This is a genomic window from Paenibacillus sp. OK060, from assembly GCF_900101205.1.
GTDB classification, from domain to species: domain Bacteria; phylum Bacillota; class Bacilli; order Paenibacillales; family Paenibacillaceae; genus Paenibacillus; species Paenibacillus marchantiae.
In genome coordinates, this window is sequence record NZ_FNFR01000018.1 from 1 (window position 1) to 50,040 (window position 50,040).

At 46.6% G+C, this 50,040-nt stretch carries 45 protein-coding genes, 1 tRNA gene, 1 rRNA gene, 1 other RNA gene, 1 pseudogene and 1 riboswitch; of the genes and pseudogenes, 11 read left to right on the forward strand and 38 right to left on the reverse strand.

The features are described from left to right. Positions 1 to 395 precede the first annotated feature (395 nt). From BLS14_RS31685 to rpoE, 14 genes are all read right to left on the reverse strand, one after another. Positions 396 to 665, reverse strand: coding sequence for a pro-sigmaK processing inhibitor BofA family protein (locus BLS14_RS31685; RefSeq protein WP_063567659.1), 270 nt, complete (start codon positions 663 to 665; stop codon positions 396 to 398). 38 nt (positions 666 to 703) lie between these two features. Next, positions 704 to 931, reverse strand: a complete 228-nt coding sequence (locus BLS14_RS31690; protein WP_079697741.1) for a DUF2508 family protein — start codon at positions 929 to 931, stop codon at positions 704 to 706. A gap of 345 nt (positions 932 to 1,276) precedes the next feature. Continuing rightward, positions 1,277 to 1,876 (reverse strand): recombination mediator RecR, encoded by a 600-nt coding sequence (recR, locus tag BLS14_RS31695; RefSeq protein ID WP_053779059.1) that lies wholly within the window; start codon positions 1,874 to 1,876, stop codon positions 1,277 to 1,279. 34 nt (positions 1,877 to 1,910) lie between these two features. After that, complete coding sequence (locus BLS14_RS31700; RefSeq protein ID WP_024628773.1) at positions 1,911 to 2,222, reverse strand: YbaB/EbfC family nucleoid-associated protein; 312 nt, start codon at positions 2,220 to 2,222, stop codon at positions 1,911 to 1,913. A 48-nt stretch (positions 2,223 to 2,270) separates the two neighbouring features. Next, a complete protein-coding gene (gene dnaX, locus BLS14_RS31705) occupies positions 2,271 to 4,031 on the reverse strand; it encodes a DNA polymerase III subunit gamma/tau (protein WP_090955817.1) in 1,761 nt (586 codons plus the stop codon). A gap of 173 nt (positions 4,032 to 4,204) precedes the next feature. After that, positions 4,205 to 4,472: signal recognition particle sRNA large type (gene ffs / locus BLS14_RS31710), an RNA gene on the reverse strand. Between the two features lie 149 nt (positions 4,473 to 4,621). After that, positions 4,622 to 4,819: a 50S ribosomal protein L31 gene (rpmE, locus tag BLS14_RS31715; RefSeq protein ID WP_024628775.1), complete on the reverse strand. Its 198-nt coding sequence runs from the start codon at positions 4,817 to 4,819 to the stop codon at positions 4,622 to 4,624. Positions 4,820 to 4,922: 103 nt separating this feature from the next. Beyond that, positions 4,923 to 6,197 (reverse strand): radical SAM family protein, encoded by a 1,275-nt coding sequence (locus tag BLS14_RS31720; protein ID WP_063567655.1) that lies wholly within the window; start codon positions 6,195 to 6,197, stop codon positions 4,923 to 4,925. 98 nt (positions 6,198 to 6,295) lie between these two features. Continuing rightward, complete coding sequence (gene rho, locus BLS14_RS31725) at positions 6,296 to 7,621, reverse strand: transcription termination factor Rho (RefSeq protein WP_063567654.1); 1,326 nt, start codon at positions 7,619 to 7,621, stop codon at positions 6,296 to 6,298. Positions 7,622 to 8,090: 469 nt separating this feature from the next. After that, positions 8,091 to 9,344, reverse strand: a complete 1,254-nt coding sequence (locus BLS14_RS31735) for a UDP-N-acetylglucosamine 1-carboxyvinyltransferase (protein ID WP_063567653.1) — start codon at positions 9,342 to 9,344, stop codon at positions 8,091 to 8,093. A gap of 149 nt (positions 9,345 to 9,493) precedes the next feature. Beyond that, positions 9,494 to 10,348 carry a class II fructose-1,6-bisphosphate aldolase gene (gene fba, locus BLS14_RS31740; protein WP_090955819.1) on the reverse strand — a complete coding sequence of 285 codons (855 nt, stop codon included), beginning with the start codon at positions 10,346 to 10,348 and terminating at the stop codon, positions 9,494 to 9,496. Between the two features lie 260 nt (positions 10,349 to 10,608). Continuing rightward, on the reverse strand, positions 10,609 to 10,995 hold the full coding sequence (locus BLS14_RS31745; RefSeq protein ID WP_024628781.1) for a response regulator: 387 nt from the start codon (positions 10,993 to 10,995) through the stop codon (positions 10,609 to 10,611). Positions 10,996 to 11,215: 220 nt separating this feature from the next. Next, positions 11,216 to 12,820, reverse strand: a complete 1,605-nt coding sequence (locus BLS14_RS31750; RefSeq protein WP_063567651.1) for a CTP synthase — start codon at positions 12,818 to 12,820, stop codon at positions 11,216 to 11,218. Between the two features lie 492 nt (positions 12,821 to 13,312). Further along, positions 13,313 to 13,888, reverse strand: coding sequence for a DNA-directed RNA polymerase subunit delta (gene rpoE / locus BLS14_RS31755; RefSeq protein WP_063567650.1), 576 nt, complete (start codon positions 13,886 to 13,888; stop codon positions 13,313 to 13,315). 463 nt (positions 13,889 to 14,351) lie between these two features. Here rpoE and BLS14_RS31765 point away from each other — a divergent pair, with 463 nt between their 5' ends. Beyond that, entirely contained in the window at positions 14,352 to 15,506 is a 1,155-nt protein-coding gene (locus BLS14_RS31765; RefSeq protein ID WP_063567648.1) for a S8 family peptidase, read from the forward strand. 244 nt (positions 15,507 to 15,750) lie between these two features. On the opposite strand, the gene argS is transcribed toward BLS14_RS31765, so the two are convergent. The 7 genes from argS to speE form a co-directional block, all read right to left on the reverse strand. After that, positions 15,751 to 17,430: an arginine--tRNA ligase gene (gene argS, locus BLS14_RS31770; RefSeq protein WP_063567646.1), complete on the reverse strand. Its 1,680-nt coding sequence runs from the start codon at positions 17,428 to 17,430 to the stop codon at positions 15,751 to 15,753. Further along, positions 17,427 to 17,852, reverse strand: coding sequence for a YwiB family protein (locus BLS14_RS31775; RefSeq protein WP_090955821.1), 426 nt, complete (start codon positions 17,850 to 17,852; stop codon positions 17,427 to 17,429). The genes argS and BLS14_RS31775 overlap by 4 nt, the downstream gene beginning before the upstream one ends. Positions 17,853 to 18,117: 265 nt before the next feature. Then, positions 18,118 to 18,399, reverse strand: coding sequence for a DUF6171 family protein (locus tag BLS14_RS31780; RefSeq protein ID WP_256336786.1), 282 nt, complete (start codon positions 18,397 to 18,399; stop codon positions 18,118 to 18,120). A 16-nt stretch (positions 18,400 to 18,415) separates the two neighbouring features. Further along, positions 18,416 to 19,897, reverse strand: a complete 1,482-nt coding sequence (locus BLS14_RS31785) for an alpha-N-arabinofuranosidase (protein ID WP_090955825.1) — start codon at positions 19,895 to 19,897, stop codon at positions 18,416 to 18,418. Positions 19,898 to 20,113: 216 nt separating this feature from the next. Continuing rightward, complete coding sequence (locus BLS14_RS31790) at positions 20,114 to 21,301, reverse strand: WD40/YVTN/BNR-like repeat-containing protein (protein WP_063567643.1); 1,188 nt, start codon at positions 21,299 to 21,301, stop codon at positions 20,114 to 20,116. 1,084 nt (positions 21,302 to 22,385) lie between these two features. Next, positions 22,386 to 23,255: an agmatinase gene (speB, locus tag BLS14_RS31800; RefSeq protein WP_063567641.1), complete on the reverse strand. Its 870-nt coding sequence runs from the start codon at positions 23,253 to 23,255 to the stop codon at positions 22,386 to 22,388. Positions 23,256 to 23,269: 14 nt separating this feature from the next. Beyond that, positions 23,270 to 24,097 (reverse strand): polyamine aminopropyltransferase, encoded by an 828-nt coding sequence (speE, locus tag BLS14_RS31805; RefSeq protein ID WP_064641349.1) that lies wholly within the window; start codon positions 24,095 to 24,097, stop codon positions 23,270 to 23,272. Positions 24,098 to 24,395: 298 nt separating this feature from the next. Between speE and BLS14_RS31810 the strand changes: the two genes are divergently transcribed. Beyond that, positions 24,396 to 26,474 carry a transglycosylase domain-containing protein gene (locus BLS14_RS31810; RefSeq protein ID WP_090955829.1) on the forward strand — a complete coding sequence of 693 codons (2,079 nt, stop codon included), beginning with the start codon at positions 24,396 to 24,398 and terminating at the stop codon, positions 26,472 to 26,474. A 143-nt stretch (positions 26,475 to 26,617) separates the two neighbouring features. Here the strand turns inward: BLS14_RS31810 and BLS14_RS31815 are convergent, their stop codons facing one another. Further along, complete coding sequence (locus BLS14_RS31815) at positions 26,618 to 27,121, reverse strand: YwhD family protein (RefSeq protein ID WP_063567638.1); 504 nt, start codon at positions 27,119 to 27,121, stop codon at positions 26,618 to 26,620. Between the two features lie 102 nt (positions 27,122 to 27,223). Between BLS14_RS31815 and BLS14_RS31820 the strand changes: the two genes are divergently transcribed. The 5 genes from BLS14_RS31820 to BLS14_RS31840 all read left to right on the forward strand — a co-directional run bounded on the left by BLS14_RS31820 (position 27,224) and on the right by BLS14_RS31840 (position 32,338). Next, positions 27,224 to 29,215 (forward strand): M1 family metallopeptidase, encoded by a 1,992-nt coding sequence (locus BLS14_RS31820; RefSeq protein WP_090812020.1) that lies wholly within the window; start codon positions 27,224 to 27,226, stop codon positions 29,213 to 29,215. A 10-nt stretch (positions 29,216 to 29,225) separates the two neighbouring features. Then, a complete protein-coding gene (locus tag BLS14_RS31825) occupies positions 29,226 to 30,068 on the forward strand; it encodes a hypothetical protein (RefSeq protein ID WP_090812022.1) in 843 nt (280 codons plus the stop codon). A 252-nt stretch (positions 30,069 to 30,320) separates the two neighbouring features. Next, positions 30,321 to 30,458, forward strand: a riboswitch (cyclic di-AMP (ydaO/yuaA leader). 3 nt (positions 30,459 to 30,461) lie between these two features. Next, entirely contained in the window at positions 30,462 to 30,932 is a 471-nt protein-coding gene (locus BLS14_RS31830; protein ID WP_063567635.1) for a C40 family peptidase, read from the forward strand. 401 nt (positions 30,933 to 31,333) lie between these two features. After that, positions 31,334 to 31,828: a GNAT family N-acetyltransferase gene (locus tag BLS14_RS31835; protein ID WP_079697729.1), complete on the forward strand. Its 495-nt coding sequence runs from the start codon at positions 31,334 to 31,336 to the stop codon at positions 31,826 to 31,828. A 150-nt stretch (positions 31,829 to 31,978) separates the two neighbouring features. Then, on the forward strand, positions 31,979 to 32,338 hold the full coding sequence (locus BLS14_RS31840) for a c-type cytochrome (protein ID WP_063567633.1): 360 nt from the start codon (positions 31,979 to 31,981) through the stop codon (positions 32,336 to 32,338). Positions 32,339 to 32,664: 326 nt separating this feature from the next. Here BLS14_RS31840 and rbsK read toward each other — a convergent pair whose 3' ends face one another. From rbsK to BLS14_RS31855, 3 genes are all read right to left on the reverse strand, one after another. Beyond that, positions 32,665 to 33,666, reverse strand: coding sequence for a ribokinase (gene rbsK, locus BLS14_RS31845; protein ID WP_256336787.1), 1,002 nt, complete (start codon positions 33,664 to 33,666; stop codon positions 32,665 to 32,667). Positions 33,667 to 33,695: 29 nt separating this feature from the next. Continuing rightward, a complete protein-coding gene (locus BLS14_RS31850) occupies positions 33,696 to 33,992 on the reverse strand; it encodes a 4a-hydroxytetrahydrobiopterin dehydratase (protein WP_063567631.1) in 297 nt (98 codons plus the stop codon). A 253-nt stretch (positions 33,993 to 34,245) separates the two neighbouring features. Then, the gene (locus tag BLS14_RS31855) at positions 34,246 to 34,539 is read right to left on the reverse strand and encodes a hypothetical protein (protein WP_063567630.1); all 294 of its coding nucleotides are present in this window, start codon (positions 34,537 to 34,539) and stop codon (positions 34,246 to 34,248) included. A gap of 234 nt (positions 34,540 to 34,773) precedes the next feature. Here BLS14_RS31855 and motA point away from each other — a divergent pair, with 234 nt between their 5' ends. Both motA and motB read left to right on the forward strand, forming a co-directional pair. Continuing rightward, positions 34,774 to 35,574, forward strand: coding sequence for a flagellar motor stator protein MotA (motA, locus tag BLS14_RS31860; RefSeq protein WP_024628803.1), 801 nt, complete (start codon positions 34,774 to 34,776; stop codon positions 35,572 to 35,574). After that, positions 35,561 to 36,379, forward strand: a complete 819-nt coding sequence (gene motB, locus BLS14_RS31865) for a flagellar motor protein MotB (protein WP_063567629.1) — start codon at positions 35,561 to 35,563, stop codon at positions 36,377 to 36,379. The genes motA and motB overlap by 14 nt, the downstream gene beginning before the upstream one ends. A gap of 138 nt (positions 36,380 to 36,517) precedes the next feature. Here the strand turns inward: motB and rluF are convergent, their stop codons facing one another. Then, positions 36,518 to 37,219 (reverse strand): 23S rRNA pseudouridine(2604) synthase RluF, encoded by a 702-nt coding sequence (gene rluF / locus BLS14_RS31870; protein WP_063567628.1) that lies wholly within the window; start codon positions 37,217 to 37,219, stop codon positions 36,518 to 36,520. Positions 37,220 to 37,237: 18 nt separating this feature from the next. Beyond that, the gene (locus tag BLS14_RS31875) at positions 37,238 to 39,577 is read right to left on the reverse strand and encodes a PAS domain S-box protein (protein WP_072735859.1); all 2,340 of its coding nucleotides are present in this window, start codon (positions 39,575 to 39,577) and stop codon (positions 37,238 to 37,240) included. 335 nt (positions 39,578 to 39,912) lie between these two features. Here BLS14_RS31875 and tadA point away from each other — a divergent pair, with 335 nt between their 5' ends. Further along, positions 39,913 to 40,413, forward strand: a complete 501-nt coding sequence (gene tadA, locus BLS14_RS31880) for a tRNA adenosine(34) deaminase TadA (RefSeq protein ID WP_064641365.1) — start codon at positions 39,913 to 39,915, stop codon at positions 40,411 to 40,413. Positions 40,414 to 40,447: 34 nt separating this feature from the next. Further along, a complete protein-coding gene (locus BLS14_RS31885; protein ID WP_063567625.1) occupies positions 40,448 to 41,017 on the forward strand; it encodes a GNAT family N-acetyltransferase in 570 nt (189 codons plus the stop codon). A gap of 83 nt (positions 41,018 to 41,100) precedes the next feature. On the opposite strand, the gene BLS14_RS31890 is transcribed toward BLS14_RS31885, so the two are convergent. From BLS14_RS31890 to rrf, 11 genes and pseudogenes are all read right to left on the reverse strand, one after another. After that, positions 41,101 to 42,195, reverse strand: a complete 1,095-nt coding sequence (locus BLS14_RS31890; protein WP_063567624.1) for a hypothetical protein — start codon at positions 42,193 to 42,195, stop codon at positions 41,101 to 41,103. Positions 42,196 to 42,461: 266 nt separating this feature from the next. Continuing rightward, on the reverse strand, positions 42,462 to 42,614 hold the full coding sequence (locus BLS14_RS31895; RefSeq protein ID WP_063567623.1) for a small acid-soluble spore protein P: 153 nt from the start codon (positions 42,612 to 42,614) through the stop codon (positions 42,462 to 42,464). Between the two features lie 23 nt (positions 42,615 to 42,637). Next, entirely contained in the window at positions 42,638 to 42,814 is a 177-nt protein-coding gene (locus tag BLS14_RS32905; RefSeq protein WP_162842467.1) for a hypothetical protein, read from the reverse strand. 25 nt (positions 42,815 to 42,839) lie between these two features. Further along, the gene (locus BLS14_RS31900) at positions 42,840 to 43,181 is read right to left on the reverse strand and encodes a hypothetical protein (RefSeq protein ID WP_063567622.1); all 342 of its coding nucleotides are present in this window, start codon (positions 43,179 to 43,181) and stop codon (positions 42,840 to 42,842) included. Between the two features lie 193 nt (positions 43,182 to 43,374). Further along, positions 43,375 to 43,463 (reverse strand) — tRNA-Ser (locus BLS14_RS31905). Positions 43,464 to 43,743: 280 nt separating this feature from the next. Next, a complete protein-coding gene (serS, locus tag BLS14_RS31910) occupies positions 43,744 to 45,027 on the reverse strand; it encodes a serine--tRNA ligase (protein ID WP_090955833.1) in 1,284 nt (427 codons plus the stop codon). Positions 45,028 to 45,294: 267 nt separating this feature from the next. Then, entirely contained in the window at positions 45,295 to 45,885 is a 591-nt protein-coding gene (gene pdxT, locus BLS14_RS31915) for a pyridoxal 5'-phosphate synthase glutaminase subunit PdxT (protein WP_090812032.1), read from the reverse strand. 57 nt (positions 45,886 to 45,942) lie between these two features. Then, a pseudogene (locus BLS14_RS32400) lies at positions 45,943 to 46,020 on the reverse strand (hypothetical protein); the annotation flags it as partial. Between the two features lie 294 nt (positions 46,021 to 46,314). After that, positions 46,315 to 47,688, reverse strand: a complete 1,374-nt coding sequence (locus BLS14_RS31925; protein ID WP_176854911.1) for a D-alanyl-D-alanine carboxypeptidase family protein — start codon at positions 47,686 to 47,688, stop codon at positions 46,315 to 46,317. A gap of 446 nt (positions 47,689 to 48,134) precedes the next feature. Next, positions 48,135 to 49,592, reverse strand: coding sequence for an IMP dehydrogenase (gene guaB, locus BLS14_RS31930; RefSeq protein ID WP_024628817.1), 1,458 nt, complete (start codon positions 49,590 to 49,592; stop codon positions 48,135 to 48,137). 355 nt (positions 49,593 to 49,947) lie between these two features. Beyond that, positions 49,948 to 50,040: ribosomal RNA gene (gene rrf, locus BLS14_RS31935) — 5S ribosomal RNA — on the reverse strand; the annotation flags it as partial.

Sequence of the window (50,040 nt, forward strand, 5' to 3'; positions counted from 1 at the left end):
GCGTTCGTCCTGAGCCAGGATCAAACTCTCCAATAAAGTATTGAAAAGAGCGATAAGCTCATTTTGAAACTGACGAGATTAAAAATCTCATTTATGCTCCAGCCGATTCAAGCCAAGGCTTGTCTCGAACTTTCGCGTTCATTCTGCAAGCAGAATGTTTACTCACTCGTTGTTCAGTTTTCAAAGATCAAACTTGATAATTTTCTTGCTTTTTCGTCACCGTTTTCTCTCAGCGGCGACTTTTATAATATATCATACTTCGTTTGTTTCAGTCAAGCTTTTTTTGAAATTCTTTTTTCGAGTTCTTATTGAACTGGTTCATTTCGTCAAAAGCATTTAACCAAGCAAGCAAAGCAACGAGATATAATGTACCATATAAATATCGAAGGAGTCAACTACCCAAACAAAGAAATTTTCAAACCCAATAATAAACCAACACCCGGCAACCCTAAAATGCTCACAGTACCTATTGTAGCAGGGTTCAGTGGAATGTAAGTTCCGGTGATCCACCCTGAATAGTTAACTACATATATCCCTACCGCAGCCAGCACCAGATGAATACCGAATGATGTAAAAAATGATAACCCAATCCGTTTTCTAAACAAGATGATTATCAACCCTAGTAACGACACAACAAGCACACTGCCTAATATAAGACTCTTCATACTCTCAACACCTCCATAATTGAATGTCACACCTCCGCCTACATGCTCACTCCTCGATCACCTATAACTGCCTTATTAATCCCTACACGTTTAGCGCGCTTCAAATGAATCTGATATTTACGCTCCGCGGCCTCCAGCACATAGATCGCATAATCGATTTCATCCTGCCCCTGTGCCTCTTCAAACTGTCTAACAGCCCGTTCCCACTCTGCCTTAGCTTTCTGTATATCTGAATAAATCTGGTCCTCTTCCATCTCCTTTAGCATTCTTTCGCGCTTCTCCACCGATCTCCCTACATTTCGCCATGTAAACATAAGCCATCCCCTTTCTGATTCAGCACAGCATATTCTCATACATATCAGGGAAAGGACAAACTTAGAACTGAGCTAAATAAATTAATGAATCGTTATTTTAATCTCAACGACATTCTATGGATTAATAACCATACATCAGTAGAAATGAGAGACTTCACATTTAGGCAACGTTAAAAAGAGTATTAAAACAAAAAAAGAGAGCCTAAAGGGCTCTCTAAGTAATCCAAACTTATCTATTCTTTTCTTTTAGGAAATCAATCATTATAGGCGCATGCTCTCATTAAGAAACACGCACTACTATCTCATCTCCCTGCGCCCTTCCAACGCCTTGGAAAGAGTCACTTCATCCGCATACTCCAGGTCGCCCCCAACAGGCAATCCATGGGCAATCCGAGTCACCGAGATCTCAAACGGACGGACCAGACGGGAAATATACATCGCCGTGGCCTCACCTTCGATATTCGGATTTGTAGCCAGAATCAGTTCTTTAACTCGCTCATCGCTTAAACGGGTCAAAAGTTCCTTCAGACGGATATCATCCGGACCTATTCCCTCCATAGGAGAGATTGCGCCTTGCAGCACATGATAGTATCCGTCAAATTCCTTGGTACGCTCCATAGCCACCAAATCCTTGGAATCCTGAACTACACAGATTACCGAGACATCCCTGGATTTGTCCTGACAGATCCGACACGGGTCAGTATCCGTAATATTACAACACACCGAACAGTAATGAAGATTCCGCTTCACACTGACGAGTGCTTTGGCAAAGTCAATAACGTCATCTTCCTTCATTTTAAGCACATGAAAAGCTAGTCGCGCCGCAGTCTTGGGGCCAACACCCGGCAAACGGGTGAAGGCGTCAATCAGCTTCGCTATCGGTTCGGGATAATACAATCGATTGCGTCTCCTTTGATAGGATCAAATTTAATTAAAATAATCCCGGAATTTTCATACCGCCTGTGAATTTACCCATATCCTGGTTCGCAATTTCATCAGCTTTGGTCATTGCGTCATTGACTGCTGTCATAACCAGATCCTGCAGCATTTCTACATCCTCTGGATCAACCGCTTCTGGCTTGATAGTGATAGCCAGCAATTTCTTATGTCCGTTAACTTCAGCAGTTACAACACCGCCACCAGAAGTACCTTGGACTGTTTTGTCCGCCAGTTCCTCCTGCGCCTTCAGCATTTGCTCCTGCATTTTCTTCACTTGTTTCATCATTTGGTTCATGTTGTTCATGATTATTCATCTCCTTTGTTATAGTTATCGCGCCAGGCGCATGTATATCTATTCTTTGATCACTACAAGGTCCTCACCAAAGAGCTGGATGGCTTCATCAATCCAAGGCTGCTTGTTGCCTGAACCGCCGTCTTCATGCTCAGGTTCGAGCTTAAAGTCCTCCTTTGGCGTTTCAGTAGCCCCTTCCATCGCTCCAGTCCAATCTTTGAGCATCATCGTCACAAGACGCGCTGAACGTCCAAGCTGTTCAGACAGTACCCGTTCAATCACTTCACGATTAGCCTGCTTCTCCGTAGTTTCACGGTGGATGTTGTTCTTAAACGCCACCAGAACATTGTCTTCCAGCAGCGATACCGGTTCACCATCCATAAACCAGGCGTGAACGGTTACTTTCTCTTCTTTGACGCGCTGCAGGATCTGCCCCCACTTCTTGCTAACCTCCGCAAACTCAGGAGATCCCTTACGTGCAACGTACTGATCAAGCTGTGCAGGCAGCTTCGCTGGCGAATTGCCTCTCGACACTGGAGCTCGTGTTGCCGGGCGTGAAGGAGCACTTGATGTAGCCTCCCCACCAGACAAACCGCCCTTAAGCGCGCGATCCAACTTTTTCTCCAGTTCAGCAAGCTGTTGCTTCAGTCGGTTGATCTCCCCGCCATCCGCTGGCGCGGATGCAGCAGGAGCAGCGCCGGCCGAACCCTCCATCTGACCCGATGATGCCCCTTGAGCAGGAATACTGCACAGTTTAAGGAGAGCTACTTCAAACAGCGTCTGCGGCTGTACTGCATATTTCATCTCACTCTGGTACCGGTTAAGAGTATCAATCATCTGGAACAGCTGTTCCTTGGTGAATGATTCCGCCATATCACGGAACGACTCGGGATTAAGCACCCGATCCGTCAGTTTATCTGCATCCGGCACCATCTTAATCATAAGCAAATCACGGAAATAATAAAGCAAATTTTCCATGCACTTGTCCGCACTCTTACCTTCATGCATGAACCCTTCGATCATTTGCAAAATATGACCTACATCGCCTTTGAGCAGAGAAGCAGCCAACTTTGCAAACTGTTCGGAAGGAATGCCTCCGGTCATATCCATAACCTGCTGATAGGTTACCCTTCCATCTGTATAGGAGGAGATCTGATCCAGGACACTGAGTGCGTCCCTCATCCCTCCGTCAGACAGACGAGCAATATACTGGAGTGCGTCCTGATCAGCTTCCATACCTTCCTGTTCACAGATCAGCGTAAGTCGTGCTGTCTGTTCTTCCAGGGACACCCGGCGAAAATCAAATCGCTGACAGCGAGAAATAATCGTTGCCGGAAGACGATGGGGTTCTGTTGTTGCCAAAATAAACATCACATGTGGCGGAGGCTCTTCCAATGTTTTGAGTAGCGCATTGAATGCCTCTGTCGTCAGCATGTGCACTTCGTCAATAATATACACTTTCTGCCGGACTTCAGTCGGGGCGTATTTCACCTTTTCCCGAAGATCGCGGATTTCTTCAACGCCACGGTTGGATGCGGCATCAATTTCCTGCACATCCATCACAGCGCCAGTCGTAATCCTGCGGCAAGCTTCACATTCGTTACAAGGCTCAGGCGCAGGCCCGCGCTCGCAGTTTACAGCTTTGGCCAAAATCTTGGCGGCACTCGTCTTCCCTGTTCCTCTGGGCCCGCTAAACAAGTAGGCATGGGAAGTCCGCTGTTCACGAATCGCGTTCTGCAAGGTCTGAATAATATGCTGTTGTCCCACCATATCTTGAAACGACTGGGGACGCCAAGCCCGGTATAACGCGATATGCTCCATGATGCGTTACCTTCCTTCCACTTCGCATTCGAGTCCTTTGTCGTTCCCCCATTATACTATATTCCGGGGTGAATCCAAACTTTATCTGACTCATCATGCATGGTTTTTTTAGACATATCAAAAAGACCTCTGCATACATACAACTGCAAAGGTCTCTACATTTAAATGGTAAGCCGTGCACCTGCTATCGATATTTGCGATCCAAGCGGCACCCCTTAACAACAGCTCGGGCTAGGCGACCCTCCGGCACAAGAGTGATCTCACTTATGGCTGCTTCCTTCCGGACCTGACCAGGTTCATGAGTACTCATTGCGGAGGACCCAACCGTCAACACCACGTTAAGGGACCAAACCTCACATCGACAAAACCTCTAGCAGGAATTCAACCTCGCTGTAGCGGATTGCGAGTTACAGGGCACCGCTACCTCCCCATCTAGCACGGTAAGAAATAGTATAACTTAAGGTTGTCTAAATTGCAACCAGAGCGAAAAGAGCAGCAATACAATCACATAAAAACATATAAAAACCCCTGCCGAAACGGCAGAGGTGATTTGGATGTAATAGTCAGACAATTCCCAGGGAATTGCTGAATTAGATTCCGTATTTTTTCTTGAAACGATCAACACGGCCGCCAGCATCGATAAACTTCTGTTTACCTGTGAAGAACGGGTGGCACGCGGAGCAAATCTCTACACGAAGTCCGTCTTTAACCGAACCAGTCTCAAAAGTATTCCCGCAAGCGCAAGATACTTGACCAATCGTGTATTTAGGATGAATTGCTGCTTTCATTACCTTTCACCTCTTTCCGCCCTGAGCCTCAAGCGGACCCAGAGTAAATGGCACAACATCGAAGATTATAACACGGCCTAATGCCGGTTGCAATCCATTATTGTCATGAGGTGATCAGACGTTTCGGACGCGCCATTCCAGCTGGGGGAACGTGCGTGTATGAGCCGATAACGACATCAGGCAGCTCTTCCTCAAAGATCTCCATCATTTGCTTCATGCCCAAAATATCACCTTGAGCTGGAGGAATCAATTCCAGATAGCTCTCAGGGTCTATATTAAGATTACGCATTTGAATAAGACGCAAATCGGTTCTGCGAGCAAACTCAATCATCGCTTCAATCTCTTCCTCACGATCCGTTACTCCCGGGAAGATCAAATAGTTGATCGACGTATATACACCCTGGGAAGCAGCGTATTTCATCGATTTTTCTACATTGGCCAGTGTATATCCACGAGGTTTGTAGTATGCATTATAGTGGTCATCCAGTGCGCTGATTGTACTTACACGCATTAGATCAAGCCCAGCATCAACAATACCTCTCATGTGATCATTCAAACCGGCATTGGTGTTAATGTTGATATATCCCATGTCAGTAATGGAACGCACTTCGCGGATGGCTTCAATAATCAATTTAGCCTGTGTGGAAGGCTCCCCTTCACAACCTTGACCAAAGCTGATAATCGATTCCGGCGTTTTCAAGTGCTCCAGCATTACTTCAACGATTTCGTCTACACGCGGACGGAAATTCATCCGGGTCTGCGGGGAAACGAAGCCACTGTCATCCGGTTGCTCGGAAATACATCCGAAACAGCCTGCGTTGCAGGAATAGGATACTGGAACTCCGCCTTCCCAACGATTCAAGAAGGTATTGGAAGAAGTCAGACATTCATACCCGAGCGCACAATTGGACAAATGGGTATAGAGACGATTTTCGGGATATTGCTTCGTTAAACGTTTAACACCCGCACGTACGTCATCCCGATCACAGTTCAGTGGGTTCCATTTATCCGGATGATCTGACATCCGGGCAGTGACGTAAAACTGACCATCTTTCCAAACAACAGCCGAGTAACCGAACAAAGGCAGTTTGTACTCCTTATCCGTTTTTACATACCCCGGCAGACACAACCGAGTGAATCCTTGCGGAAGCAAAGCTCCAACCGCCTGTGTATCACTAGGCATTGGCAGCATTTCGCCAGTATCCGGGTCCATACCAATCGGACGTGTACTCGGCAGTCCAACCAGCGTTGCACCTTCCGGCAAAGGAATCAGCTCATCCTCCATAATTTCGACGATCATATCTCCACTGCGGGCCAGCCCGTACAGGGAAGGGTGATCAAATACATTACCTTTTTCATCTGCGTATACTAAATACATGATGTTCTCCTCACATCTAATGGGTTAAAGCCAAACGACGAGTATATTGTTAATCAACAGCAGCGCTGCAAAAATTGAGTTAAATCAACGACGTAATGCTAGGTAGTTGTACCGGACGCCGCAGTCTGTCTTGGCGAACGTCGAGTCGTAGTCGTTCCGGAGTTGCTGGTCTGACTGCTGCCAGCTGTATCAAATGCCGCTAGGAACTCAGCATTCGTTTTGCTATTACGCAGTTTCTTCAAGAAACCTTCGACAAAGTCGTGGGAATCGTTCATGTTTTTACGAATCGCCCAGATTGTATCAAGTTCTTCCTTGCTCAGCAACACTTCTTCGCGACGTGTACCGGAACGACGAATGTCGATAGCCGGGAAGATACGACGCTCTGCCAGCTTGCGATCCAGATGAAGCTCCATATTGCCCGTACCTTTAAATTCTTCATAAATGATATCATCCATACGTGAGCCCGTATCAATCAAAGCTGTAGCCAGGATCGTCAGACTTCCACCCTCTTCTACATTCCGAGCAGAACCGAAGAAACGTTTCGGACGATGGAATGCTGCCGGGTCAATACCGCCACTAAGTGTCCGTCCGGACGGTGGGATGACCAGGTTGTATGCACGAGCAAGACGCGTAATGCTATCTAGCAAAATAACGACATCTTTTTTTGCTTCAACCAGACGGAGCGCACGTTCCAGCACCAATTCCGCAACTTTGATATGGTTTTCTGGCAGCTCATCGAACGTAGAAGCTACAACTTCCCCTTTAACCGAACGCGACATATCCGTAACTTCTTCCGGACGTTCATCAATCAACAGGACAAATAGTTCAATTTCTGGGTTGTTGGTTGAGATGCTGTTGGCGATTTCTTTGAGGAGAAGTGTTTTACCCGCTTTGGGAGGTGCTACGATCAATCCGCGCTGTCCCAGTCCTACCGGGGCGAGTACATCCATAATGCGTGTGGACAAATGGCTGGGGGATGTTTCGAGAACCAGTTTCTTCTGCGGGTACAATGGGGTTAATGCCGGGAAGTGAAGTCTTTCCGCAGCCGCTGATGGATTCTCACCATTTACAGCGTTGACTTGCAGCAAACCGAAGTATCGCTCGTTTTCTTTAGGTGTTCTACACTTACCTGATACGAGGTCACCTGTTCTTAGGTCAAACTTGCGAATCTGTGAGGCTGAGATGTAGATGTCTTCCGTACTTGGCAGGTAATTGATCGGACGAAGGAATCCGTAGCCTTCAGGTAGAATTTCGAGCACACCCTGCATGAACATCAATCCACTCTGTTCAGCTTGTGCACGTAATATAGCGAAGATCAATTCTTTCTTTTTTAAAGTGCCGTAGTAGGGAATTTGATATTTTTTGGCCAGTTTGTAGAGGTCCGTTAGTTTCATTTCTTCCAAATCGGAAATTTGTAGATCCATATAATAACCACCTATTCAATTAATAAGTCCGTGAAATGGATAGTTTCGCTTGATGTTCCGGCTATAAGAGCAGCATCGTTCTGCATTTCTCTTCTGTCCATTGTACGGAATGTAACCGTTATAATGCAAATACTTGTCTTTGAGTGTAAGTTTCCGGGCGGGATGGCCAGCTTTCGGCAAGATCCGCTAGTGAGTGAACACGAATACATGAGGCGTTCGATCCGGGCAGACCGGCTATGGAGCGCAGTTCAAACAAAACCGGGGTTTGGGGAAAAGGAAATGATGTTCTTAAAGCCATATGAAGTCTGACTCAAAAAAAGACCCTCCGGTAAAGGAAACAGGAACATTTCGTCTTATCCCGGAGAGACTGAGAACTCTATTAAAACAGGTTTACCCAATTACTGAAAGGATATGCAGTTCTGTCAAAATAATCACTTTAATACCGTAAAACTCGTCATACAATACAGAATTAATCGGTTTCTCGCCACACATCTGCACCTAGCAGACGTAGATTGGTTACTAGATGATCGTACCCGCGATCGATAAACTCCACGCCTGTCACTTCGGTCACACCTTCACTGACGGTGAGACCTGCGATCACCAGCGCTGCACCAGCGCGAAGATCGGATGCTTTTACCTTCGCCGCATTCAATGCACTGCCTTCAATAATAGCTGACCGCCCTTCCACACGGATTTTTGCACCCATGCGTACCAACTCAGGAACGTGCTTGAATCGATTGCTATATACAAAGTCACTCAGGACACTCACACCCGTTGCCTGTGTCAACACACTGGTCATCGGGGACTGCAAATCCGTCGGAAAACCGGGATATACGAGCGCCTTAACGTCTACATGATTGTAGCTCGGTTTGCCAATGACACGAATACTTTCATCCAGCTCCTCAATGCCAACGCCCATCTCCAGTAACTTTGCCGTCAAAGCCTCCAGATGTTTGGGAATGACATTGTCAATCAGAACGTCGCCACGCGTTGCAGCCGCAGCGATCATATACGTGCCTGCTTGTATACGGTCCGGAATGATGGAATGACGGCAACCCTTAAGCTCCGACACACCTTCAATACGGATCGTTTCGGTACCGGCACCCTTGATGCTGGCACCCATTGAATTCAAAAGTGTTGCTACATCTATAATCTCAGGCTCTTTAGCCGCGTTTTCGATAATTGTAGAGCCTTTGGCACGAGTAGCCGCCAGCATGATGTTAATGGTTGCACCTACACTGCTTACATCAAGATAAATCTTTGCTCCACGTAGCTCTTTGGCATGCAAATGAATGGAGCCGTGTTCGTTTGTTACCGTTGCGCCAAGCGCTTCAAACCCTTTGATATGTTGATCAATCGGACGAGGCTCAAAGTTGCAGCCCCCGGGTAAACCAATTGTTGCTTCTTTAAAACGCCCAAGCAATGCTCCCATCATATAATACGAAGCACGGAGCTTCTTCACGGGACCATTCGGCATAGGAATGGATTTAATGTCGGAAGGATCGATCTTCATCTGACTGCCTTCCCAATGTACACGAGCCCCGAGTTCCTCCAAAATTTCTGCATAAACCGCCACGTCACTCAAAAGCGGCAGGTTGTCCAGCACGACTTCTGACTCGGCAAGCAATGCTGCAGGAATAAGCGCGATGGCGCTGTTCTTGGCGCCGCTTATAGTTACAGTTCCCTGTAACGGACGTCCGCCACTAATCATCAATTTTTCCATAAAGCTTAATGTCCCCCTACGTGTTTTGCAGCCGGTTAACGGCAATACGTGCTGTTGGCTTTCGATGTAGAAATAAGGCGTGAAAATGGAAAGACACCGGCTAGGCGGTGTTCTTTCCACTTACACAGTATGGAACTGGTAAAGACAAATTACGCTTTGTTGTTGGAACCAAACTCGCGAATTTTACCTTTAACGGTTTCTTTGATTGCATCACGGCCTGGTACGATGAATGTACGTGGATCGTAAGCATCTGGTTTAGTTGCAAGCACTTCGCGAACCACTTTGGAGAACGAAATTTGGTTCTCAGTGTTCACGTTGATTTTGGAAGTTCCCAGGGAAATGGCTTTGTCGATATCATGTTTAGGGATACCTGTACCACCATGCAGTACCAGTGGAACGTTAACTGCATCGCGAACTTCTTCCATTTCTTTGAAGCCCAAGTTAGGCTCGCCATGGTAAGGACCGTGTACGGAACCAAGAGCTGGAGCCAATGTGTCGATACCTGTTTCTTTAACGATACGTACACACTCGTTCAGATCAGCGTACATGATACCACCGATAACGTCGTCTTCTTGTCCACCAACAGTACCTACTTCGGCTTCTACAGAAACGCCTTTAGCGTGTGCATATTCAACAACTTTTTTAGTCATTTCGATATTTTCATCGATGGAGTGGTGGGAACCGTCGATCATTACGGATGTAAATCCAGCATCGATCGCTTCTTTACACTTATCAAAGCTGGAACCGTGATCCAAGTGAATAGCAACTGGAACGGTGATTTTCATGTCGTGAATGAGTCCTTCTACTATTTTAACTACTGTGTAGAAACCGCTCATGTGACGTGCTGCGCCTTCGGATACGCCCAAGATTACTGGGGATTTCTCTTCTTCTGCTGCAGCAAGAATCGCTTGAGTCCACTCAAGGTTATTGATGTTGTATTGACCAACTGCATATTTTCCTTCGAGTGCTTTGTTCAACATGTCTGTCATAGATACTAATGGCATGGTTTCAATCCTCCTAGGGGTGTTGGGTTGTGTCTATGGTTTTTAGCCGAAATCACATACGGGCTTATTATACCACATCCCATGTCAAATACTAAACAAGCATTTGCAAAAATGCTGTGCTTTGCAGCACAGTTTTCATAGACACAGCATGATGACGTCCCCATTTCCAATATTCCCCGGATGCCTGACTGAAATACCCTGTATGCCCACCTGTAAACTCTCACAGCTTCACACGCAAAAAAATCCTGTATCTACAGGATTCAGCTGCACTTATTTGCAGTATCATTTCGAAGCTGCATATTGACTGCCACTCGCATTTCATCGATATCAAACGGTTTCGTAAAGTGCATGAGCGCTCCAAGATCGGTAGCTTCTTTGATCATGTCCAGTTCACCATAGGCCGTCATCATGATGACTTTGATATCCGGATCAATTTCCTTAATATGTTTCAGAATTTCTAGGCCATCCATGCCAGGAATCTTCATATCAAGCAGCACAAGATCAGGTTTGTCATTATTTACTATCTCCAGGGCGATCTTCCCATTAGGCGCTTGGAACGTATTATATCCTTCGCTGCTGAACACTTCCATTAACAGGATTCGAATACCGTTTTGGTCATCAACAATCAACACTTTTTTATTTTCCACTAAGTAACCTCCTAGAATTAGGAAAGCATGTACGTCTGAATCTGGATAACAATCCCATAGTCGTCATGATAAGTATTCTACCTTACCCATTGAAATCCTGCTTACATCCCAAAATGCCAAAAACCATTTTCGCTCATCTCGATGCACTAAAAAAGGATGTCCCCAGCACCCTTATCGGCTGCCAAGAACATCCATTTATTTATAGCTTAATGATCAACACTTATTTTCCAGCGCTCTCCAGAGAAGCTTTTACAAACTCACGGAACAATGGCTGCGGACGGTTCGGACGGGAAGTGAATTCCGGGTGGAATTGTACTGCCAGGAACCACGGGTGTCCTGGAAGCTCCACGATCTCAACAAGACGTCCATCCGGGGATGTACCCGAGATAACCAGACCGGCTTTTTCGATCGCTTCACGGTATTCATTGTTGAACTCGTACCGGTGACGGTGTCTCTCATAGACCAATTCATCATCATAACAAGACATTGCCAGGGAACCTTCCTGAAGCTTACAAGGATACAGACCCAGACGCATTGTACCACCCAGGTTTTCGATGTCTTTTTGTTCAGGCAACAGGTCGATCACCGGGAACTCTGTAGCTGGATTGATCTCGGAGCTATTTGCTCCATTCAAACCAACGATGGAACGTGCATATTCAATAACAGAAACCTGCATACCCAGGCAAATACCGAAGAACGGAATTTGTTTCTCACGGGCATAACGAATCGCAGATACTTTACCTTCAATACCCCGATCACCAAATCCGCCTGGAACGAGGATTCCGCCTACGCCGTGCAGCAGATCGCCCACATTCTCATCGGTGATATCTTCGGAGTGAATCCAGCGGATCTTGACATCTGCATTGGATGCAAATCCTGCATGAGACAAGGATTCAACAACACTCAAATAAGCATCATGCAATGCCACATATTTACCTACAATGGCAATCTCCACTGTATGCTTCAGCTTATTGATACGGTCAACCAGCCCTTCCCACTCGCTCATATCCGGTGCAGGAGTAGTCAGCTTCAGGTGGTTTACCACGATCTCATCCAAACCTTCTTCACGCAGGTTCAAAGGCACTTGGTACAATGTGTCTGCATCACGGCATTCCACCACGGCATTTTCATCAATGTCACAGAAGAGAGCGATTTTGGCTTTCATGTCTTTGGACAGCTCATACTCTGTACGGCATACAATGACATTCGGCTGAATACCGATGCTGCGCAATTCCTTCACGCTGTGCTGCGTTGGTTTGGTTTTCACTTCTCCGGCAGCCTTGATGTAAGGAATAAGTGTTACATGGATGTACATCACGTTGTCACGACCTACATCACTCTTGATTTGACGAATAGCTTCCAGGAACGGCAAGCTCTCGATGTCACCTACCGTACCGCCGATCTCCGTAATGACAACATCCGAACCCGCTTCACGTCCTGCGCGGAATACTCGCTCTTTGATCTCGTTCGTAATGTGTGGAATGACTTGTACCGTTCCGCCCAGATATTCCCCGCGCCGCTCTTTGCTGATGACGGAGGAGTATACTTTACCAGTCGTGACGTTGCTGTTTTTGGAGAGGTTGATGTCAATAAAACGTTCATAGTGGCCAAGGTCAAGATCCGTTTCCGCGCCATCATCCGTTACAAAAACCTCACCATGCTGATAAGGACTCATTGTTCCCGGGTCGATATTGATGTATGGATCAAATTTTTGAATAGTTACCTTCAACCCTCTGTTTTTCAGCAATCTGCCCAGCGAGGCAGCCGTTATCCCTTTGCCCAGGGAGGACACAACTCCGCCCGTCACGAAAATATACTTTGTCACTGTTATTACCCTCCTAATATAAGTACAGAAATTCAGGCGATATATGGTATTATCGTAACCCGTTTCCCAGGTAATCATCGTTAAAAAGAGCAATGGCAGAAATTCCCTGCATCTGCGAACTGCTCTTTCATGCGAAGACCGTGTGTAAACAACGTTGTTCTACAGCGTAGAATGGTGCAAACCTTCCGGGAGCCAACTACCGAGCCTGTCCCTAAATAGATATCATTGCATCGATCCATTTGGTGTTTTGGATATACAAAAATAGACCACGGATTGTTGGCCGGGAGCATGCGGAATTCAAATCATTTTGCAAAATTCTGCCTCTAAAAATACAAAAAAAGTACTCCCGCAGGACGGGGCACTTTTTATAAAAAACATAAATATTTTGTCGCTCATTCATAAGCCCATGCAATAGTTTACCCGTTACCCCGTCTGCTGTCAAGGCTGACTATGCGGGGAAAACAGGTAAACTATCGATGTCAAAAATGACTGCTACTTATCGGAATCGTCGTCAAATTCACCCTCGTCTTCGGACTCTTCTTCATCGTCTTCTTCGAGGTCTTCCTCTTCCAAATCGTCATCTTCAACTAGAACTTCTTCTTCGCCATCTTCTTCGTCAAAGATGTCGTCTTCGTCATCATCATCGTCATCATCATCTTCGTCCTGATCATCATCAGAATTGTCGAAGTCTTCGTCGCTGTTGTAGCTGTCTTCCTCTTCCCCGAAGTCCTCATCTTCCAGATCATCGTCTTCATCGTTGATGATGCGCGGACGCTTCGCACCCGTCATGGTATCTTCCGATCCAGCTACCGGATACCAGCGCTTCAAGCCCCACAGACTTGTACCGACGCAAGCAAAACGGCCATCGATATTAATCTCGGTATATAACTGGGCGATAAACTCGTTGATTTCTTCATCAGTCATTCCGCGCTGTTTAGCTACCTCATTCATCAAATCACGGTAGTAATACGGCGTATTGGCCGCTTTCAGCACCATAAAGGCGAGGTCCACCAAAGGAATCTCTCTGACCTTTTCTTTATCAATTTTCAAATTGAGCGAGGTACTCACTGACAGACACTTCCTCTCACACAAAATTCACTTTATATCCCTACGAACTGGAATGTTACATATAACATATCCATTAACAAACCTAAGTAAAACCTATTTAGCCTCAAAAAGCAAGTTTTTATGTATGGATGTCTCATAATTCCAAGAAGCGACTTCAAACGAGCAATGTATAGACCCGTAAGAGACCGCTAACTCGCGGGCATATCGTCCTTTTTGCAAAAAAAGCATGATCATATAAAAAAGACGGAGTCCCCTCCGCCTTCTGACTGTATACCCTTGAAGGATCGCTCCTCACCAGGGTCCCCGCGAGAGCCCTCTAGCCCTCCATCCATCATATGTCCCTGCGCCCGTTTTGACACGAAGAGAATGTGTTTTTGTAAAAAAAGGGCAGGTTCCCCATGCGGCGGGATCAATGAATTCATAGAATACCTCAGCATGTTCATCCCGAAGGGGGCTGCCCATTATGGACTATACTGGTTTTCTACATCAATTGGTTGAAGGAATGCAACGTCCCGAACCAGAACAGGGGCGGCGGTACCTGATCCGGTTCGCCAAACCGAAGCAATATGAAGCCTGCCTCGTGGAACTGTCGCGGATGAGGAATGAATTTACGGATCTTGGTATGGTACGCTCCTCCCGGCTGGCCCGCTCCATTATCGCCCCGGTGCATGACCCAGAAGAATTATCTCGCTACAGCAATGAGATTACGGTAGAAGAAGATGTATCCATCTCACTGCATGCCACCGCGCTTCACAGTAAACCGAGCAGTGCTCAGGGCATACCTTGGGGCGTCAAACAGATTCACGCTCCCAAAGTATGGTCCGTATCCACGGGACATCGAATCAAAATCGGCGTGATCGACACAGGTGCCGATTATCAACACCCGGATCTTCGCTATTCGCTGGCACGCGGAATCAATCTGTTAAACCGCAGTTTGCTTCCTCATGATGATAACGGTCATGGCACCCATATTGCCGGAACCATTGCCGCAGCTAACAGTACGGCAGGTATGATTGGCGTAGCCCCTCGCTCCCTGATCTATCCGGTGAAGGCATTCGACCATAATGGTTCGGCCTTCGTGTCAGACATTGTGCTTGGCATCGATTGGTGTGTACGCAATCGGGTCGATATTATCAATATGAGCTTTGGCATGAAAACGCGTAGCAAAGCATTGCTTGATGTCGTGAACCGTGCCCATCAAGCCGGAATTGTCATTGTTGCTTCATCAGGAAATGACGGCAAACGCCGCAGCATTGATTATCCGGCACGTTATCCGCAAACGATATCGGTTGGGGCAACCGACAAAAACCGGCGGATCGCCTCGTTTAGTAACCGAGGTGCATACGTTGATGTATATGCGCCAGGGGACAAAATTGTTTCATCCTGGGTGCAAGGCAAGCACCATGAGATGAGCGGTACCTCCATGGCGACATCGCACGTCAGTGGCGCCATAGCGCTCTTGCTTGCGAAGCATCCAGGCCTGTCGCCAGCCGAGATCAAAACGCTCGTGAAGCGCGCGACCGTTCCGCTGCGCGCACGCAAGACAACCACCGCGAAGAGCAAAATACGCGGTGGCGAGATTGACGCCCTCAAGCTAATGCAGGAGGGTGGAGGGTAAAGTGCGCCGCCTGCCGCAGGGAGCCGTTCCGTGAAGCATCGCTAAGCGCAGCACTGCTGCGCGGTGTGATGCTTCACGGTGATTGCCCACAGCGGCAGGTAGCGCTGGCTCTGGGTGCCTGCCGCCGTATGAACTCGGCTGCGGGCAAAACAAAAAGTCTCCATGTCCACGCTGGATTGCAAGCGTGGTGCATGGAGACTTTTTGCTAAAGCCATAGGGCGGTTGTGCACCGCCAGGGCTTGAATTACATTTTGTCCGGTGCGGATACGCCCACCAGACGAAGCGCTGTTGCGATGACGGTGCGTACAGCACCGATCAGGGCCAGACGCGCCTGGGTTTGTCCCGCGTCTTCAGTAATGACGCGCTCTGCACGATAGTAACTGTGGAACAGGGATGCCAGTTCATATACATAACGAACAATACGATGCGGCGCATATCCCGTAGCAGCAGTCGCGATTTCTTCAGGCAGTTCACCCATTTTGCGAAGAAGGTCATATTCATGTTCCGTTGTCAGCTTCGAAAGGTCGATCTGTGCCAATGGTAACAGCTCAATGCCTTGTTCTTCTGCCTGACGGTATACGCTGCATACCCGAGCGTGAGCGTATTGAACATAGAATACAGGGTTTTCATTGGACGTCGAAATCGCAAGGTCCATGTCGAAGTCCAGATGAGAGTCCATGCTGCGCATGGTAAAGAAGTAACGAATGGCATCAATGCCTACTTCGTCCATCAGATCTTCCATCGTTACCGCCTTGCCTGTACGCTTGGACATCTTCACTTTCTCGCCATTCTGGAACAAGCTCACCATCTGTGCAATCAGCACGACCAATTTCTCAGGATCGTTGCCCAGTGCTTGCATGGCCGCTTTCATCCGTGGAATATAACCGTGGTGGTCCGCTCCCCAGATGTTAATCATCGTGTCGTATCCACGCGCATATTTATCACGGTGATAAGCAATGTCCGGCGTAAGGTACGTGTACGTGCCGTCATTTTTAATCAAAACACGCTCTTTATCGTCACCATACTGCATCGTTTTCAACCAAGTTGCTCCGTCTTGCTCATAGATTTCATTACGATCACGCAATTCGTCAAGTACACGCAACACTTCTCCGTTATCATACAGTGATGTTTCGCTGAACCAGATGTCGAAATTGACACGGAAGCGATTCAAGTCACGTTTGATCTTGTCCAATTCTTTTTCCAAACCGAAGTCGCGGAAATAAGCTGCACGGTCACCTGGATGCATGGACAGCAAAGAATCGCCTTTTTCAGCCACTAGCTCCTTGGCGAATCCTTTGATATCCTCACCATGATAACCATCTTCCGGCATCTCTGCGTCTTGGCCCAGTTCCTGCAAATAGCGAGCTTCAATGGAACGAGACAGATTAAATACCTGATTACCCGCGTCATTAATGTAGTATTCACGTGTTACATCATATCCGGCATAGTCGAGGATGTTGCAAAGCGCATCACCCACAGCCGCCCCACGCGCATGGCCCAGATGCAGACTGCCTGTCGGGTTGGCACTGACAAACTCCATCTCGACCTTGCGCCCTTCACCAACATTGATTCTTCCATAATTCTCACCCTGCTCATGTACAAGCCCCAGCACAGGGTAGAGATAACTCTTGTCCAACTTAAAGTTAATGAATCCCGGTCCGGCAATCTCAGCCTTCTCAATTCCAGCTTCAGCCAGGTTGAGATTGGCAATAATCTCTTCTGCGATCTGGCGTGGATTCCGCTTGGCAATCTTGGTCAGTTGCATAGCGGCATTGGTTGCCAAATCGCCGTGTGTTTTCTCGCGTGGTACTTCAAGGGTGATGGTCGGCAGATCCTCCTGCGTAACAATGCCAGCAGCAACAATGGCATTGCCAATGGCTGTACTTACCCGTTCGTTAATCGTATCTAATGGATTACGTGTCATGAAATTGGTTCCTCCTGTATATGCAAACTAATCGCGAAATGTCCGGATTCTTCGTCAAAGCGGTAAAAGTCGTAGCTCCACGCTGCGCGTGCGCTCAATCCCTGAATGGAAAGTTCCAGCTCCTTTGTATGCGTGGACAAGGCAAACGACATATACGGCGAGCGGTAAAAACCAGGGAGCTTGCGGTTTAACTCAAATGTTTGCTCCGATTCCACCTCGCCGTGACGTATAATCTTGATGGATTGTCCGCCCAGCTTCAATGTTGTTCGGGTAATACCGCCCTCGGGGCCAGCCTGTGGCTCTTCATAACGAACATAGAGCACAGATCCCTTCAATACGGCTTCACCCTGCATTTCCTGCAGTACATCTTCACCTTCATAACGGCTGTGCAGCCGGATCTGAACCGGTCGCATGTTCGACATGAATGTTAACCTCCATTATATTCGAGGCGACGCAAAATCAGGCACGGCCGGTGAGAACAGCCCTTCCTGTATTGTTGTGCCGCTATACGCGCTCATATTCCCGGATAGCTCGCTATCCTACACTCTACTGTATAACTATATCCAGTTCACCCGCTCAATTCAAATCCAAATTCAGAGTTTTTGCCCATCAACGCCAAAAAAAGCAGAGCCACACCTGTAAAGTGCAGCTCTGCCTTGCTTCATTAATAAAGAAATACATTCTGGATCAGGTCCATCGCGGCTCATATGGAAATGGACAGGTCGACTCTACCAGCTTGGCGCGCACCTGTACGAGACAGCCACAATAGCGGCAGGTCGTACCGTATTGTAATCCTGGACAATCAGAGCAGATGGATAAACGCCGCTCATATTCAGCATCATCGACGACCGGACGTGAGCGTGAGGCCAGCTCCACGAGCCGGGCCAGCTTGGCTTCACTAATTTTCACATCATATTGATCGTTACATCCCTTGCATGGTTCCCGTTTCCCAACACTTCTACTCTGCACGGATGAATCCATCTGATCAAGCCTTTATAGCGACCATACCAACCGAGGCCGGAGGCAGTACAAAACGCAGTTTGTTATTTTCGAGTGTAATACCCTTCCAGTCCGCAGGTTGAACCTGATTCGGCTGTTCAAATGTGTTGAACGCACTATAATCTGCGTGATGCAGAATTCGTCCTGATACAGCAGAAGCGTTCGTTGATTCAATCCGACAAACCACTTCAAGCTCATCCGTATGACTAAGGTTACACGCCGTCACATGAATAACGCCATCATTGCTACGAGAAGCTGACAAACTAAGTTGAGGGATGGTCTCTTCCCCGAAAGTATATCCAGGGCTCTCGTAATTCAGTTCCAACCGCTGCGCGTCCATGTGCACCTGATACATATCAAACACATGATATGTAGGCGTAAGCAGCATCTTCTCTCCTTCTGTCAAGACCAACGCCTGGAGAACATTAACGATCTGGGCCAGATTGGCCATATGCACTCTTTTATTATGTTGGTTGAAAATATTCAGATTGATCCCTGCAAGTACAGCATCACGCATCGTATTTTGTTGATACAGGAACCCAGGATTAGTACCCGGCTCAACGTTATACCACGTTCCCCACTCATCCACGATAATACCGACTCTGCCCTCAGGATCATATTTATCCATAATCTCGGAGTGCTTCAAAAGTAACTCTTCCATATATAGCGTCTTTTTCAATGTAGTGAACCACTCAGCTTCTCCGAAACCTGTAGCCTGGCCTTTATCTGCCCACTCACCTGTTGGAATGGTGTAATAATGCAGGCTGATTCCATCCATAAAACGACCGGCCTCCCGCATTAACACCTCCATCCAGTGATAGTTGTTGTCATTGGGACCGCAGGCAATTTTATAAATTTCATTCCCGGAATAATTGCGTACATATGTAGCATAACGACGGTACTCATCTGCGTAGTATTCCGGACGCATATTACCGCCACAACCCCAGTTCTCGTTCCCCACACCAAAGTATTTCAGCTTCCATGGCTCTTCACGGCCATTGCTCTTCCGCCAGTTCGCCATCGGTGATTCCCCATCAAACGTGATGTACTCCACCCATTCCTGCATCTCCTGCACCGTACCGCTGCCCAGATTGCCGCTGATATATGGCTGCGTATCAAGTAACTCACATAGTCTCAGGAATTCATGCGTGCCGAAATGATTGTTCTCTTCTACCCCGCCCCAGTGCGTATTGATCATCCGGGCGCGCTCACTTTTTGGACCTATGCCATCTTTCCAGTGATATTCGTCGGCAAAACAACCTCCAGGCCAACGAAGTACGGGAATATGGAGTTTTTGCAGTGCAGTAAGCACATCATTTCGGATGCCTTCCGTATTGGGGATAGGAGAGTCCTCTCCCACCCAGATGCCTTCATAGATACAGCGTCCCAGATGCTCTGAGAAATGGCCATATATATTGCGATTTATTAATCCTTGTTCTGAATCTGCCTTTAGAATAACATCAACCATAATTTCAACCTCCTAAAAAGTGTTGTTACCGCTTACAATAACGTGTTTCCGAACAGGATTCAACCGTTTTTATTCAAGCAAAAACAAGCCCTTTCCGGCTTCATTTGTCCGGAAAAGACTTGTTTGTTTGGGCTGGTCTCATCAGGCCAAATTAGTTGAGATTTATACCATTTTAGATTGAAATCGCCTTAAAACTATTCCATGGCATAACGCCATTTACTCGTTTACAGCAGGCAATAACATTTTTTGCTTCCATGTTGTTCCACCATCTGTCGTCTCATAAATCGCAGGAGAATTGTCGCTTGTTACGACGAGCCAACCTGTTTTGGCAGAAGGAAACGAAATGCGGGAGCTATAACCTGGATCTTTCAGGTCGATATTTTTCCACGTGGAACCTGCATCATATGAACGCCCAATCCCCACTTTGCCCGCTGCAGGTGATCCTGCGGAGAGATAGGCCGTCTGATTACCAATCAACGCCATGTTCCCTGGGTGACCCCCGGGGTCTGCGGGGCCTTTTCCATTCCCTGTGCTGTTTGCACCTGGAGCCGGGCCACCACCTGCTGTGGATTGAGCAAAGACCTGTCTCCAATTCTTGCCCTCATTTCCACTCGCGTAGAGAGAATACGACTGCTGAGACATTCCTGCGTCGCCATACAGAAGGGCCCATACCTGGTTACCACTTGCGTATAAATCTCCACCGCTCCAAGTTGCTGAGGCTACCTTCAGCGATTGCGTCCAGTTCTTGCCGCCGTTACTTGTCTGCATGATACGGTATCCTGAACCAGGAGCCACTACAATGGCATAACCTTGCTTCTGTGTCGTGAACACAGCTCCGCGTGTATTGGCTGGTGTGGAGATCGGGCTCCATGTTGCACCGCCATCCTTCGTCAAATAAGCTCCATTATAGGTATATCCAAAGCCTTCGTTTTTATTGAGGAAATCAATTCGTTTAAACTGTATACCTTTAGTATCCATCCGTGTCCAGTGCGCACCGCCATCCGTTGAGCGGATGAGATATGTCGTTGGAGAATCCTTTACCTGTGCCAAAGCAAATCCATTCACATTATTCGGGAAATCAAGTTGTGTGAACTGCCATTGGCCTGTATAGATGGACTGCCAAGTGCAGCCAGAATTCGATGTGCCAATAAGGAAGCCTTCACCACCAGCCCGTCCGGTTGTATTGTTCAGAAAATCGATATCCGTAAATTGCAGTCGTTGGTCTTCCACACCACTGCCTTTTTTCAACGTAGCCGTTAATCCGTGATCTCCACTTCCACACGTTGGGGAGGATGCAGCGTTAGCGCCGGGTAGAGTATGTACCGGTCCCAGTCCCCAAGCCAGTGTTACTGATAGTGCGAGTGCGCCAATCCGTTTCCATGTCATTCTGCTCTTTGTTGTCATTGTGACACCTCCTTCTATGTTTTTACCCTATTTTGCAGGATTTAACGTAACAATTTGTTTATCGCGCGTAACATTATTGCAATTAAAAACCACTCATGCCCACATTTTATTATCTCATGGGCATGAGTGGTTGATCATTAATCTCTACTAAGAGCTGATTTAAATGGGATATGCCTTAAAAGCAATGATCACAAAAGTGATACTTAAAACAAGGCAAAGGGCAAAATGCAATTTATTGTATTTAAGTGTTCTGATGCTAAAGGCAACATATAGCATGGCGAGATTAGCCAGTATTAGCGTTAAATTGATGAACAAAGTCATTGTTATTATAAGATTGATGGTAAATATCATAAGTACCGCTATGAACCATTTGGGATACATACTCAATTGAGCCCGGATTGCATGCATAACAAAAACTCCTTTCCTCTATTTCCATATTATACATAAATATTAAGATAGAGTCATCCCAAATACGTGTTTTCGCTTAACGCGCGGGCGGAATCATATATACAACAAATGGTAGAGGTACGGGAACGTACGTGCTATAATCAATGTTATGGACTTTGAATAAAGGTGGATGTTTTCTTGATCACGGCGCAGCTTCCCGAAAGGGGGTGACGTCGATGATCAAACTTGTGGCGTTGCTTGATGTAATCCGATGGATTGCTGCGATCCTCAGTTTAGTGCTGAGTATCCGAAAGCTTTACCGTTGGTTGCGCAAAAAGTTTCGTAGCAAGCGAAAACCCACCTCATAAGGTTGATCGCCTGACGGTGGGTTTCGCTTGAATAGCAATATTTAGTTCATGCGCGCCGTGGCAGTCCACAGCCTTTCGGGTCCTAAGAGTCTTTACCGTTGGCGCGGTGAAGGCTCTTTTTTTAGTATATGGTCGAACCAACCACCATATACTTCACGAATGTAATATATCAATCAATATATCAATTAATATACTACTGATTACTGTTGTTGTCAGTATAACACAATACAGAAATGAGGTTCAATAAGTTCAGGAGAAGATCATAAAAAAACGCCCTCTCCTACGCAGGCTTCAACCTGACGCAGACAGAGGACGCTGTTATTTTGCGATTACTTTACGAATCCAAGCAGCATTTCACGGATCATCTTCGCAGCCACAATTTGTGTCTGTTCTGTATGATCGTAAATAGGAGCCACTTCAACCAGGTCACAACCGACCACATTTACATCTGATCCTGCAATCATGTGAATGGCTTCAAGCAATTCCTTGGACGTAATACCGCCCGCTTCTGCTGTTCCTGTACCCGGAGCTGCAGATGGATCAAGCACATCGATATCGATTGTAACGTACACCGGACGGTTACCCATTTTCGGAAGAGCTTCCTTCATCGGAGCTGCCACTTCAAACGGATAGAAGTTGATGTTCTCCCGTCCGAATTGGAACTCTTCCCGGGAACCGGAACGAATTCCGAACTGATAAATATTTTTGCCACCCATCAGTTCAGCTGCTTTACGCACTGGCGTTGAGTGAGACAATGGCTCGCCTTCATAGTTTTCACGAAGGTCGGCATGTGCATCAATATGGATCAGGATAAGGTCCGGATATTTTTTGTACATTTGCTGAATGACAGGCCAAGTAACGAGGTGTTCCCCGCCGAGACCAATCGGGAATTTGTCGTCAGCCAGTAGGCCACCGATATATTCTCCGATGACTTCGAGACTGCGTCCTGCGTTACCGAAAGGCAAAAGCAGATCCCCAGCGTCAAAGTAAGTCATATCCACAATGCTTTTATCAAGGTAAGGGCTGTACTCTTCAAGTCCAACCGACGCCTGACGGATATGGGAAGGACCAAAACGGGACCCTGGACGGAAGCTGACGGTATAATCCATCGGCATACCATAAATGACTGCTTTGGAGTTCTCGTAATCCTCTGAACTGCAAATAAATACGTTACCTGAATAAGCTTGATCCAATTTCATCTAATTATTCCTCCTTATTTCGTAAGGTCTTCCACGAATTTAGGAAGAACGAACGCCGCTTTGTGCAGACGTGGAGAGTAATATTTCGTATCCATCTCTGGAATCTGCGTCTCGTCCACCTCAAGCGGATTATGTTTTTTGCTACCCATTGTAAAAGTCCACAGACCACTTGGGTACGTAGGGATATTACAGCCGTACACATGTACGATCGGGAAGATTTCTTTAACGTCTTTGTTTACCTTTTGGATCAGATCCGCTTTGAACCACGGGTTGTCCGTTTGAGCAACGAAGATCCCGTCTTCTCTCAGCGCTTCATAGATACCTTGGTAGAAACCGCGCTCAAACAGCGGAGCAGCCGGACCTACAGGCTCTGTGGAGTCAACGATGATTACATCGTATTCATTTTTATGCTCTATAATATGCATGTAGCCGTCGTTCACCAGCACTTCAACGTTAGGCTCGTCCAATTTACCGGCGATTTCAGGCAGATACTTTTTGGAATATTCAATCACTTTCCCGTCGATTTCGACGAGAACTGCTTTTTCTACAGCAGCATGCTTAATGACTTCACGGATAACTCCGCCGTCACCGCCACCGACAACCAGCACCTTTTTCGGGTTCGGGTGTGTGTTCAGCGCAGGGTGAGCCGCCATTTCGTGATAAACGAACTCGTCTTTCACCGTTGTCATCACCATGCCGTCAAGCAACAACATATTGCCGAATTCTTCGGTCTCTACCATAGCCAGATCTTGAAAATCCGTCTTTTCGCTTACATAGGTCTGTTTAATCTTCGCGGTGATTCCGAATGCGGGGGTCTGTTTCTCCGTAAACCACAATTCCATAATCTCTACCTTCTTTCCGTAAAGTTTATATAGATTAAATTGACCAGAGCGTACATAGCGTCTGACTAATCAAAGAATCAAATCACTGACAATGGGAACTGTTCGACCTTCCTTGCCTATTGTATGTTGTGTCGAACTGTTACTTTTCATTACCCTTTTGCATTATACGCGATTGACGTTTATACTGCAAAACGGTTTTTTTCTGCAAAAAAGCTATATTTTAAACCGTTAAACGGCCGGATTGAATATCCGTGTCATTGAATTCCCATACTGGAAAGAAAAGAAAGGAGCCCGTTCCATGACCCAATCAAGCCAAAAGACCCGCAAACGCGGGTTCCGAATATGGAAAGTCATCAAAAGCCTGACTCTGCTCGCTATTCTCGGCCTAATCTCCACAGCAGCAGCATTGGTCTATCTATACGCCACCAGCCTGCCACTAGCCGACTCCGATCGCAATTCCAGGCTGCTGGACAGTCAGGGCGCAGTCATTGCCACTTTCTCGGCAGGCGGCAAAGACTCGGTACCCGTGCAGTTGGGAGATATCTCACCTGATTTGGTTAGCGCTACACTTGCTGTAGAGGACCGCAAGTTCTATGATCATGTCGGCTTCGACATCCGAGGAATGGGACGGGCTGTACTCGTCAACCTGGAACATATGCAGATGTCCCAGGGCGCAAGTACACTGACGCAACAGCTCGCGCGCAACTTGTATTTGTCTCATGAAAAGACATGGACCCGCAAAGCCAAGGAAGCGATGTACACGGCACAATTGGAGATGAAATATAGCAAGGATGAAATCCTGCAGATGTACCTGAATGAAATTTATTACGGTCACGGCGCCTACGGGATCGAAGCAGCCTCACGGATGTATTTTGGCAAATCCGCCAAACAGTTGACGCTTGCCGAAAGTGCCATGCTTGCAGGGATTCCAAAGGGTCCGACCTACTATTCACCATATAATCATATGAAGAACGCCAAGGACCGGCAGAAGGTTGTATTGAATGCCATGGCTGACATCGGCAAAATTACGCAAGCGGAAGCAGACAAGGCTTATGAGGAAATGCTTTCGTTCAAGCCGGAAAGTGAACGCAAAACCGTAGAAAGCGCACCCTATTTCCGCGATTATATCCGGAATCTAGCCATCAAGGAGCTGGGAATCAGCGAAGCGATGCTGGATCATGGGGGATTGAATATATACACCACGCTGGATCTGCGTGTACAAAAAGCTGCGGAAGACGCTGTAGCCAGAGGCATGGACGCCAAAAGCGAGCTCGAAACGGCTCTGGTATCGATCGATCCGCGTACCGGATACATCAAAGCGATGGTGGGTGGCAAAAATTACCGCACCAATCAGATTAACCATGTACTGGCGACTACACGCCAACCGGGATCTGCTTTTAAACCGATTATGTATCTGGCTGCCCTGGAATCCAAACAGCTCACCAGTGCGTCCATGTTTAAAAGCGAGCCGACTTTGTTTCATTATGACAATGATCGCAAAACCTATAAACCCGGCAACTTCGGGGATAAGTATTTAGGTGAGATTGATTTAAGACAGGCGATCGCCGCTTCGGACAACATCTATGCGGTAAATACGATTATGCAGATTGGACCTGAACAAGTGGTGAAGATGGCCAAGAATCTAGGGATTACGAGCAACATGAGCCCGGTACCCTCCCTTGCACTCGGCACCTCGCCAGTTAGTCCACTGGAGATGGCTTCAGCATTTTCCGCTATTGCCGCAAGTGGACAGCGGACACCTCCTGTAGCCATTCTGCAAGTGACGGATGCCGCAGGACGAGTAATCTATGAAGCACCTCAGACCAAGGCCGAGAAGGTCGTTGAACCCGCTGCCGCTTATGTATTAACACGCTTGATGGAAAGTGTGTTCGAAAATGGAGGTACGGGTAATCGGGTATCTGCAACGATTAAACGGCCTGTCGCCGGCAAAACGGGGACGACCAATACGGATGCTTGGCTAGTCGGCTTCACTCCAGAGCTCTCAACGGCTGTCTGGGTCGGTTATGATCAAGGCAAAGCCATTTCCACATCCGACGGGCGTCGTGCGGCACCCATGTTCGCCCAGTTTACGGAACAGGCCCTCGCCAGTGTTCCACCGAAGATTTTTACTGTACCGGATAACGTCGTCAGTGTATATATCGATCCCGAATCCGGCAAACTGGCTGGCAATGGCTGCGCCGAGAAACGGCTGGAAGTTTTTATTGATGGCACGGAACCGACCGAGGTCTGCCGCAGCGCTTCAGACGATTCGGGTTCAGAGAAAGATAAAGACACTCGAGAAGTGCAAACCCAGCAGGGAATACAGGAAGAGAAGCATTCATGGTGGAAGGATTTCAAACGCTGGTGGGTGGAATAACCAAAGTGACGTAAATACGTAATGACGTAATTGCGTCATCACCCGTAAAATTCAATTTAGCATAAAAGCAAAAGCCCCGAACCGATCATCTCGGTCACGGGGCTTTTGCTTCTTCTTTTTGAACAGCTTGAAACATTCATTAATTAGGCAAGCGCTTCTTTCAATTCATCCGGAGAAGCGTTCCACCATTCTTCGTTATGCGTAGTCAGCAACGTCTTGAGTGCCGCGCGATCCTCAGGTCCAAGATCATCCAGCATGAACCGGCGCTTCATGGCATAATCCATGCGATTCACATGATCGGCAAGCAGTTTCCATCCACGACGCGCTTCTGTATCAATCCACATCTCACACGCAGTTGCTCCACCATAGAACTGCCCCTGTTCGTTACGGTCCACAGCTACCCATACTAGCCATACTTGGCGTCCATTGGGCACATCCTCACGATTAGTCGAGAACTTGATATTGCGCTCCACTTTGCTCTTCGCATGCATCGCGCCCACATCAATCTTTGCTTCACCGTTATCAATAATAACGGGGGAAAGGTTATTCAGATCAATGGAGCCTGCACCGAAACCTTTGTGTTTGCTCTTTGCACTAACGATATTCAAGGCAATCTGTTTTTTGCCGTTCTGCTCGTTTTGGTCCATGTTTTATAGCCTCCAAGGGTTGATACAAATATTTTAACTAATAATCGCCCCAATGCAAACATATACATGCTGTAGATGCTTGTCAACGGGAGGTATTTAACGATGATTCCACGACGCGCCAAGAGCTGGCTCACCGCAATTATAGCCCTGTGTTTAGTTGCCGGGGGGATATGGCTTGGTCTGGGCTCCACACGCTCCATTCAATCTGACTTGCCTGCGCTCGCCCCGGAATCGGGCAAGCCTACGGCACCCGTCAAAACCCAAACATCTCCGGAAAGTATACAGACACCTACCGCTGAAGTGTTCAGCAACCGCGTAGTGGAATATCACATGGATGTGAAGCTGGTAGACGGGAATGTACTGCAAGGGACTCAGACGATCACCTGGACACATCCAGGTAAGAAAACCGTCAGCGAGCTTTATTTTCACATGTATCCCAATGCCTTCTCTTCTGCCGACACCACTTTTATGAAAGAATCCGGAGGGAAACTTCGAGGTGATGTCATGCCCACTAACGGTTACGGTTCCATGCATATTACAGAAATGAAAACAGAGGATGGGCTTTCTCTCTTACATCGGATGCAGTATGTGCAACCGGATGACGGAAACATGAAAGATACTACCCTCATTAAGGTACGGCTGCCCAAACCCGTTAAAGGCGGTGAAAGCATCACGCTTCACACCCGATTTGAGGTCAAGCTACCGAAAATTTTTGCCCGCATGGGAACAGCAGATAATTTCGTTATGGCAGGTCAGTGGTTCCCTAAACTTAGCGTATATGAGCCAGTAGGCACACGAGGTCAAACGACCGAAGGCTGGAATCTGCATCAGTATCACGGTAATTCAGAGTTTTACGCCGATTTCGGTATCTATAGTGTGCGTATTCGGGTACCGGAAACATACAAAGTAGCTGCTACTGGATTCCCAACCCAGCAAGCGGTTGTGAAGAACGGCGAAAAAGTATATCAGTTCTATGCCGATGATGTGCATGATTTTGCCTGGTCAGCCTCTCCTGATTTTGTTTATGCAGAAGAACCCTTCTCTGCTCCCAATGTGCCAGGCGTTCGAATCAAGCTGTATCTCGACCCTGCTCATGAGAATCTGAAGGAACGTTATTTCTACGCCGCCAAAGCAGCGCTATCCAATTATAGCAAGTGGTTTGGCCCTTATCCGTATTCCACACTGTCCATCGTTGTCCCGCCCAAATCAGGGAATGGCGCAGGGGGAATGGAATACCCTACCTTGGTCACCGCCTTCGGTGCAGATGATTCTGCTCCTGGCTACGATCTGGAACGCACGGTTGTGCACGAGATTGGGCATCAGTATTTTTACGGCATGGTCGCGAGTAATGAATTTGAAGAGGCTTGGCTGGACGAAGGATTCACCTCCTATGCAGAAGACAAAGTAATGGAACAGGAATACGGACTTATCCCGAATCTGCCCGTACAAGCTGGTCTCATTACTTCTCCAGCTTCACTGACACAGGACTCCTGGAAGTTTGATTCCCAGAATCAATATGCAGCAAACGTATACACACGAGGCAAGCTTGTATTACTTGGAATAGAACAACAGGTTGGTGCTAAAACGATGGAGCGTATTCTCTCGACCTATGTGAATAAATACCGCTTCAAACACCCTACTTCGTCTGATTTTCAAAAGGTCGTGGAACAAGTGACGCGTACATCCTGGACCGATTATTTTAATCAGTATGTATACGGCGATGGCATGGCTGACTTTGCAGTGGAAAAGATCGCAATCAATCCTATCCTGAAAGACGGCCAAACGTTGTACGAGTCATCGGTTACATTGCAGAAAAAAGGGAGTGAATATAAGAAGGTTCCTGTTCGAATTATGTTCGAAGATGGGAAAACCATGACGAAAGAATGGGATGGTAGCGAGGAGCGCATTACCTACAAACTGACCTATACTTCCCCTGTTTCCTGGGCTATGACTGATCCGCTATACACGATTGTGCTGGAGAACCATCATATGAACAATTTTCTGAAAGCCGGACTGGATGAGCCAACTAAATCCCGCTGGAGCATGAGCGCAACCAAAATTATAGAAGCCATATTCGGAAGTCTGTCATGGTGAGGTGGATACAGTGAAAGCGAAAATACGTGAAGGCTGGTTTCTCGTCCGTCAGCATATGTTCATTGCGGCACTCTTATTTCTCTATCAATTAGTATGGGGATACTTTCTTTATCGGATGGTGCAGTCAGCTGTGGTTCCGCTGCTCCTGCGTTATCCTGACCCTGATACAGGGGAACTCAGTACGATTTTATTTAAAATGGAGAGCCAACTCGGTCTGACAACGAATCCGGAGGTTCACCGCTATTTATGGATTTTAGGGGCTATGCTGCTGATACGGATTCTGATTAGCCCACTCATTCAGGCAGGGCTGCTCTACTCGCTCCAGCATTATAACCATTCGGAAGAGCGCATTCCATTCATTCGCGGTATCAAAAATTTATGGAAACCGATGCTGTTGCTCCACACCATTCGGACTATATTACTGCTGCTACCCGCTTATTGGCTCGCGCCAAAGCTCTATTCCATCTTTATGGAAGGTTTTCATTCCCTCCATCTGCTCTTGCCTGGTATTCCCTATGTTGCTGGTTGGATTGTATACGGGTGGGTTATCCATCATGTCCTACTGTACATGCAGTTTGGTATCTCAGCTCCCGATGGGGAAGGCGGAGCACGTGGTACGTTTCAAGCTATATGGATTGCACTACGCCAAGTCATCACTCTAATCGGCATTGCTGTCCTGCTGGGCGGCCTTCATCTGTTGGTCTTTGGTGCCTTTACTTCAGCTTCATGGTTACTAACCGGCTTAACTGGTCTTATACTACAACAAACGTATCCACTTGCCCGGTGCTTGCTGAGCCTGTGGAAAATATGTGCCCATTTCCGCCTATGGCAGTCCAACTCGGTCAAGGATTAAATTAAACGGTTAAAAACGGTTACCATCTCTATGTAAAGTTGTATTCTTCAAATGCCGTTAAACAAGCAAACCTCGACCTTTCCCCGTCAAAGGTCGAGGTTTTTTTTGTTAATTTTGTTGTTAAACGTTGCCAAAGTGATATACCTCTGTTACAATAATCGCAGTGAGTTTTTAGTAACAACTTTGTAATCTTTACCTTCATATTTGTAACTACTTAAAATTTAATCGTCATTTCTTGATTTCGCAGGTGCATAACTAGCATAGCCAAATTCCTAGCACCTGGGAAGCGGGGGAACCAGTTATGGGTGAATTGATCTTGCAACAGAGGGATCATAGGGGACCTTCAACCGAATCCTTAAGCTAACCTCGCAGGCATTGGAAGGGGTATATCTCTTGTTTAAGAAGAAATTAACCGCAGCTGTACTCAGCCTCACATTCGCATTATCGCTTGGAGCAGGCAGCGCATTCGCAGATTCGAAAATGGACCAAGTTATTGATTCAGCAATGGGGACTACATACAAAAGCGGAGGAACAACGCTTAACGGCTTTGACTGCTCTGGATTCACAAGTTATGTATTCGACAAGCTGGGCATTGATCTGGCTCGCCAATCGAGTTCACAATTCGACATGGGTGATTCGGTATCCCGGATGGAAATGAGACCAGGTGATCTGGTATTCTTCAATACAACGGGCAAAGGGGTCTCGCACGTAGGGATCTTTGTAGGGAATGGGAAGTTTGCACACTCCTCTTCTTCCAAAGGAGTTACAATTAGCGAATTAAGCGAAAGCTATTGGGCCAACCGCTATGTTGGCGCTAAACGTATTATGAGCACGGACGCATATGAGACATTGGCCATTGAATAGGGACAAGCCGAGCAACGTCATGCTGTAACAATAACTTTACTGTAACGAAGCATAATAGAACCGTCTGGTACATTCTCCGCAGGAATGTTATCCGGCGGTTTTTTTGTACTTCGTTTCCTTAACATATTCGGGATAGCTATCAAACCTAATTTTAACTTTTTTTAAAGCTATTTTTCATTGCTTCGCCCGTGCTCTTATAATGTTTTTACCCATCCCACTATAATATAAACGAAATTACCGGAACTTTTGTTTCACTTTTTTTCAAAAACGAGGACTTGCCAAATGAACGCCTCTTTTGTAGAGTGGAAACAAGCTTAGATATGGAATGACATATGTATATATGTATATGGACAAATCAAAATCATTATAGCTTGTTCACAATGAGAGGAGCGTGCAGTTGTATGGATGAAGCCCCTGTGACGTTTCACGTTGTGCCCATGCAAGAAGAACACGCGGAACTAATCTGCGATTGGCAGTATGACCCGCCTTATAATATTTATAGCTGGCTGCCCTGGGAGCAGATGAAAGCACTTGAAGTGGAATTCGGCGATCCCAAGCTACGGAAAGAACAATATGCGGTGGTGCTGGGAGAGGATCAGCAGATTTGCGGTTTTGCTCAATACTTCCCGCTTGAAGGTGTCACCCGCATTGGGCTTGGCATGCACCCCGATCGATGTGGTCATGGACAAGGGACGGCTTTTGTCTCGGCCATTGTGCAGGAAGCCATTCGCCGGAACCCTACAAACGAAATTGATCTGGAAGTTCTGACCTGGAATGACCGGGCCATTCGCGTCTATCTAAAAGTCGGATTTGTTACGCAGGATACATACGAACGACAGACACCGAGCGGTTTGAAACCTTTTTACTGTATGGTCTATGAAGGTCCACGCGAATAAATAGGGCTTGAAATCACCCTAAAAAGTTCCCGGTTATGTGATTAGTTCAAAAAATTACCACAAAATGCTATGATGTCACTACAGGTTCCGTTATAATGATATGGATAGTTTCAAGTTAGATGATCTTTCATTCTGGAGGGGACATAAGGGATGCACAAATGGATCATGAGCGGGGTATTTTTTGCAGCGTGCGCTTTAGCTATTGTACTAATGTTTACGCTTCCAGGGAAAGAGGAAGTTGCGGAAGAAGCGAAACCGACAATGCCACAAGTTACAATGGATGCAGGACAGGCTGAGGCACTGGTCAAAGCAAACTGTATTACCTGCCACGGCGATCAGCTTCAAGGGGGCATGGGCCCTAGTCTGCAGAAGATTGGCAGCCAGGACGATGTGGAGAAGATTTATACGACCATCGTCAAAGGTAAAAGCGGCGGTATGCCTTCGTTCAAAGACAAGCTGAAGGATGAAGAAATCGCGAATATTGCGATGTGGCTGGCGGAGAAGAAGTAATCCAAGATGTTCAAGGCGATCAGTTTGTGGCAGGGGGCATGTATAGAGAGTGTGATGGCTTCAATCATCCTCTGCTCTTTACTCATGCTCTAAACCACGCTGGCGCTAGACGCACAACGTAGTCAACCCTTATTGGTATTACAGGGTTGCTGGATTTATCCATGGTCATACAGAGAAGAGGCTCTTACTCTCCCATGCTGGGAAGTAAGAGCCTCTTGTTCATTTCAGGGATGCTCCGATGAAAACAACCATCATGCTATGGCGCCATCTAGATGCATTAGCGTATCCTGCCCGCCGGCTTCTGATTCAGCTAAAACATGCATAGATTACTGGCTCTTTGCCTTCTGCTCGGCAAGGAAAGCCTGCACTTCACGTACGGACGGCATCCCGGATTGGGCGCCGAGCTTCGTCACCGACAACGCGGCTGCGCCCATGGCGAAGCTTACCGCCGCGTCCAGCGTCTCTCCGCGCGCGAGGGCTACTGCCAGCGCGCCGTTGAAGCAATCGCCAGCGCCGGTCGTGTCGACGGCGCTTACGGCGTAGCCGGGCGCACGGCACGCGCCGGCACGCTCTGCCTGAACGCGGCCGCTAGGCGCTGCCGCGTACACAGCCCCCTCGGGGCCGAGCGTCGTGACGACAGCGGCCCCGAGGGATGCGGCGAGCTCTGCGACCGCCGCATCCACGTCTTCCGGCCGGAGATCATCCCGGCCGGTGAGCACGGCGAGCTCGCTGCGGTTCGGCGTGACGACGTCGACGCACCGCAGGAGCTCCTGGGGCAGACCCGGCACCGCAGGCGCCGGGTTGAGCACCACCAATGCGCTGCCTTCAGCCGCCAGTTGGGCGGCGCGGGTGACCGCAGGCAGCGGGATCTCCAGCTGCAGCAGCACCGCTGCGGCTGCAGTCAGGCTTTTTACCGTATCCGCCTCTTCCAGCATCGCAGGCATAACCTGCCCATTCGCTCCAGGAATAACAATAATCCGGTTATCTCCTTTGGAGAGCCAGATAGAGGCCGTACCTGTAACGGTATCATCCAGAATGCGAACTAGCGAGGCATCCGCCCCGCTTTCCGTTAGACTGTGCAACAGGCGTTCACCAAAACCATCCGAACCTACGGCACCAATCATCGTAGTCTGTCCACCCAGTCGTGCAGCAGCAACCGCCTGATTGGCGCCTTTGCCCCCGGCCAAATAGTGCAGTTCCTCCCCACTCACCGTCTCGCCTTCCTCAGGAATGATGTCTGTCTTCACCACCAGATCCATATTAAGGCTGCCTACGACAGCAATAAGAGGTTTGTTCTGATTATCGTCTGACATGTATGCTTCACTCATTTCCGGTAGTGCGATATAACCGATCCAGGTTATTCCGACCTCATTTTCTCAAAAGCCTCATTATATTGCTCTGCTTCTTTAATATCTACAGATGTGATGCCACCTTCATCCCATGATGTGAGACGCAGTGTGACTGTTGTATAGTCAATCGTAATGAAAGGGTGATGATTGAACGCTTCCGAAATCGCTGCGACCTCGTCCACAAATGCAATCCCTTTCATGTAGTTGGAAAATACGAACTTGCGGACAATCCATCGTCCCTCTTCCAGTTCCCAGCCTTCCAGCCTTCCCAGATGAGCTTCGACTTCCTCTTGCGAAAAAACCATACGTTATCTTCCTCCCCATATGATGGCTTATCACAGACAACTGTCCATGCTGCCACCGAAACCTTTGGTGCTACCCATAGCAACCCAAACGCATAGGTCCACCGCCCTGCGGTTCGCCCGTTTCATGACTATCATCTTACCACGGACAAGCCTCAAATTCCAATAGTACAAATGGCGCTAGATCCACTAACCATAAGGCTTTAGGGAGATTCTCCAACTCGGTTTTCCATGCAAAATATCTTATAGGAGCATACTAAATGAGCGGTACAAAAGTCAGTTCTTCTTCCCCAATTAAGATATGAATTCGGTGCTGATCCTTGTCATGAATGACCACTCCACTTCCTACCGGAATGACCGACTCCTCACCCAGTGCATAGAACAGATCTTCCGCCAATGCCTCATCCACTTCGAGTTGCTCTGTTACACCAAGGCGCGACCATTCTTCCTCATCCATTTCAAAGAAAACATAGCGGTCCGGTATTCGGCCTATAGCCTCTGTCAAATCTGTCAATATTCCTTCATAATCTCGTCCATGCTTTACGCCCATTGGCTTTTCACTCCTATTTAGCCCCTAAGGAGCAGATTTGATCTTATTATACCTGAAAATAACCCTTAAAAAAAAAGGCCATCTGGTCGATAAATACTATACATGACCGTTTTAACTGTTTCTGCAACCCTAAAGGATGCCTAACATTAAACGGATTGCGGTGTAACGTTCGTCCGGAAGCCCGAATAAAGCCGCTTGAAAGGATTCAATTTTATCTCATGGATGAGGTGTATGATGGAAATTTCAACGATTATCGGACTAGTTTTAGGGCTGGTTTCACTTGTAGTGGGTATGTTCCTGAAGGGTGCGCCCCTTATCAACCTGGTTAACAACCCAGCAGCCTACGTTATTATTTTTGTTGGTACGGCAGCAACTATTTTCATGGCATTTCCCATGTCTGAAGTTAAAAAAATCCCCAAGCTATTCGGGGTACTGTTCAAAAAGCAACAACTGATTGACCGTGTTTCTCTAATCGGCACATTTATGGACTGGGCTTCCACCACCCGTCGTGAAGGTTTGCTTGCACTTGAATCGAAAGTCGAAGATATTGATGATCAGTTCCTGCGCGGCGGTATGCGTATGATTATTGACGGCAATGATCAGGAATTTGTAAGTGATGTACTCATGGAAGATATTCATGCTACAGAAGAGCGCCATCGTGGCGGTGCCTTGATCTTCGCGCAAGCGGGGATGTATGCACCAACACTCGGGGTACTCGGGGCCGTTGTAGGCCTCATCGCAGCGCTTGCCGATCTCAGTGATATGGAAAAGCTCTCGCATGCAATTGCAGCGGCGTTTATCGCGACACTTCTCGGTATCTTTAGTGGTTACGTGTTGTGGCATCCGATGTCCAATAAACTGAAGCGGATGTCCAAAAAAGAGATGGAAATCAAGCTGATGATGGTTGAAGGCTTGTTATCCATACAATCTGGTGTATCCACCATTGCCATTAATCAAAAATTATCTGTATTCCTGACACCTTCCGAACGTAGACAGTTGGAAGAGAAGGAGGGCTCATCAGGTGAAAAAGGCTAAAAAACACGAACCGCATGAAGAACATATAGACGAGAGTTGGTTGCTTCCCTACTCCGACTTAATGACGTTGCTGCTCGCTCTGTTTATCACATTATTCTCTATGAGCTCTATAGATGCAACGAAGTTTGAACAGATGGCTTCCGCACTGAGCAGCGCATTGAATGGTGGTTCGGGTGTACTGGATCATACCTCCATGAACCCTACAGAATCTACTACAGATTTGGGCAAGAACAAACAGCAGCCTGAAGAAATCACCAAGAAGACAGCGGCTCAGATTACGGATGCGCAGATGGCTCAGAAAGAACAGGAAGATCTGGAGAAACTCAAGAAACAGCTTGATCAATATATTCAGAAAAATGGGCTTTCCGATCAGCTGAATACCAAGCTGAATCAGTCTGAGCTCAAAATCACGATCAGTGATAACGCCCTGTTCTCCTCAGGCCGGGCTGATGTTAAACCCGAGTCACGCTCGCTGGCCAAAGCCATCTCGAGCATGCTGCAGGAGTTCCCGGAATATGAAGTCGTTGTGTCTGGCCATACTGATAATGTTCCCATTTCGAACAGCCAATATAAGGATAACTGGGATTTGAGTGCCGATCGAGCACTGAATTTCCTCAAAATTCTGTTATTGAATGAGGCGCTGGACCCTTCGAAGTTCACACCTAGCGGTTATGGAGAGTATCACCCAGTCGCTAGCAACCAAACGGATGCTGGACGAGCTCAAAACCGCCGGGTAGAAGTTTCGATTATCCGGAAATATCAGAGTAACAACACGGCCGTGAAAGCAGTCGGACAAGGTAACTAAAGAATCGTTCGTTATAGCAAACTAATGCCTAAGCTTATGTCACTCTCCTTTATACCAGGGGAGTGACTTTTTTCTATCCACTGATATGAAAAAGCGCTGCTTCCCTTGAGGGGAAGCAGCGCCTTGGACAATCATCATTTATTCCATATTATAATCTAGCAAACTGCTTAATTCCGACTTCTCTGCGGGTGTCAGTTCTCTCCAGGTCCCTGTGGCCTGTTCACCGAGATGAATGTTCATAATACGAATCCGCTTCAACTTCCGAACCTCATAGCCAAATGCACTGCACATCCGGCGAATTTGACGGTTTTTTCCCTCTGTCAGAATAATGCGGAACACCCGCTCTGATATACGAGTCACCGTACAAGGCAGCGTCATTTCGCCAAGGATCTTGACTCCTGTGCTCATGCCTCTCAAGAAACTCGGCGTTACCGCACGATCGACGGTGACAATATATTCTTTCTCATGGCGTCCTTCTGCCCTTAGAATTCGATTGACAATATCACCGTCATTGGTCATCAGAATCAAACCTTCCGAATCCTTATCCAGGCGACCAATTGGGAAGATGCGCTCTTTGTGTCCTACAAAATCAACGATATTCCCTTGAATGTGCTGTTCGGTTGTACTCGTTATTCCAATAGGTTTATTAAGCGCAATATATACGTGTTTCCGTTTTTCCTTAATAGGTTGACCATTAATTCTTACATCATCGCCATCTTCTGCTTGACTGCCCAGCTCTGCCGTCACTCCATTAATCGTTACTTTCCCGCTTTCCACCAATCTGTCGGCTTCCCGACGGGAACAAAAACCTGTTTCACTGATAAATTTATTAATACGCAAAAGGTAATCTCACCTCATCTAGTTCTCTTCGTCTGTAGGTTCATTGTCCGTCTTATGCTCTTCCTCTATACTCTCCGTTTGCTGTGGGGAGGCAGGCAGATCGATAATGACGGTCGTTCCCTTGTTCATGACGCTTTTGATATCCATCATGCCCTTATGTGATTGAATAATGCGCTGGCTGACCATCAGGCCAAGCCCTGTTCCCGATTCCTTGCTTGTGAAGAATGGTTCCCCCAGCTTAGGCATCAGTTCTTCTGGAATTCCAGTGCCTTCATCCTTAATTTCAATCCGAACCCGACCATTCTCTTCGTCATGATTGAGTTTAATTCGAATATTACCTCCGTCTGGCATGGCCTCCATGCCGTTCTTCAGCAAGTTAATGAAGACCTGCTTCAACTGGTTCTCTTCACAGTGTACCATAGCTGAATCCGATGAAGCATTCAATACAAATTCCACACCATGCAGATGCGCCTGACTATCCAGCAATGATATAACATCTCCCAGAATGAAGCGAATATCCCGTTCTTGAAAATGAACCGCTTGTGGTTTGGCCAGTATCAGAAACTCACCCACAATGAGATTAATTCGATCCAACTCTGACAGCATCAAATCCAGGTGACGATGATTGAGCTTGTTCGTCTCTTGTTGGAGCTGAAGAAACCCACGCAAGGTCGTAAGCGGATTACGAATCTCATGCGCAACCCCGGCTGCCAGCTGACCAACCGTCGTCAGTTTCTCGGAACGTCTGAGCAGTTCCTCCATACGATTACGGCTGGTAATATCTCTTGATACGCTGATCAGTGCTGTAATCTCTCCTGCTTCATCCCGAACTGGTGCTGTACTCACGCTGACTTCAACACGGCTACCATCCTTCTTCATCCATGTCGTTTCATTAGACGTAATTGACATGCCCTCAATCAACTGGGCATGCTGCTCTTCCATCTCCTCTTCAGTACCAGGAGGGATAATTTTCAATTTGCGTCCTTCAACTTCACGACTGCGCCAGCCATACAACTGCTCAAAGGCACGGTTTACCCGCAGTACATTTCCATCCAGATCCGTAATATGAATCGCATCTGCCGTTTGGTTAATGATCGATTCCAAATGCTCTTTTACCGCACGATTTTCTTCATACATCTGTTTCAGACGATTCGTATAATGGCCCAAATTACGAATCATCGCATTAATGCGATTCGCTAATTGGCCCAGTTCGTCTTTCCTTCTCACTTTTAGACGGAAATCAAAATGGCCATCAGCCACATCATTCACTTTGCCCAGAATAGATTGAATTGGACGCGTAATGTATCCCGCAAGCAAATAGCTACCAAAGATCACAATCTCCAGCAACACAAGCGAAATCGAGGCATGGCTAACCAGTTGTTCCGATACCATGGAGGATATTTGCTTATAGTCCATGACAATACTAATTACATAAGATGATTCATTGGGGGTGAATATCGGAATGAAACTTTTGAGCACCTTCTGTTCATGAGTTTCACTCACAAAAGATACATTCTGCCCAGTACGAATTGCCCGTACAACCGCCTTGTGATCCTCTTCTGCGGCACCATATTGATATGTACCGAAACGAATAGGCCTGTTATTCAACTTGTTGTGGTTCGTATCCCTTCCGTCATTGCTCATGTTCGAGCTACCGAAGGTCAATGGATTGATACCTGTAATCTCCAGAATCGATGAATTCACTTCGCGAATCTTATTCAAAATCTCGTCTGGACCAGAGATCTTCACATAGTCGTCAACAGCGGCATTATTATAGAAGGGATTGATTATGTAATTCCTCTTCCCATCATGATAGTAACCCCAGATATCAACATCTGACGGATTGGATGTAGAATATTCGAATCCATCCGACCAAAAATGGTCTAATTTCTGTCCCTGTGAAATCGTAACCTGATGGTTTTCGAATAGCTGTTTAAATGCCTGATACCAGTACGTCATGGATTTGGTAGACAATCCAATCTCCTTTGGATCGGAAGACCGGGTAACCACAATATCATCAGCCGTTTGCTCCATCAATGAAATGTGGGAGACACCGACTTTCTCGCTCATGCGAACCAGGTCTTCATTTGTGATATTATTAATATTCGGGTCCAGTTCTCCCGCTGCCATTACTGAGGCCAGCCATAGATTGTTCCCAATTTGTCGTTTTACATATTCTGAACTGGACTGACTCTGTTCGACAGCGATTGCAATCTGTTTGGCCGTAAGCACCATCTTGGTTTCGCTGTCCTGCCTTAAATTCTCTTCTGTAGTATAATAACTCAGTGCTATATTTAAAACCAAAATGACGAGCACTGAGCACGACATAATCATGGATAATTTCGTTTTAATAGACAACTTTTTCGTTCACCTCTCGGCTTGTACCCTCTGGCGATATATGGCAAAACCTATCTCCATCATAACTGTTGTATGTCTATTTGAAAAGGATAATTGACCCTTGTCCAAAAGTTACCGCTTGGCTGAAAAACGCGAAATCAATTGTAATTTGTCTTTTCCATGCCTACAATGGGAATAACCACTAAAACTTATACACAAATCCACAGGCATGTGGATAGTATGTTCATAACTATGTGAGCAACTCGTCTGTTATCCACAGACTTATACACAACATGTTAACAAACGAATGTTTGTTCGCCGCACAAAATGCTCTTTGGAAGGAGTTTTACATTTTAATGAAGGATGACGTTCTCCAACCTGATCTTACGCATCTCTCCGAGGAGGCTCAGCACGAGCACTGGATGCGTGAAGCCATTGCTGAAGCGTACAAAGCAGAAGCACTCGGGGAAGTGCCGATCGGGGCTGTAATTGTTCAACATAACCGTATTATTGGTCGTGGATATAACCTGCGTGAGACGACACTTGATTCCACAGCACATGCGGAGATGGTAGCCATCCGGCAGGCCAGTGAAGCCATCGGTGCATGGCGACTGCTGGATTGCAGTCTGTACGTCACACTGGAACCATGCCCCATGTGTGCAGGTGCCATTGTGCAATCCAGAGTGCCTCGAGTCATATATGGTACCGCAGACCCCAAGGCCGGATGCGCAGGAACGCTGATGAATCTGCTGCAGGAACCTCGTTTTAATCATCGAACCGAAGTGGTTGCTGACATTCTGCAACCAGAGTGCTCCACCATGCTGACTCAATTTTTCCGGCGTTTACGCAAAAAATAGAATCTTACACCCATCTGGAAAGGAAGTGCATTCCATGCCGCTTACACTATACGACACACCAAAAGGAATAAGTCTCCGTTTACTTACTCCACAAGATACAGAGGCGTATCTTGCTCTTATTCAAATTACACGTCATCCCTACCAAGCTGTAGAGCCTATCCGGGATGATGAATTCTATACGCTGCAGGCGCAAACCAGACGCATTCAGGATAGAATACAGGCGGCCGAAGAAGGAACAGGTTATCAATTCGGAATTTTTACAATCGACGATGGTATTCTGATCGGTCAGGTTAGCTTGAACAATGTCGTTCAGGGCGTTGCCAATTATGCAGACATGGGATACTTCATCCATCCAGATTACCAAGGCGGCGGACGAATGACCGCAGCCGTGAAACTAGCTGTATCCTACGCCTTCCGTGCCCTGAAGTTAAATCGTGTTCAGGCAGCCATTCTGTTGTCCAATACAGGTTCCAAACGTGTTCTCGAGAAGAACGGCTTTCAGGCTGAGGGCATTGCTCGTAAATATCTCAAGATTAACGGAGAGTATCAGGATCATCAGATCTACGCTGTGCTGGCCGAGGACTTGGGTGAATCTTTACAGTAATTGAATATACCATGTAACAAAATACAAAGAGCCGCTCAACCCTAAGGTCGAGCGGCTCTTTGCTTTAACATGAAACTGAGAACTTAGTATCCGTAAGATGCGTTCATTAGTTCTTCAAACTGATCCATTGTAATCACGTCTTCGCCAGTTGGAATATTGATTTTGAATGCTGGCTTCTCGTTAATTTTGGTGTAAGTGTTCGAACCAGTGAAAGCAAGTTTAACTTCATCCTTGGTATCAGGTTGTTTAATCAACAGATCAGCAACCAACTTTTGATATACCGGGAAATCTTTTTTGTCCAAAGCAAAATCAATGTGGAACTGGTTAATGGTCAGTGTATCTTTCAACTGGTCCAGATCTTTAGCCATTTCAGCTTGATCTGCTTCAGTAATTTTCAGATCCTCTTTAGCTTTGTCGATATCTTCCTGACTCATTTGCAACATGTCACGATACTCTTCTTTAGAAATGATATCCAGTACTTTTGGCAATGCTTTGGTTACCAGGACAGTAACAGCTTCTTTCACATTGTCATTGTTGACCGAAAATTGAACAACTTGCTTGGCATCCAAACCTTCAGGAAGCTGCGCATCCTTCACGTCCAGGTTTTTAAAGAATTTATCCTGATCGTACTCGCTCAGGACCGCATCCATAACTTCATTGCTCAGCTTTTGTGTTTTCGCTGCATCCATAGCATCCGGATTCCATTCCGTTCCTTCTTGCTCAGCCAGTTCTTTCAAATCCAGCTCCAGGAATTTACCAACAACCGTTTCCGGAATCGGGAAGAACGGAATACTTGGTACCTTAACATATAACTTCTCAGCGGTCATAACCATCGGAATGGTAAATGTCATACCCATATCGCCTTTAAGCTCAATACCTACCGTCATTTCGGTCTGCATTGGCTCGCTTTGGTATACGCCAGTTACATTCAACTGAGCATCCTTCAGCATGCTCATAAACTGAGACATCGTTGGATCCTGTTGTGACTCGTCTGCAGCTTTATAGCTCAATTCATTAATAGTGAAGTTAGAACTCATCTCATACGAAGTCAGTTTGGAAGCATTGGCTGCCGCCGTCTTCAATGCCTCTTTTGGTTCTTGCTTGCTGCTACATGCTGTCAGTGCCATGGATACGGTTAACAGCAACGTAAGAAGAAGCGCCCCCATACGTTTAGTCATTTGTTTCTCTCCTCTCGTGATAACCCCAAAAAAAATAATTCAATATCAATGATATACCATTTATTCTGAAACGGAAACACGATTTGGGAAATTTGTGAGCTTTACTCTCTAAATTGGCTACAAAGACCTATGTAAGCTTTAGATATCAATGGTGTGCTCCTCTAAATCATGTATGAACACGCAAAAACCCCGGTTTGTTAACCGGAGTTATAGGTTATAGTTATGCATTCATATGTGCTAAAGAAAGGAATGAATCTTCCTTTAACTTAGCCTTGAGGATTGTGATGATCTACATGATTCTGGTTTTTCACTTTTTTGGAGCCGGACAACGGTTCCTGCATGGAAGAATGCTTTTCAGGTTTTCGGTGCTGCACATTAGCCTGAGCTTCAGGCACAGGTGTTGTTTTGGGTTTACTCATGTTGTTCCCCCCTCTTCATTGGATTAGGAATGGGATGGGTCCATATCTTCCGTTTTATCATGATTTATGGAATCCTGATGCCGACGGTCATTCGAGTCCTGTTGAATTTGCTGGGCATGGTGACTATTTACAGGTGTCTGATCCAGATCTGCGACTACATTTTGCAGGTTTTTATCTGTTCCAGCTTTGGCTTTGCTCACGTATTACCACTCCTTTGACGTCTACCTAATGTCTGGTTTTGGTTTGCAACGACTGGGCACATTCATGAATATGACGCGTGTAATCCTGAGCCAATTCCTGAATAGGCTCTGTACGCTCATCCGTCGTACTTCCATCGCGCTCCACATCAATTAGTTGTACACTGACTTCACGAGAATCCACATAGGCACACTTGAAATCAAAAGAGTACATCTGGTGTCCCGCTGTTGCGATGTGAATTCGAATAGCCTGTTGATCAGCCTCGTCAGCCATAACTTGAGCCCGATCTCCGACATTTAGGACCTCAGGCAATCTTTCCTGCCAAGCACCTACGAGCTCCGTCTGATCTATGTTTAATTCGCGGTTCATCTTACCACCTCCACTCTTATATAAAGTGCGGCGATTTGAATGTTTTTATGCATCACACAGATATTGAAACAAACTGATTTCTTGTCGTAAAAATGCTCTGTAAATACAGCGGGTATGCGGCTGTGCTAAATGTACAAATAAATGCAAAAAAGGACTCGAGCTTATCGCTCGAACCCTTATCATAATTGTAGTATGGCGGAGAGGGTGGGATTCGAACCCACGTGGAGTTGCCCCCTAACGGTTTTCAAGACCGCCCCGTTATGACCGCTTCGGTACCTCTCCAGAACATTAACTTTTATAAACTTGCCACGAAATAGATCATACCATAATTGTATGACAGAAAGCAACCTTTTTATAAGATTTATTGTTCGATACATCAAAAAGGGAAATTCCACCTACTAACTACCGGTAAACATTCCTACCTGATGATTGATATGGTTGTTCAGAATCTGTTCAGCCCTGCTCTGTATACTAAAAAAACCGTCTCCCTGTGTAAATGGAACGTTGTAAACTTCCATTTGTCAGGAGACGGTTTTTTATTTCATTCATTTAGTTGAACATCTTAGGAACGACGGGCAATCACGCTGACTCCGCCCATGTAAGGACGCAGTGCTTCAGGAATAACCACTGTTCCATCTTCTTGTTGGTAGTTCTCCAGAATAGCAGCTACTGTACGCCCCACTGCCAGTCCTGAACCATTTAACGTATGAACAAATTCCGGTTTCGCTTTTGGCTCTCTACGGAAACGGATATTAGCTCGACGTGCTTGGAAGTCTTCACAGTTGGAGCAAGACGAGATTTCACGATACGTATTGCTTTCCGGCAACCAGACCTCAATGTCATATGTTTTGGCAGACGTGAAGCCCATATCTGCTGTACACAACGTCAGAACACGGTAAGGCAGCCCCAATAATTGAAGCACACGTTCCGCATTTTGAGTCATTTTCTCCAATTCCTCATAGGAGGTCTCAGGAGAAGACAGTTTCAACAACTCAACTTTATTGAACTGATGCTGACGAATCAAGCCACGTGTATCCCGTCCAGCAGAACCTGCTTCGGATCGGAAACACGAGCTGTATGCTACAAAGTGTTTAGGCAACTGGTCAGCATTCAAAATCTCTTCACGATGATAGTTCGTTACCGGAACTTCAGCGGTAGGGATCAAATAATACTCGGTATCTTTCAGCTTAAACAGGTCTTCCTCGAATTTCGGCAGTTGGCCAGTTCCAAACAAGCTATCGCGGTTAACGATGTATGGAGGTAGAATCTCTTCATAGCCATGCTGATCGCTGTGCAGATCCATCATAAAGTTGATCAAAGCACGTTCCAGACGTGCACCCAGCCCTTTATAAAAGGTAAAACGGGAGCCTGTTACTTTGGCAGCCGCTTCAAAATCAAGGATGTCAAGGTCCTGTGCGATTTCCCAGTGTGCTTTTGGTGTAAATGAAAATGACTTCGGCTCTTCCCAACGACGAATCTCCACATTATCATCTTCGGACGCACCAACAGGCACACTCTCGTTAGGGATGTTCGGAATCGCCATAGTGAGATCGTTGATCTTCACTTCCAACTCACGCACTTCTTCATCCATTGCTTTGATTCGATCGGAGACTTCGCGCATTTCAAGGATCAACTCGTCCGCATTTTCGCCACTCTTTTTAAGCTTGGCGACTTCTCCGGATACCGTATTCCGGCGACTTTTCAGGTTTTCACTCTCTTGCAGCAACTCGCGACGCTTGGCATCCATGTCCGTGAACCCAGCGATTAGATCCAGCGATTTGCCACGTTTCGTCAACGCTTCTTCAACACGTGCATACTCATTCCGCAATATTTTCACATCAAGCACTAAATACCCCTCCTAAATAACACCACAAAGTAGAAACCTTCCTTATTAACTCCTGTCAAAACTTTGTAGCCTTATAACTTCATCATTCCTCAATGGTAAAAAAACAACCTATGACATCCGGCGCTACCCTACGCTGCGATTCCCGCTTTGGAAGCAGATACGGGCAACATCAGGTATCTGACCAGACAGCTCCTTGCCAGCAAGCCGTGTAAAGCCTCTGAAGGACTGATCCGGTTCACCAGCAGATCATAGGTTGTATATCAACCACTATTGGTTCTGTACAGGCTGTTTATACGACCTAGCCATGTCCACAAAGTAAGCATGCATTCGATAATCATCTGTCAACTCAGGGTGATAGGAGCAAGCCAGCAGATGCCCCTGGCGAGCAGTGACAATCTCATCCTTGTAAGTGGAAAGAACCTCTACCTCTTCTCCTACACTCTCAATCAGGGGTGCCCGTATAAACACTGCCCTTACCGTCTCCTCAATGCCTTTTACCGAAAGATCCGTTTCGAAGCTTTCCCTCTGCCGTCCAAATGCATTTCTGGAGACGGTCATATCCATTAGCTCCAGATGAGCTTCCTCTTGTCCTTCAATATGTTTGGCCATAACAATCAAACCAGCACAGGTGCCGAATACCGGTTTACCCTCAGCAGCGAATGCCCGAATGGCCTCCATGAAACCATATTTGCGCATCAGTTTGCCAATCGTGGTACTCTCACCGCCAGGAAGAATCAACCCATCCAGCTCATCAAGTTGTTGAACCTGTTTGATAGCCAATCCTTCTGCTCCGGCCCGTTCAATACTACGAATGTGCTCGGTGACTGCCCCTTGAAGTGCTAAAACGCCGATCTTCATTTAAAATCCACCTTTCTCTTACCAGCCGCGATCCTGCATGGGCTCGGAAGGTGCAAGTTTGGAATTGGTACCGATCATGGAAGCACCTTCGCCAATCCGGCGCAACGCTTCACCCAAGTCCTTGGCGCTACATAATGTCCGATCCGCGCTTTCGCACCTCTTTTTACGCGTGCTATTCCCGTTTCCATACCCCAATCTACCGTAATGGATGTGTCGTTCTTGTCCATAAACAGGATGTGAAATATGCATTGTCAGTTAGAAGAACAATAGACTTTTAAACTGATTTATACGTAGAATTCTAACTTGATATTTTACCGGAAAAATTGTAAATATACAATCCATCCGGTCGGAATTACTTGTATTTTGTCAATGGTCTAACGACACTATATTGAAAATGTCATATTATCCCGTCTTCTTTCACCTTATCTATTAGAACAGGTTTTTGATGCCATCAAACAGATCAACGAAGAAATCTTTCACTGCACGGAAGAAGAGACGGAACCAACCGCCTTTTTCGGCTTCTTCTGCGGTGATGAGGTTCACTGTCTTCTCTTGTGGCTCAATTCCTTCAGCTTTGTACGTATAAGTAACCGTCCCAACCTTGGTTCCGGCCTTAATTGGAGCAACCAGCTTATCAGCTTCAGTTACATTCGCTTTAAATGTCACGTCCAGGTTTTGAGTACCTTTAGGTACAACGAAACTTACTGCATTATCCGTCACAACAGGTACTGTTGTTTCCTTCCCTTTTTTCAAAGGTACAGCTTCCCAGCCTGTGACTTTAGTTTTGGCAGCAACCGCCTGTTTCACTTCAAAATTGTTGAATCCGAAGTCCAATACTTTCTTTGTTTCTCTGAAACGCGCTGGCTCCGAATCGGTACCCATAACCACACTGATCAGACGCATGCCATTACGCTCAGCCGTACCCGTAAAGTTATTCCCAGCGTTTGTGGTATGGCCCGTTTTCATCCCGTCCAGACCCTCATAGGCATAGCTTTTGAAGTTGGTTATATTTTTATTCGCTTCCAGCATCCAGTTATAGTTAACAATTGGATCTTTGTCATTAGGACGGAATTTATAAGATTGAATGGTTGTAAAATCTTTGTAGTCCGGGTGATCCATGATGATGTATCTGCACAAAATGGCCGCATCCCGTGCCGACATGACGATTTCTTTATCCTCAGTTGGGCGGAAGTCCGCAGGCATATCTGCACGATCCAGTCCTGTGGAGTTGATGAAGTAGCTATCTTTCATTCCCATACGCTTCGCTTCATCATTCATCATTTTCACAAAAGCTTGCTCGGAGCCAGCGATGTGTTCAGCCAAAGCCACTGTAGCATCATTGGCAGAACCAACAGCCATAGCAATGTACAGCTCCTTGACTGTATGTTGGTCACCTTCTGCGAGGAAAATCCGTGATCCAGTACTTTCCGCTGCGTTCTTTTTAACTGTAACGACATCATCCCAGTTTAATTTCCCCTGTTTGACCTGTTCAGCCACAATGTACTCGGTCATCATTTTGGTCATGCTTGCTGGCGGCATAGCTTTATCCGCATTCACATTGAGCAGAATCTGGCCCGTTGAAGCCTCCATCAGTATGGCTGATTTAACATCGAGTCCCAGTGAGTCTGCCGAAGGAATGTCCACGGCTTTTTCTGTCTTCGTTGTTGTCGCTGCTGCGGTCAATACCTGCCCTGAATCGTTTGCAGCAGCCATAACAGGCATTACCGCAGACATGCAGAGCATATTAATCAGCATAACCGAGGCTACGCTTTTTTTGAGCATTTGACGTTTTTTCTTATTCATTTGTTTGGTTTTCAATGATGAATACTCCCTTCGGTCCGAAGCTTTCTATTGTGTGCTTCAGTACAGCTTGAGCTGCAATATTTTCTTAGTCCCTAACAAGTGGAGATGATGTGTGAGGTGTGTCGTATATGCGCTGTATCGAAAGAGCAATGTCATTGCTCCTAAAGTTCGAATCGATTGTCACTTAGTTAGCATTAAATGAAATGCTTATGTAAAAGGACGTCCGCGCTTCTTTTTTCGCTGGGCTACCTTCAACCTTTTTCAATCACTCAAAATTCATTGTCAGAAGCAGTTTCATAGACTCACGTCAAAAAACCGCCGCAATGCCCTAATCCATTAAAGGATCATTACCGCTTGTTCTATTCTATCACAGGGGTATCCGCAAAAAAAGACAGGCCCGGCGAAAATCGCCAAGCCTGTCCTGGAAATGATTAACACAATTCAGATTACAACGAGTAGTTAGGAGCTTCTTTCGTAATCTGTACATCATGCGGATGGCTTTCACGAAGCCCCGCACCTGTAATACGAATAAACTGAGTGTTGTTACGAAGCTGTTCCAAACTGCTTGTACCACAGTATCCCATACCTGAGCGTAGACCACCAATCAACTGATGAATCGTATCAGACAATGGACCTTTGTAAGCAACACGTCCCTCAATTCCTTCCGGAACCAGTTTCTTGTCATCATCCTGGAAGTAACGATCTTTACTTCCTTGTTTCATTGCAGCCATTGAACCCATGCCGCGGTAAACTTTGTAGCTACGTCCTTGGAAGATTTCCGTTTCTCCCGGGCTTTCTGCCGTACCTGCAAACAAGCTTCCCAGCATAACTGCATGAGCACCTGCAGCAAGAGCCTTAGTAATCTCACCGGAGTACTTGATACCACCGTCAGCAATGATTGGTACGCCATATTCACGTGCTACATTTGCACAATCGTATACTGCTGTAACTTGAGGAACACCAATACCAGCAATTACACGAGTTGTACAGATGGAACCTGGACCAATTCCCACTTTGACAACCGATGCCCCAGCTTCAATCAATTCACGGGTTGCATCGCCTGTAGCAACGTTACCTGCAACAATGGTCAGGTTCGGGAAACGTTCGCGCAGCTGACGAACCGCATCAATGATGTTTATGTGATGTCCATGTGCCGAGTCTACCGTAATCAGGTCCACACCGGCTTGAACCAATGCATCAGCACGTTCAAAGGTGTCTTTGGAAATCCCGATCGCTGCTCCAACCAGCAAACGTCCTTGTGCATCTTTAGCTGCGTTAGGGAATTGAATTGCTTTTTCGATATCTTTAATAGTAATGAGACCTTTCAGTGTGTTGGACTCATCTACTAATGGAAGTTTCTCGATTTTATGCTTCTGGAGAATGCCTTCTGCTTCTTGCAGTGTAGTACCTACAGGCGCAGTAACCAAATTCTCACGAGTCATGACTTCGCTGATTTTAATGGAGAAGTCGTGGATGAAACGCAAGTCACGGTTTGTCAGGATACCAACAAGCTTTTGATCTCCTTCAACAATCGGTACACCGGAAATGCGATATTTTGCCATAACCGATTCTGCATCAGAAACCAGATGTTCCGCTGTCAATGAAAACGGGTTGGTAATAACACCACTCTCCGAGCGCTTAACCCGATCCACTTCCTCCGCTTGCTGCTCAACAGACATATTTTTATGGATGATACCAATACCGCCTTCACGGGCAATGGCAATAGCCAATGTCGCTTCCGTAACAGTATCCATACCAGCACTAATCAAAGGAATATTCAGTTTAACGCTGTCACTCAAACGAACAGATACGTCCACTTCTTTAGGCAGTGTCTCGGATTTCCGGGGCACCAGCAGTACATCGTCGAAGGTGAAACCTTCCTTACCAAATTTATCTTCCCACACGCGGGCGTTCCTCCTTATGTTTGCTCAGCTTTACGGTCCAAAACCCGAAGATCTCAGGCTGTATTTTATGCCGAAAATACGTTTTCTGAAAAATTTATTATTGCCATCTTAGCAAAGCGTTATTTAGACTGTCAAGGGAAACTCCCTGGTTATATTAGGTGTATTGCCTGATGCATACAACTGTATTTGTCATACGGACAGGTTCATTTTTATATATATGAAACGCCACTCATAACGAGTGGCGCTTATGTATGTAGAGTCATTTAGTGCACTATCTTTAAACTAATAGTTAATGCTAATTTTTGCTTATAAACAAATAAAAACCACCACCGAATAACATCGGCAGTGGTTCTTTGCTTGGCGGCGTCCTACTCTCCCAGGACCCTGCGGTCCAAGTACCATCGGCGCTAGAGGGCTTAACGGTCGTGTTCGGGATGGGTACGTGTGG

Bases quoted from the DNA above. Each gene is read 5' to 3' on its own strand.
- BLS14_RS31790 (WP_063567643.1), bottom strand. From the start codon at position 21,301: ATGACAACAAAGAGCAGAATGACATGGAAACGGATTGGCGCACTCGCA.
- dnaX (WP_090955817.1), bottom strand. From the start codon at position 4,031: ATGGAGCATATCGCGTTATACCGGGCTTGGCGTCCCCAGTCGTTTCAA.
- BLS14_RS31900 (WP_063567622.1), bottom strand. From the start codon at position 43,181: ATGAACCGCGAATTAAACATAGATCAGACGGAGCTCGTAGGTGCTTGG.
- BLS14_RS31685 (WP_063567659.1), bottom strand. From the start codon at position 665: ATGAAGAGTCTTATATTAGGCAGTGTGCTTGTTGTGTCGTTACTAGGG.
- rho (WP_063567654.1), bottom strand. From the start codon at position 7,621: ATGGATCTACAAATTTCCGATTTGGAAGAAATGAAACTAACGGACCTC.
- BLS14_RS31895 (WP_063567623.1), bottom strand. From the start codon at position 42,614: ATGAGTAAACCCAAAACAACACCTGTGCCTGAAGCTCAGGCTAATGTG.
- BLS14_RS31925 (WP_176854911.1), bottom strand. From the start codon at position 47,688: ATGAATAAGAAAAAACGTCAAATGCTCAAAAAAAGCGTAGCCTCGGTT.
- argS (WP_063567646.1), bottom strand. From the start codon at position 17,430: ATGACACGTAATCCATTAGATACGATTAACGAACGGGTAAGTACAGCC.
- rpmE (WP_024628775.1), bottom strand. From the start codon at position 4,819: ATGAAAGCAGCAATTCATCCTAAATACACGATTGGTCAAGTATCTTGC.
- BLS14_RS31775 (WP_090955821.1), bottom strand. From the start codon at position 17,852: ATGTCGAACATGCGACCGGTTCAGATCCGGCTGCACAGCCGTTATGAA.
- motA (WP_024628803.1), top strand. From the start codon at position 34,774: ATGGAAATTTCAACGATTATCGGACTAGTTTTAGGGCTGGTTTCACTT.
- BLS14_RS31820 (WP_090812020.1), top strand. From the start codon at position 27,224: ATGATTCCACGACGCGCCAAGAGCTGGCTCACCGCAATTATAGCCCTG.
- BLS14_RS31735 (WP_063567653.1), bottom strand. From the start codon at position 9,344: ATGGAAAAATTGATGATTAGTGGCGGACGTCCGTTACAGGGAACTGTA.
- rbsK (WP_256336787.1), bottom strand. From the start codon at position 33,666: ATGAGTGAAGCATACATGTCAGACGATAATCAGAACAAACCTCTTATT.
- BLS14_RS31690 (WP_079697741.1), bottom strand. From the start codon at position 931: ATGCTAAAGGAGATGGAAGAGGACCAGATTTATTCAGATATACAGAAA.
- tadA (WP_064641365.1), top strand. From the start codon at position 39,913: ATGAAGGATGACGTTCTCCAACCTGATCTTACGCATCTCTCCGAGGAG.
- BLS14_RS31850 (WP_063567631.1), bottom strand. From the start codon at position 33,992: ATGGTTTTTTCGCAAGAGGAAGTCGAAGCTCATCTGGGAAGGCTGGAA.
- speE (WP_064641349.1), bottom strand. From the start codon at position 24,097: ATGGAATTGTGGTTTACGGAGAAACAGACCCCCGCATTCGGAATCACC.
- BLS14_RS31815 (WP_063567638.1), bottom strand. From the start codon at position 27,121: ATGGACCAAAACGAGCAGAACGGCAAAAAACAGATTGCCTTGAATATC.
- BLS14_RS31765 (WP_063567648.1), top strand. From the start codon at position 14,352: ATGGACTATACTGGTTTTCTACATCAATTGGTTGAAGGAATGCAACGT.
- BLS14_RS31785 (WP_090955825.1), bottom strand. From the start codon at position 19,897: ATGGTTGATGTTATTCTAAAGGCAGATTCAGAACAAGGATTAATAAAT.
- fba (WP_090955819.1), bottom strand. From the start codon at position 10,348: ATGCCATTAGTATCTATGACAGACATGTTGAACAAAGCACTCGAAGGA.
- BLS14_RS31835 (WP_079697729.1), top strand. From the start codon at position 31,334: ATGGATGAAGCCCCTGTGACGTTTCACGTTGTGCCCATGCAAGAAGAA.
- BLS14_RS31885 (WP_063567625.1), top strand. From the start codon at position 40,448: ATGCCGCTTACACTATACGACACACCAAAAGGAATAAGTCTCCGTTTA.
- speB (WP_063567641.1), bottom strand. From the start codon at position 23,255: ATGAAATTGGATCAAGCTTATTCAGGTAACGTATTTATTTGCAGTTCA.
- BLS14_RS31840 (WP_063567633.1), top strand. From the start codon at position 31,979: ATGCACAAATGGATCATGAGCGGGGTATTTTTTGCAGCGTGCGCTTTA.
- pdxT (WP_090812032.1), bottom strand. From the start codon at position 45,885: ATGAAGATCGGCGTTTTAGCACTTCAAGGGGCAGTCACCGAGCACATT.
- BLS14_RS31890 (WP_063567624.1), bottom strand. From the start codon at position 42,195: ATGACTAAACGTATGGGGGCGCTTCTTCTTACGTTGCTGTTAACCGTA.
- BLS14_RS31810 (WP_090955829.1), top strand. From the start codon at position 24,396: ATGACCCAATCAAGCCAAAAGACCCGCAAACGCGGGTTCCGAATATGG.
- BLS14_RS31700 (WP_024628773.1), bottom strand. From the start codon at position 2,222: ATGAACAACATGAACCAAATGATGAAACAAGTGAAGAAAATGCAGGAG.
- BLS14_RS31855 (WP_063567630.1), bottom strand. From the start codon at position 34,539: ATGGGCGTAAAGCATGGACGAGATTATGAAGGAATATTGACAGATTTG.
- BLS14_RS31720 (WP_063567655.1), bottom strand. From the start codon at position 6,197: ATGTATTTAGTATACGCAGATGAAAAAGGTAATGTATTTGATCACCCT.